The sequence below is a fragment of the Streptomyces sp. NPDC021080 genome (genome assembly GCF_044333225.1).
Taxonomy (GTDB): domain Bacteria; phylum Actinomycetota; class Actinomycetes; order Streptomycetales; family Streptomycetaceae; genus Streptomyces.
The window spans coordinates 111342-155672 of record NZ_JBIRQM010000020.1 but is presented as its reverse complement, the minus strand read 5'-3'; the positions used below and the strand labels follow the sequence as shown (position 1 = coordinate 155672).

At 71.3% G+C, this 44331-nt stretch carries 58 protein-coding genes (1 of these 58 cut by a window edge); 56 read left to right on the top strand and 2 right to left on the bottom strand.

Annotation, left to right across the window (positions count from 1 at the left end; all coding sequences use genetic code 11):
- Positions 1–203: 203 nt before the first annotated feature.
- The 56 genes from ACH4S8_RS38040 (at position 204) to ACH4S8_RS37765 (ending at position 42895) form a co-directional block, all read left to right on the top strand.
- Complete coding sequence (locus tag ACH4S8_RS38040; RefSeq protein ID WP_398402605.1) at positions 204–719, top strand: hypothetical protein; 516 nt, start codon at positions 204–206, stop codon at positions 717–719.
- A 109-nt stretch (positions 720–828) separates the two neighbouring features.
- Entirely contained in the window at positions 829–1443 is a 615-nt protein-coding gene (locus tag ACH4S8_RS38035; protein WP_398402603.1) for a hypothetical protein, read from the top strand.
- A 112-nt stretch (positions 1444–1555) separates the two neighbouring features.
- A complete protein-coding gene (locus ACH4S8_RS38030) occupies positions 1556–2185 on the top strand; it encodes a hypothetical protein (RefSeq protein ID WP_398402601.1) in 630 nt (209 codons plus the stop codon).
- Positions 2182–2562 (top strand): hypothetical protein, encoded by a 381-nt coding sequence (locus ACH4S8_RS38025; protein ID WP_398402599.1) that lies wholly within the window; start codon positions 2182–2184, stop codon positions 2560–2562. Before ACH4S8_RS38030 ends, ACH4S8_RS38025 begins: the two co-directional genes overlap by 4 nt.
- Positions 2559–2852 (top strand): hypothetical protein, encoded by a 294-nt coding sequence (locus ACH4S8_RS38020; RefSeq protein WP_398402597.1) that lies wholly within the window; start codon positions 2559–2561, stop codon positions 2850–2852. The genes ACH4S8_RS38025 and ACH4S8_RS38020 overlap by 4 nt, the downstream gene beginning before the upstream one ends.
- Positions 2849–3088 (top strand): hypothetical protein, encoded by a 240-nt coding sequence (locus ACH4S8_RS38015; RefSeq protein ID WP_398402595.1) that lies wholly within the window; start codon positions 2849–2851, stop codon positions 3086–3088. The genes ACH4S8_RS38020 and ACH4S8_RS38015 overlap by 4 nt, the downstream gene beginning before the upstream one ends.
- Positions 3089–3221: 133 nt before the next feature.
- Positions 3222–4685: a hypothetical protein gene (locus tag ACH4S8_RS38010; protein WP_398402593.1), complete on the top strand. Its 1464-nt coding sequence runs from the start codon at positions 3222–3224 to the stop codon at positions 4683–4685.
- 147 nt (positions 4686–4832) lie between these two features.
- Positions 4833–6488, top strand: coding sequence for a hypothetical protein (locus ACH4S8_RS38005; RefSeq protein ID WP_398402591.1), 1656 nt, complete (start codon positions 4833–4835; stop codon positions 6486–6488).
- 142 nt (positions 6489–6630) lie between these two features.
- Entirely contained in the window at positions 6631–6987 is a 357-nt protein-coding gene (locus tag ACH4S8_RS38000) for a hypothetical protein (protein ID WP_398402589.1), read from the top strand.
- Between the two features lie 195 nt (positions 6988–7182).
- On the top strand, positions 7183–8652 hold the full coding sequence (locus tag ACH4S8_RS37995; RefSeq protein ID WP_398402587.1) for a hypothetical protein: 1470 nt from the start codon (positions 7183–7185) through the stop codon (positions 8650–8652).
- A 204-nt stretch (positions 8653–8856) separates the two neighbouring features.
- A complete protein-coding gene (locus ACH4S8_RS37990) occupies positions 8857–10167 on the top strand; it encodes a hypothetical protein (protein ID WP_398402585.1) in 1311 nt (436 codons plus the stop codon).
- A 98-nt stretch (positions 10168–10265) separates the two neighbouring features.
- A complete protein-coding gene (locus tag ACH4S8_RS37985) occupies positions 10266–10751 on the top strand; it encodes a hypothetical protein (protein ID WP_398402583.1) in 486 nt (161 codons plus the stop codon).
- Positions 10752–10836: 85 nt separating this feature from the next.
- Positions 10837–12066: a hypothetical protein gene (locus tag ACH4S8_RS37980; protein ID WP_398402581.1), complete on the top strand. Its 1230-nt coding sequence runs from the start codon at positions 10837–10839 to the stop codon at positions 12064–12066.
- A gap of 104 nt (positions 12067–12170) precedes the next feature.
- On the top strand, positions 12171–12431 hold the full coding sequence (locus ACH4S8_RS37975; protein ID WP_398402579.1) for a hypothetical protein: 261 nt from the start codon (positions 12171–12173) through the stop codon (positions 12429–12431).
- Positions 12432–12522: 91 nt separating this feature from the next.
- Positions 12523–13617 (top strand): hypothetical protein, encoded by a 1095-nt coding sequence (locus ACH4S8_RS37970; RefSeq protein ID WP_398402577.1) that lies wholly within the window; start codon positions 12523–12525, stop codon positions 13615–13617.
- 89 nt (positions 13618–13706) lie between these two features.
- Complete coding sequence (locus ACH4S8_RS37965) at positions 13707–14081, top strand: hypothetical protein (RefSeq protein ID WP_398402575.1); 375 nt, start codon at positions 13707–13709, stop codon at positions 14079–14081.
- A 16-nt stretch (positions 14082–14097) separates the two neighbouring features.
- Positions 14098–14244 (top strand): hypothetical protein, encoded by a 147-nt coding sequence (locus ACH4S8_RS37960; RefSeq protein ID WP_398402573.1) that lies wholly within the window; start codon positions 14098–14100, stop codon positions 14242–14244.
- 26 nt (positions 14245–14270) lie between these two features.
- Positions 14271–14615 carry a hypothetical protein gene (locus ACH4S8_RS37955; RefSeq protein WP_398402571.1) on the top strand — a complete coding sequence of 115 codons (345 nt, stop codon included), beginning with the start codon at positions 14271–14273 and terminating at the stop codon, positions 14613–14615.
- Between the two features lie 85 nt (positions 14616–14700).
- Complete coding sequence (locus ACH4S8_RS37950) at positions 14701–15048, top strand: hypothetical protein (protein WP_398402569.1); 348 nt, start codon at positions 14701–14703, stop codon at positions 15046–15048.
- Between the two features lie 9 nt (positions 15049–15057).
- Positions 15058–15342 carry a hypothetical protein gene (locus tag ACH4S8_RS37945; protein WP_398402567.1) on the top strand — a complete coding sequence of 95 codons (285 nt, stop codon included), beginning with the start codon at positions 15058–15060 and terminating at the stop codon, positions 15340–15342.
- Positions 15339–15797: a hypothetical protein gene (locus tag ACH4S8_RS37940; protein ID WP_398402565.1), complete on the top strand. Its 459-nt coding sequence runs from the start codon at positions 15339–15341 to the stop codon at positions 15795–15797. Before ACH4S8_RS37945 ends, ACH4S8_RS37940 begins: the two co-directional genes overlap by 4 nt.
- Positions 15794–15985 carry a hypothetical protein gene (locus ACH4S8_RS37935; RefSeq protein ID WP_398402563.1) on the top strand — a complete coding sequence of 64 codons (192 nt, stop codon included), beginning with the start codon at positions 15794–15796 and terminating at the stop codon, positions 15983–15985. The genes ACH4S8_RS37940 and ACH4S8_RS37935 overlap by 4 nt, the downstream gene beginning before the upstream one ends.
- A 74-nt stretch (positions 15986–16059) precedes the next feature.
- Positions 16060–16608, top strand: a complete 549-nt coding sequence (locus ACH4S8_RS37930) for a hypothetical protein (protein ID WP_398402561.1) — start codon at positions 16060–16062, stop codon at positions 16606–16608.
- A gap of 11 nt (positions 16609–16619) precedes the next feature.
- Positions 16620–17147 carry a hypothetical protein gene (locus tag ACH4S8_RS37925; protein ID WP_398402559.1) on the top strand — a complete coding sequence of 176 codons (528 nt, stop codon included), beginning with the start codon at positions 16620–16622 and terminating at the stop codon, positions 17145–17147.
- A 147-nt stretch (positions 17148–17294) separates the two neighbouring features.
- Positions 17295–17978, top strand: coding sequence for a hypothetical protein (locus tag ACH4S8_RS37920; RefSeq protein ID WP_398402557.1), 684 nt, complete (start codon positions 17295–17297; stop codon positions 17976–17978).
- On the top strand, positions 17975–18367 hold the full coding sequence (locus tag ACH4S8_RS37915) for a hypothetical protein (RefSeq protein ID WP_398402555.1): 393 nt from the start codon (positions 17975–17977) through the stop codon (positions 18365–18367). Before ACH4S8_RS37920 ends, ACH4S8_RS37915 begins: the two co-directional genes overlap by 4 nt.
- Before the next feature lie 42 nt (positions 18368–18409).
- Positions 18410–18802 (top strand): hypothetical protein, encoded by a 393-nt coding sequence (locus ACH4S8_RS37910; RefSeq protein ID WP_398402553.1) that lies wholly within the window; start codon positions 18410–18412, stop codon positions 18800–18802.
- Positions 18803–18804: 2 nt separating this feature from the next.
- The gene (locus ACH4S8_RS37905; RefSeq protein ID WP_398402551.1) at positions 18805–19983 is read left to right on the top strand and encodes a hypothetical protein; all 1179 of its coding nucleotides are present in this window, start codon (positions 18805–18807) and stop codon (positions 19981–19983) included.
- A gap of 1 nt (position 19984) precedes the next feature.
- A complete protein-coding gene (locus ACH4S8_RS37900) occupies positions 19985–20485 on the top strand; it encodes a hypothetical protein (RefSeq protein ID WP_398402549.1) in 501 nt (166 codons plus the stop codon).
- The gene (locus ACH4S8_RS37895) at positions 20482–20646 is read left to right on the top strand and encodes a hypothetical protein (RefSeq protein WP_398402547.1); all 165 of its coding nucleotides are present in this window, start codon (positions 20482–20484) and stop codon (positions 20644–20646) included. The genes ACH4S8_RS37900 and ACH4S8_RS37895 overlap by 4 nt, the downstream gene beginning before the upstream one ends.
- 193 nt (positions 20647–20839) lie before the next feature.
- On the top strand, positions 20840–21346 hold the full coding sequence (locus ACH4S8_RS37890) for a hypothetical protein (protein WP_398402545.1): 507 nt from the start codon (positions 20840–20842) through the stop codon (positions 21344–21346).
- A gap of 41 nt (positions 21347–21387) precedes the next feature.
- Complete coding sequence (locus tag ACH4S8_RS37885; RefSeq protein WP_398402543.1) at positions 21388–21747, top strand: hypothetical protein; 360 nt, start codon at positions 21388–21390, stop codon at positions 21745–21747.
- 114 nt (positions 21748–21861) lie between these two features.
- Complete coding sequence (locus ACH4S8_RS37880) at positions 21862–22101, top strand: hypothetical protein (protein ID WP_398402541.1); 240 nt, start codon at positions 21862–21864, stop codon at positions 22099–22101.
- A gap of 110 nt (positions 22102–22211) precedes the next feature.
- On the top strand, positions 22212–22769 hold the full coding sequence (locus tag ACH4S8_RS37875; RefSeq protein ID WP_398402539.1) for a hypothetical protein: 558 nt from the start codon (positions 22212–22214) through the stop codon (positions 22767–22769).
- On the top strand, positions 22762–22983 hold the full coding sequence (locus tag ACH4S8_RS37870) for a hypothetical protein (protein ID WP_398402537.1): 222 nt from the start codon (positions 22762–22764) through the stop codon (positions 22981–22983). Before ACH4S8_RS37875 ends, ACH4S8_RS37870 begins: the two co-directional genes overlap by 8 nt.
- A gap of 173 nt (positions 22984–23156) precedes the next feature.
- Positions 23157–23645, top strand: coding sequence for a C40 family peptidase (locus tag ACH4S8_RS37865; RefSeq protein WP_398402535.1), 489 nt, complete (start codon positions 23157–23159; stop codon positions 23643–23645).
- The gene (locus tag ACH4S8_RS37860) at positions 23645–24130 is read left to right on the top strand and encodes a hypothetical protein (RefSeq protein ID WP_398402533.1); all 486 of its coding nucleotides are present in this window, start codon (positions 23645–23647) and stop codon (positions 24128–24130) included. The genes ACH4S8_RS37865 and ACH4S8_RS37860 overlap by 1 nt, the downstream gene beginning before the upstream one ends.
- Before the next feature lie 347 nt (positions 24131–24477).
- On the top strand, positions 24478–24981 hold the full coding sequence (locus ACH4S8_RS37855) for a hypothetical protein (protein WP_398402531.1): 504 nt from the start codon (positions 24478–24480) through the stop codon (positions 24979–24981).
- Positions 24978–25610 (top strand): hypothetical protein, encoded by a 633-nt coding sequence (locus tag ACH4S8_RS37850; RefSeq protein WP_398402529.1) that lies wholly within the window; start codon positions 24978–24980, stop codon positions 25608–25610. The genes ACH4S8_RS37855 and ACH4S8_RS37850 overlap by 4 nt, the downstream gene beginning before the upstream one ends.
- Positions 25607–25786 carry a hypothetical protein gene (locus ACH4S8_RS37845; RefSeq protein ID WP_398402527.1) on the top strand — a complete coding sequence of 60 codons (180 nt, stop codon included), beginning with the start codon at positions 25607–25609 and terminating at the stop codon, positions 25784–25786. The genes ACH4S8_RS37850 and ACH4S8_RS37845 overlap by 4 nt, the downstream gene beginning before the upstream one ends.
- Positions 25787–25842: 56 nt before the next feature.
- Positions 25843–26388 (top strand): dCTP deaminase, encoded by a 546-nt coding sequence (dcd, locus tag ACH4S8_RS37840; protein ID WP_398402525.1) that lies wholly within the window; start codon positions 25843–25845, stop codon positions 26386–26388.
- A gap of 74 nt (positions 26389–26462) precedes the next feature.
- Positions 26463–28202 (top strand): hypothetical protein, encoded by a 1740-nt coding sequence (locus ACH4S8_RS37835; protein ID WP_398402523.1) that lies wholly within the window; start codon positions 26463–26465, stop codon positions 28200–28202.
- Between the two features lie 73 nt (positions 28203–28275).
- Positions 28276–30405 (top strand): hypothetical protein, encoded by a 2130-nt coding sequence (locus ACH4S8_RS37830; protein ID WP_398402521.1) that lies wholly within the window; start codon positions 28276–28278, stop codon positions 30403–30405.
- 6 nt (positions 30406–30411) lie between these two features.
- Complete coding sequence (locus ACH4S8_RS37825) at positions 30412–31737, top strand: hypothetical protein (protein WP_398402519.1); 1326 nt, start codon at positions 30412–30414, stop codon at positions 31735–31737.
- A gap of 8 nt (positions 31738–31745) precedes the next feature.
- Positions 31746–31961, top strand: a complete 216-nt coding sequence (locus tag ACH4S8_RS37820) for a hypothetical protein (RefSeq protein ID WP_398402517.1) — start codon at positions 31746–31748, stop codon at positions 31959–31961.
- Between the two features lie 3 nt (positions 31962–31964).
- The gene (locus ACH4S8_RS37815) at positions 31965–32213 is read left to right on the top strand and encodes a hypothetical protein (protein WP_398402515.1); all 249 of its coding nucleotides are present in this window, start codon (positions 31965–31967) and stop codon (positions 32211–32213) included.
- Entirely contained in the window at positions 32213–32569 is a 357-nt protein-coding gene (locus ACH4S8_RS37810) for a thermonuclease family protein (RefSeq protein ID WP_398402513.1), read from the top strand. The genes ACH4S8_RS37815 and ACH4S8_RS37810 overlap by 1 nt, the downstream gene beginning before the upstream one ends.
- A gap of 108 nt (positions 32570–32677) precedes the next feature.
- Entirely contained in the window at positions 32678–33199 is a 522-nt protein-coding gene (locus ACH4S8_RS37805; RefSeq protein ID WP_398402511.1) for a hypothetical protein, read from the top strand.
- Complete coding sequence (locus ACH4S8_RS37800; protein ID WP_398402509.1) at positions 33196–33372, top strand: hypothetical protein; 177 nt, start codon at positions 33196–33198, stop codon at positions 33370–33372. The genes ACH4S8_RS37805 and ACH4S8_RS37800 overlap by 4 nt, the downstream gene beginning before the upstream one ends.
- 70 nt (positions 33373–33442) lie before the next feature.
- Entirely contained in the window at positions 33443–35599 is a 2157-nt protein-coding gene (locus ACH4S8_RS37795; RefSeq protein WP_398402507.1) for a hypothetical protein, read from the top strand.
- The gene (locus ACH4S8_RS37790; protein WP_398402505.1) at positions 35599–38646 is read left to right on the top strand and encodes a glycosyl hydrolase family 28-related protein; all 3048 of its coding nucleotides are present in this window, start codon (positions 35599–35601) and stop codon (positions 38644–38646) included. Before ACH4S8_RS37795 ends, ACH4S8_RS37790 begins: the two co-directional genes overlap by 1 nt.
- 13 nt (positions 38647–38659) lie before the next feature.
- Positions 38660–39457, top strand: a complete 798-nt coding sequence (locus ACH4S8_RS37785) for a hypothetical protein (protein WP_398402503.1) — start codon at positions 38660–38662, stop codon at positions 39455–39457.
- 65 nt (positions 39458–39522) lie between these two features.
- Positions 39523–40398, top strand: coding sequence for a hypothetical protein (locus ACH4S8_RS37780; protein ID WP_398402501.1), 876 nt, complete (start codon positions 39523–39525; stop codon positions 40396–40398).
- A gap of 109 nt (positions 40399–40507) precedes the next feature.
- The gene (locus ACH4S8_RS37775; RefSeq protein ID WP_398402499.1) at positions 40508–40822 is read left to right on the top strand and encodes a hypothetical protein; all 315 of its coding nucleotides are present in this window, start codon (positions 40508–40510) and stop codon (positions 40820–40822) included.
- Positions 40823–40886: 64 nt separating this feature from the next.
- Positions 40887–42488, top strand: a complete 1602-nt coding sequence (locus ACH4S8_RS37770; RefSeq protein WP_398402497.1) for a hypothetical protein — start codon at positions 40887–40889, stop codon at positions 42486–42488.
- The gene (locus tag ACH4S8_RS37765; protein ID WP_398402495.1) at positions 42476–42895 is read left to right on the top strand and encodes a hypothetical protein; all 420 of its coding nucleotides are present in this window, start codon (positions 42476–42478) and stop codon (positions 42893–42895) included. The genes ACH4S8_RS37770 and ACH4S8_RS37765 overlap by 13 nt, the downstream gene beginning before the upstream one ends.
- Before the next feature lie 51 nt (positions 42896–42946).
- On the opposite strand, the gene ACH4S8_RS37760 is transcribed toward ACH4S8_RS37765, so the two are convergent.
- The gene (locus ACH4S8_RS37760) at positions 42947–44245 is read right to left on the bottom strand and encodes a DUF6545 domain-containing protein (protein ID WP_398402493.1); all 1299 of its coding nucleotides are present in this window, start codon (positions 44243–44245) and stop codon (positions 42947–42949) included.
- Positions 44242–44331, bottom strand: the 3' portion of a protein-coding gene (locus ACH4S8_RS37755) for a hypothetical protein (protein ID WP_398402491.1). Its footprint extends 468 nt past the window's final position; the window shows 90 of its 558 coding nt (coding positions 469–558); its start codon lies beyond the right edge, outside the window — the gene reads right to left on this strand; its stop codon occupies positions 44242–44244. The genes ACH4S8_RS37760 and ACH4S8_RS37755 overlap by 4 nt, the downstream gene beginning before the upstream one ends.

Here is a 44331-nt window from a genome sequence, read left to right as displayed (position 1 = left end):
CCCGTCGAGGCCCGCCGCGCCGCCTTCCGCCGCCACAACCGCCGCCACACCTCCGAGACGGCCGCCAGCACCGAGGGCTGACAGCCCCTCGCGGGCCGCCGGGAACCCCTCGCCCGGCGGCCCGCCCCACCGGCTAGACAGCGCACTTTAAAGTGCGTAAGGTTGGCACCGCACCACCACCCGCCAAGACTTTGGAGAACGCTATGACGCGCACCACCGTCCCCACCTTCCGCCGCGAGTACGTTTTCGTCGGTACCACCGCCGCCGGTGAGCGCGTGCTCATGACGGGCGAGATCCGCCACGCGGACCAGACGAGCACGACCGTCACGCACGAGGACATCGAGGCCCCCGCGACGCTCTCCCTCACCTCCGACGTGTTCACCGGGAAGAAGAACATCGGCCGGAACCACGTGGTCTCCGGCGCGACCCTGGAGCACCTCGGCCGCATCACCCGGCCCGCCCCGGGCTTCACGCTGGAGGAGGCCCGCGAACTGCACGACCTCGGTAAGTGGCACCTGAACGACATGCGGCCCGCCTGCGCCCACATGGAGGTCCCCGAGGGCAAGACCGGAACCGAGCTGCTCGACATGGGCATCGTGTGCCTGGAGACCGGCTACAAGTGGGGGCACTCCTGGCTCGTCGAGCCCCTGCCCGCCGACGTCGAGGCCCGGTTCATCGAGCTGATGAGCAAGGGCGCCACCGAGATCGCCGACTTCTGAGCCCCACCGCCCCGGCCCCCGGCAGCCAGCCGGGGGCGCTGGTCCGAGCCGGGTTCGATGCCCGGCCGGGGCACTTACCACCACCCGCCACCACGACGAGGGGACACCCATGGCACGCCGCATGGAGATCGAGACCGCCGAGAGCATCCACGGCCGCATCACCGCCGCGCTCACCGAACTGACGGGCTGGCAGAACGACCGCCCGGACGTGGCCGACTACCGCGTCACCGAGGCGCTGCAGGCCCTGTGCCGCGCGCAGACCCTCCTCGGCCACCTGCGCGACGACCGTAACCCCGAGTGGGACACGGCCCGCGCGGCACTGGACAAGCGCAACGCGGAAGGGATGGCCGACGCCGTATGGGCCGACCTGCGCGACTGCGCGCGCGTGGCCGACGTCTCGCCGACCCGGGACAGCGACACCTACACCGAGCCGACCGAGTACGCATTCCACTACGCCAGCCGCGACGTGCGCCTGAGCCAGGACGAGTCCGGCGCCGTGCACGCGACGATCACCGCCGGGCCGGACACCGGCCGCGACTGGAGGTCGACCGACGGAGCCGAGGAAGCCGTCAAGGCCATGATCCGGGACCTGTACGGCAAGCCCTGCGCCGACGGCTACGGCACCGGCCGCGACTCCTGCCCCGGCTGCGACGCGAGCGCCGAGCAGTTCGAGGACCGCTACGCCGGACGCCTGGGCACCATGCCCGTCCACCCGCTTGCCTGAGCACCACCGCCCCGGCGCCCGCAGCCAGCGGGCGCACCGGTCCGAGGACGGGTTCGAGGCCCGCCCGGGGCACCCATCACCACCCACTACCACCGCCCACCAGGGGGAGACCGTGAACGTCCCGAAAACCGTCCGCACCTACGCCAAGGACGCCCACAAGCGCTACGCCACCGAGCTGCAGCAGATGCGCGAGCGGATCAACGAGCGCCCCGGCGACTTCACCGCCGACCGGTTCGTCGAGTACCAGGCCGCCCGGACGCTGCACTTCCTGTACGCCGAACCGCTCTCCCTGGACGACAACGGAGAGACGTCCTTCGACGATGAGAAGCTGATGGACCGCATCAACGACGCCCGCGCGACCGCGTGGCGCGCGCTGCGGACCCGGCAGCACTCCATGAGCGGTGTCGAGATCGTCATGCAGGACATCAGGCGAGAGGCCGTCAAGAAGTTCTTGAGCGACCTGGAGTTCATCGACCTGGAGGCGGAGCTGCAGGAGGCCGAGCCGCTCACCGGGCGCGCGCTCCTCGACACCCTGCGCGCCGCCGACCACTACCAGATCGTCAGGAGCGACGCGGACCCGGCCGCCCTCGGGCGAGAGCGCAGCATGTCGGCGAGCAGCGTCGTCCACCTCTTCAGCGTGGCCCTGGAACACACCGAGGGCGCCACCGTGACGGGCACCGCCGACCGCATCGAGTGCGGCGAGCTGGTCGCCCTGCGCGAGGGATCCGAGGCGACGCTGTGACCGTCCTGCCCCTGCCGTTCAAGCAGCTCCGCGACGCGGACCCCGGGTTCCGCCTGGACCCCGACGGCCGCGCTTCGTTCCTCGTCGACGACTACCGCGTCGATGTCCACGTGCGCTACACCACCGAGGACGACCGCGCCGACTACAGCGCGACGGGCGAGCACCCCGAGGTGCTCGTGTCGGCAAGCGTCGCCGTCGCCTACGTGGTCGTGGGACGCGCCTGGATGCTGTCCGAGTGGATCAACCCCTACAGCCTGCGGGACGCCGTCGCCTTCGTGATCCGCGAGGCCGTCGAGGGCGCCGAACGCAAGGTCGACGACATGGCGGCCGAGGTCGCCGAGAACCGCGCGAAGCGCAAGAAGGAGGCCCGCAAATGACCAACGAGGAGCCCGCCGCCGAGGATGGCACAGGGGAGCGCTGGACGCTCGCCTACGAGGCCGCCGGGAGCGACGACGCGGCGTGGGCGCTGCGCTACGGCACCGGCGCCGACACGGTCGTCTACGACGTGAACGCCACGCTCCCCGAGGACGACACGCACGCCGCCCGCGCCTGGGGCACGGCGACGCTGGCCCGGGCGCACGGCGTGACCGTGGCCCGCTGGGCACCGTACCTCCCCGGCCCGGGCACGGCGCCGGAGCACTGGACCGCCGAGGAGGCACGCAAGTGAGCACGGTCTACGTCGTCACCCACGGGAAGTGCGTCGAATCCGTCCGGCACGACGAGGACGCGGCGAAGCGTGACGCGCTCCGCGTCCTCGACCACGTCGAGATCGTCGAGCACGAGTGGCGAGAGACGATGCTGGCTGACGCCGAGCTGTACTACCGGCCCGCCCGGTCGGGCCGGTGGAACGCCAGCAACGTACGGATCACCGCCAAGACCCTCGCCGAGGAGGTGAGCGAGTGAGCGCGCACCCGAGACGGCCGAGGCGGCCGAAGAAGCCCCGCCGGTAGGGGTCTGATCATGGTGTCGGTCATGGAGTCTTGCAGCGCACTACGGAGTGCGCTAGGTTGGCACCCTGCCCGCCAAGGAGGACGCCATGACCGACACCAAGCTGATCATTAACTTCGAGACCACCGAGTGCAGCCGCTGCGGCGGCACGGGCCACCACCAGTACAACCAGATCACCGGAACCGTGTGCTTCCAGTGCCTGGGAACAAAGACGGTCCTGACCCGCCGGGGCCGCCTCGCCCGCGAGCGCTACGACGAGGCGATGGCGGCGCGCCTGGCGGTGCCGGTGGTCGACCTGCAGCCGGGCGACCTCGTGTGGGCGCACTACTCGACCTACTCCGGATACACCCCCGTCGACTCCCGTAAGGCGTGGCGCAGGGTCAAGGCCGTGGAGATCCAGGAGAACGGCGGCATCGGCCGTCACGTCCTGGACGCCGACGGCAACAAGACCGGTGAGATCATCTGGCACCCGAGCGTCCGCCTTGAGTTCGAGAGCACCCAGGGCGAGCGAGCGGTGAGCCGCAGCATGCCCGTCGAGGAACTGCGCGAGTGGACGGTGAACCGCCACGACGGCCCCGCGATCCGGGAGATCATGATCGCGACCGCGAAGCGCTACACCGGCGCGTGGCTGAACACCGAGGAGCCCCCGGCCCGCCCGGCCCCGCGCCTGCGCAAGAGCGCCGACGTCGAGACCCAGGAGCCCAAGGCGCTGCCCGCCAACAAGTTCGCCGGTGACTGCCGCCACTGCGGACAGCGCGTCGAGGAGCAGCAGGGCGAGCGCCTGCGCGTTGACGGCCGCTGGGCCGTTCAGCACAAGACGGGCGAGTGCCCCGAGCCCGCCCGGGCCGAGGAGCCCAAGGAGGCCCCCGTGCCCGCCAAGGACGGCGCCGTGCGCGTCGTGCTCACCCGGGCCAAGCTCTACCCCGAGGTGTCCCGGCCCGGCCCGGCGTGGACGTGGAGCTACTCGTACGCCATCGGCGGCGCCCCCGCCGTCGGCTACGGCCCGGGCCTGTCGTCCCTGCGGGACATGCTGCGCACGAAGTTCCGCGCCACGGGCGTGGAGATCGTGGAGGCGTGGAACACCCCCGCCCCCGCGCCCGCCGTGGAGGCGAAGCCCGCCCGGCCCGCCATGGTCAACAAGTTCGGCGGCTCGTGCCGTCTGTGCTCCGTGTGGGTCGAGGAGGGCAAGGGCGAGCGGCTGAACGTCGACGGCAAGTGGGTCACGCAGCACACCGGCGGCACGTGCCCCGAGAAGCCCGCGCCGCGCCCGGCCGTCGAGGAGCCGGGACTCTACCGCGCCCCGGGCGGCAGGCTGTACCGCGTCCGCGAGGGCGACGAGGGGCGCCTGTACTCCCGGGAGATCACGCGCACCGAGGCGGGCAACGTGCGCTTCGTGCGGGACCCCGGCTCGATCTCCCGCCTGTCCTCCGAGGACCGGCTGAGCGTCGAGGAGGCGGAGCGCATCAGCCAGGACTGGGACGTGTGCATGAACTGCGGCCGTGAGCTGACGGTGTCCCGGGGCATGGGGCCGGTCTGCCGCAAGCGCGTCTGACAGCAGGTCACCAGCGGGCCCGGGGATGTACCCCGGGCCCGCTTTCGTGTGCCCAAAAGATCTTGAGCGAACGGCTACCAACGCACTGTGCAGTGCGCTAGGGTGGGCCACCTACCCGCCAAGTAGACCGAGCCCAAGGAGCGCAGCGTGACGAACGCGAAGCTGTCCAAGACCATGATCGCCCTCATGACGCAGGCCCTCGACCGCCGCCTGCGCACCGCCGACGGCAACGCCTACCAGATCGACGTGGAGGGGCGCTGGAACACCGTTCAGGCCCTCGTCCGCCGGGGCATGGCCGTGATCGAGCCCCGGGAGATCATCGGCGCGTCCGGCGAGACCTTCCAGGCCACCGGCGCATGGCTCACCGCCGACGCCCTCACCTGCCTCACCCTCGCCGGGCTCATGCCCGCCGAGGCGCCCAAGACCTGCCCGTGCTGCGGCGTGCCGGAGGACGAGCCGTGCCGCGACGCGCTCCTCGACCTGATCGCCGAGGAGCCGTTCGCGGTCGAGGACGTCGAGCACCGCATGTACGTCGGCATCCTGCGCGACGACGCGAAGGACATGGGCCTCGTGGGCGCCGACAACGTCCGTGAGTCCATCAGGAACAACGCCCCGCGCGGCCAGCGCCCCACGCGCCTGGAGGACGGCACGGTGCGCGTCGACTACTCGTGGTTCGTCCCGCAGCGCCCCGCCGCCGAGGAGGCGCCCACGGGCAGCATGGCGGGCCTGCCGAGCGCCGGGGCCCAGCGGGCCACGAACGCGGCCCTCACGGCCGACTACCGCACCGAGGCGGCCGGGCTGCTCGGCACGGGCGAGCGCTGGGTGAAGCACATGCAGGTGTTCTCGAACCCCGAGACGGTCGAGGACATCGACCGCGAGAGCGCGCTCGACATGATCGTCATGGCGCTGCGCGCCCCCGTGGCGTGGTCCATCACCCCCTCCGTCACGGGCGGCCTGAACCTGGTCTCCCCGATCGGCGACACGGTGTACTGGATGGAGCCGGTCGCCGAGGAGCCCGTCGTGACCCGCGTGCCGGAGCACGAGGGGTACGACACCCTCGGCGACGGTGACCAGTGGGGCGAGGACTTCCACCTGCTGGTCAACGGCGAGCGTGTCGGCGGCTCGTACTTCTGCAGCGCCGACACGGTCCAGGACGGCGAGCGCTGGGCATCCTGGGGCCCGGCGGGCCTGAGCATGCGCCACGCCACCCGCGAGGCGGCCGAGGCGGTACAGGTGGCCGCGTGGAAGAACGGCGCCCCGGTCGCGGCCGACAAGCCCGCCCCGGCCGCCGAGGCGGTCGAGGAGGACGTGAAGCCGACCCGCGACACGGTCTACCTGTGCGCGCTGGCCGAGCAGGTGTCCGGCTACACCATGGAGGGCACGCACGTGCGCGCCGACTACGTCGGTGAGGCGATCCGCATGGCACGCCGGACGGACGCCGACTCGCTCGTCGCGTACGTCGGCACCCAGGGGATCATCCGCGTCCGCTCGATGCTGTTCATCCCCCTGGCCCTCGTGCCGACCGCCAAGGCGCCCGAGGCCAGCCTGAACGAGGGCAGCATCCTGGCCGCGTCGGAGGCGGCGGCCGTGGCCCTCGCAAAGACGCTGGTACCCCAGGGTGAGCGCGTCACGTCGCAGTACACCGACGGGAAGCGCTCGGAGACGTTCCCCGTGACGCGCGCCGACGCGGTGGGGGAGGCCGCAAGCCTGCTGCGGGGAGGCGCCCGCTACAGCTACGGCGACGGGGTCCTCGTGGTGCGCGTCACCGGCGGGCCCACGCTGCGCCTGACGCGCGCCGCCTAGTCGCCGGTCGCAAGGGGGCCCAGGAGCCCCCGCACGGCCCCCGGGGGCGCTGTCAGTGCCGAGAGGTACAACGGTGCCCCCGGGCGGTCGCAGCACATCGCACAGAGCCACACACGGACGCACGGACGAGAGAGAGCACATCATGGGCAACGGGTACTGGACGAGCACGGGTTACGGCTCGTGGTGCAACCACGGCGACTCGCACAACGTGAGCGTGGGCGCGACCGTCGCGGACGCGGTGACGAACGCTGACAGCGACTGGATCGAGCGCATGACGGCCACGGGCGGGTTCGCCAGGATCGAGGACGACTACCGCGCGGCGATCAATGAGAAGCTGCCGGACCGGGTGAGCCTGGCGGGCAACGACTTCTACGGGCCCGCGTACGAGGACGACTACACGTGGGCGCCGGGGACGCTGAACATGCGGGAGATCATCCAGGGCATCGACCTGGGGAAGATCATCGAGCGCCACGACGTCGACCTCGTGGTGACGTCGTGACGTCATAGGGCAGCAGCAGGACAGGGGGCGGGGCGGTCAGGGAGAGACTGCCCCGCCCTTTCCTGTGGGTCTGCACAGGAATGACCGGGAGACCTACCCCATAACTCGGGTAGGCGAAGGGATACCCAACGCACTGCGAAGTGCGCTACGTTGGACCTCTACCCGTCAAGCTAGGCACCACCCCAGGAGGACACCATGAGCGTCATCTACCGCGAGGCCGACGGCAGCACCACCGAGCACTACACGAGCGCAGTCCTCGTCTCGCGCGGTGAGCACAACCTGGCCCACGACTCGTACTTCTACGCGGTCGTCTGGAACGCCGAGACGCGGCAGGTCCAGGAAGTGGAGTACGGCTCGACGGCGTACCACTCGACGGGGCGCGCCGAGACGGACGCGACCCGCGAGGTGATCGCGCTGGCCGTGGAGCAGCGCGCGGCGGCGTACCTCGACTCCTGGGAGACCAAGCACAAGGCGACGGTGCGCAAGGGCATGGCGGCGACGGTGACGGTGCGCGGCGAGGGTGAGCTGGCGGGCACCGTGGAGTGGATCGGCGAGGCCCGGGCGCGCACGGCGTGGGAGGCCCGCTACGGCACGCCCACGGCCCGCTACGGCATCAAGGTGCCGGGGCGGGCGAAGTTCGTGTTCCGGGACCACGGCGCCAAGAGCCTGGAGGTAACGGTGCCCGGGTGGACCGAGGAGGAGCGGGCCGCGATGACGGTGCGTGCCGAGGACCGGGCGCGGCACGACTTCCGCGAGGCGCTGGCCGCTGCCGACAAGCGGGACCCGCTGCCCGCTGCCCCGGCGCCGGGGACGATCGTCAACGCGGCGCAGGCGGACGAGGACGGCATGCGGCTGTACGCGGTGGGCGAGTCGTTCTGCGAGGACAAGTGGGCGCAGAAGGTGGCGCGGGCGGTCGTCGACGAGTCGGTCGTGGAGTACGCGGTGACGGGGTCGCGGGCGGACGGCAGCCGGATGGCGCGGCGGACGGCGACGGTGTGGCAGGCGCTGGGGCACGTGGCGCGGTGGGCGGAGAACGACGGGACGCGGATCCTGCACGACGGTGCGGGCGCGGTGCGCATGGTGCGTGAGGACGGGGCGGTGCTGGTGCTGGTGCCCGTGGCGGTCGTGGGGGCGCTCGCCGGTGTCGACACGCGTGGCATGGCGGACAACGGCAGCCACGGGCGTATCTGGCGGTACGAGGGCACCCAGGTGCGGGTGTGGGCGGCCGAGGTGGACGGTGTGACGCGCTGGCACGTGGACGGCGCCGCCGGGGCCGAGGTGCTCGACACGCCGCACCCGCAGGACGCGTTCGATGAAGCTGCGGCGCAGCGCCCCGTGGAGGCCGTGAGCGTCCCGGAGAGCGCCCGGGGCACCGAGGCCGACCCGGAGTGGGTGGCGCGCCGTGACGGGGCGCTGGAGACGCTCCTGGGGCTCCTGGACGGGGGTGCGGGGCGGTACCGGCGGACGGTGCTGATCGAGGGGACGGAGGCGCGGGGGATGAGCGACACCATGCCGACGAGCGTGGCGTGGGAGTACCTGGCCGAGGAGGTGGCCGACGGGGGGACCGTGGAGCGGCTGGGCGGTGCGGGTGGTGTGGTGCTGACCAGGGCGAACGGGGCGCGGTTGGAGCTGCGGCCGGAGCGGGGGGTGCCGTTGGGTGGCTGACTTCATTGGGTAGGGCGTGCGGCTGCGGATTTCGTTGTTTTCCCCTAGGGGGCGAGCGACGGATTTCGTGGCCGTTCGTCGTTGTGGCTGCGGTTTTCGTTGTCTGGTGGGTTTTCTTGCCCCAAACGGCTGCCAACGCACTTGACAGTGCGCTAGGGTGGGGCACCTACCCGCCAAGATGAACACCGACCCGAGGAGCACCACATGAGCCACGAACTCCGCGCCTACAACGCCCAGGGCGAGCAGCTGTTCATCACCCCCGACGCCGACGGCCCCCAGTTCGAGAGCTTCGAGACGCTGGGCGAAGCGTTCGACCGCATGGAAGCGCTCAAGAGCGCGTACCGCTGGGACAGCGAGCGCGCTGGCTACGTCGCGGCCGACGGGTTCGTCCGCAACCGCATCGCGCGCTTCCGCTTCGACGACGAGGAGTGGACCCGGGCCCAGGTCGCCGCGTACGCCGTGAAGCGCGCCGCCCGCAAGGCCGCTCTCGCGGAGCGCCCGGCGGCCGAGGAGGAGCCCCAGCAGGCCCCGGCCGAGGAGGAGCGCAGCGAGGAGGCGGCGGCGCAGCGCGTGGCGGCCGTGGAGGACTGCGAGGCGCGCGCCGACTCCTACGAGCTGGCCGTGTCGGCGGTGCGCGGGTTCGTGCGTGAGCTGCCGGTGGGCGGGGCGCTGCTGGTGCGGACGGTGGACGGCACGCAGGCGCCGGTGAGCCGCGAGGACCTGCACGCCCTGGTGTACGACAACGCGGGCCCCCAGGCGCGGGCGGCGGCCGTGGTGCGGGTGCGGGAAGCGGTGCGGGTGCACGCGGTGCACGGTGCGCTCCCCGCGTACATGCTGTTCCCGTCGCGGGGGATGCGCCCGGTCCTGTACCTGCGGGCCCTGATGGCGGTCGTCAAGCGCTGCGAGGCCGTGAGCGCCCCCGTGGCGGCCGTGGAGCGCCCGGCGGCCCCCGTGGCCCCGGTCGCCGCTCCCAAGGCCGTGGAGGCGCCGCTGGAGCCCGTGACGGCCGAGTTCGCGACCATGGCCGACGCGGTGGCGTTCCTGGCGGGTCTCAAGATCGGCGAGCGCGTCCGGATCACCAAGGAAGGGCGGACCAACGACTACAGCGTGACCCGGACGGCGCGCCGCTCCGGTTCGCAGGGCACGGTGAACGTGACCGTGTCCGTGCGCCCGGGCGGCTACGCCTTCGAGGTCGCGGCCGACCACCTCGTCGCCAACCCCACGGGCGGCAAGGCGACGTGGTCCATGGGCGGCACCAAGATGATGCGCACCCCCGTGGAGGAGCCCGCCGTGGAGGCGCCCGTGGAGGAGCAGCGGTTCGACTGCTGCGGGTGCGTGTCGTGCTCGCAGGGGCGCGGCACGTGCCGCAAGGTGCCGTCCGGCCCGGCGTGGGGCGTGAAGCGCCCCGACAGCCGCGTGGTGGGGCCGTTCGCCCGGCACGCCGAGGCGCTGCGGTACGGGCGCAACGTGGCGGGCGGGGGTACGCCGGTGCCCCTGGAGCCCGTGAACGCCTGACAGCCTCACAGAGCGCCGGGGCCGCCCCCACCGGCCCCGGCGCCAGCAAGACCCCGCTACGCCCCGCACAAGCCCGTACAGCCCCCTTGGAGGACATCGTGAGCATCACCGGAACCGCCGCCTACGTGCTGACCATCCGCCCCGCCGACGGTGAGCCCGTGGTGCACGCCCCGGCGCCCGTGGCCGAGCTGCTCGACCTGATCACCGCGTACATGACGGAGCACTTCGGCGCGCTGCCCCCGGTGAACCTGCCGGGCTCCCTGGCGCACTCCCTGGCGGACGCGGTGCCGGGCACGGAGATCTACGACGCGGCGACCGGGGCCACCTTCCGGCTGGAGGCGTTCACCCACGACCCGTACGCGCCGACCCCGGGCCTGGACGCCGAGGGCCGGGTGTACGCGGTGGGGGACACCGTGGAGTCCGTGGGGCGTGCCCGGACCGGGGCGCGGCGGGGCATGGCGGCTGCGGTGGGCACGGTGACGGCCGTGGAGGACGGGCGGCCCGTGGTGCTGTTCAGCGCCGGGGACGAGGGGGAGTTCGACGTGCGGCCCGACCTGTTCAGGATCACGGCGCGCGCAGTCTGACAACAATTTCCCCGGGGCCACCCCAACGCACTGCGAAGTGCGCTAGGGTGGCCCCGATACGTTGATTCATAGCCTGGAGGACACCATGACGAACCCCACCGCCGCCGACCGGATCACCCTCCGGGTCCCCGCCACCGTCGCCCGCCTGTGGGACAACAACCACGCCGACCTGGGAGCCGCCCGCGACGCCCTGTCCCGCGACCTCGCCGCCGCCTGGGACAGCGGCACCGAGGGCGCCCGGGGCGCCTGGGTCTTCACCACCACCCGCGTCGTCGCCGAAGGGTTCCTCGCCATCCTCGCCGTCAACGCCGAGTCGGAGTTCGACGCCGACGGCGCCGACACCCAGGGCGCCCGCAACGCCCTGCGCTACGTCGCCAGCATGGAGCGCCAGGGCCTGGAGGCCCTCGCTGACACCACCTACCGCATGGCCGACCCCGCCGCCCAGGCCGCCCTCGAAGCCGACATCGCCCGCGACCGCACCGAGCGCGCCGCCGCCGCCGAGCGCGCCGCCGAGGAGGCCCCCCGCCGCGCCGCCTGGAACGCCCTCACCCGCGACGAGCGCCGCGAGCGCACCGCCACCGTCCTCGACGCCGCCGGAACCGTCCTCGGCTACCAGCGCCCCGCAGGCGCCCAGCACGTGGAGGCGGGCCGCATCCTGATCACCGTCCCCGACGGCCGACTGCACATGGGCGCCCAGCGCATGCGCGACAAGGAGGCCGCCCAGCCCGCCCTCGACGCCTCCCGCGACGCGCTCGCCGCCGCCGGATGGAAGATCACCGACCACGGCACCCATTTCTACGCCCAGGCCCCCCAGGCGCCCGCCGAGGGCCCCGTGTCCGTGTGGGCCACCACCGCCGACGGCGAGCGCATCGAGTTCGCCCACATCCCCAACGGGGACCCCGCCCGCGTCGCCGCGTTCCTCGCCGACGCCCGCAGCGCGGGCACGTTCACCGACGTCTCCACCCAGGAGCACGCCGAGGGCCCCAAGCTCACCGAGTGGGAGCGCGACCTGGTCGCCGCCCCCGAGCTGACCGTGGAGTGGACCCGCACCGTGCGCGGCCACCACAACGGCACCGTCACCGTCCCCGACGGCACCGCCTACAAGATCGCCCACGTCCCCGGCGGCACCTCCGCCGACCACATCGCCTACGCCCACACCGACGAGCACGGCATCCGCGAGCGCGTCGCCCGCACCTGGGGCCTGACCGCCCTCGTCGCCGCCGTCGCCGAGCACGCCGGGATCACCGGCACCGTCACCTACACCGAGACCGGCCGCGAGCGCCTGCGCCCCGTGGCCGCCCGCCGCAGCCGCTGACAGCCCCTCACAGCGCCGGGCACGCCCGAACCGTGCCCGGCGCCCACCCAGCCCCTCACAAGCCCTCACAGCGCCCGCCACGCCCCCTCGAAGGAGCCCCGCCCATGAGCAGCAAGCAGAGCCGCGCCGGTGAGATCGTCGCCGTCCGCCGCACCACCGAGCCCATCTACCAGGGCCACGCCCTCACCGGCCAGTACGTCTGGACCACCGCCACCGTCCGCATCATCGACGAGGGCCCCGAACACGGCCGTCTCGTGCAGGTGCACATGGACCCCGAGGAGGCCCTCACATGGGCGCAGCGCCTGATCGACGCCGCCGGGCAGACCCAGGACACGCGCGCCGACGTCGGCCACACCGAGGCCTAGCAGCCCCCAGGAGCGCCCCGCCCCTGCCCGGGGCGCCCCGCTTCCCCCCCCCGGCCCACCGCAGCCCGCCAGACACCCCCTGGAGCCCGCCATGACCGCCACCCGCGCCACCGCCCACGCCGCCACCGTCTCCCGCCTCCTCGGCCAGGCCCTCGACCACGGCCGCTACCGCCGCAGCCATGTCGCCGGGTTCACCGTCACCCAGCACGCCCCCGACGTCGTCGAGATCGAGTGGCACGGCAACACCGACGACCTCGACGGCGCGTTCCGCGCGATCACCGCCCGCCTCGACGGCCCCTACGACGTCACCCCCACCCAGGTCCGCCGGGGCAGCTACGCCGCGTTCCCCGTCACCGTCCTGCACATCACCCCCGGCACGCCCCTGGCCGCCGCCGACGGCACCGACGTCCCCGACGGCCACACCTACGCCCCCAGCTACGCCTACAGCGCCCCCTGGGACAGCCACACCCGCCACACCACCGCCGCCCAGGCCGCCGACGCCGTCCAGCGCACCCGCGACGGCCACGGCGCCGCCACCCTCGACCCCGCCACCGGCGTGATCACGCTCCACGTCGGCAAGACCCGCGAGGACCGCCACACCCTCACCCCCTCGACGCCCGCCCAGCTCGCCGCACACCGCGCAGAGCTGCAGCGCACTGCCGAGTGGCGCGCCGAGCAGGCCCGCACCACCGCCGCCGAGGCCGCCCGGCTGCGCGCCGCCCTCGACGACTGCCCGGCCGACGACCGCCACAGCCTCACCACCCGCCTGTACACCGCCGACAAGCGCGCCACCGGCGAGCACCAGGCCGCCACCGAGGCCGCCGCCGCCCTCGCCACCCTCGACCCGAAGGAGCCCGCCATGAACACCACGCCCGAGCCCGCCCGCCGACACATGAACATCGGCCCCCGCAGCGCACTGCGCGTCACCCGCAGCCGGGGCGGCAACGGCCTCCCCTCCGACGTCCACACCGAATGGACCCGCACCATCAACGGCCGCCGCATCACCTTCATCCACACCGCATGGCGCCACGGCAACGGGGTCACCCTCGCCGCCTACACCTTCGACGGCAGCGAGCGCCACCGCATCACCCTCCCGCGCCAGACCGAGCACGACCAGCACGGCCGCCCCACCACCCCCGACGGCGGTCACGACGAGTACCGGCGCAGCATGACCCGCCGCCCCTGACAGCCCCTCACAGCGCCCCGCAGCCCCCACCCGGCTGCGGGGCACCCCGAGCCCATGACAGACCCTCACAAGCCCGAGGAGCGCCACCCATGACCACCCCCGCAGAGGCCCTCGCCCACGTGCTGCAGGCGTACGCCGACGCACCCGACGACCGCCTGATGATCGAGGCCACGACCGGCATCCACGGCCCGGGAGTGCGCACCGGCCTGACCATGGGCGACCTGCGCGCCCTCGCCGACCAGCAGACCCCCGACCCCTGCGCCAACAGCGGACGCACCGTCAGCCGCTGGTACGCCCCGCACGGCTGGGACACGCCCGCCGCCGACATCCCCGACCCCGGCCCCTACGCCGACGGCGAGCACGTCACCTGCCCGCTGTGCCGCCGCGACGTCCCCGTCACCCCGCACGCCACCACCGAGCGCGAGACCGGCACGCAGTACGTCGCCCGCTACACCGACCACTGACCCAGGAGCCCGACCCATGCACACCGCCCGCACCACCGCCGAGAGCCCCGCCCACGACGTCTACGGAGGCGAGCCCGGCCACCCGCACGAGTGGACATGGACGCTCGCCGACGAGCACGGCCACATGGGCTTCACCTGCCCCTGCGGCGCCTTCCGCCCCTGACCGACCCACCGACAGGAGACCGACCCATGAACACCACCACCACGCCCGCCATCCTCACGCCGCTCGCCCCCGTCCCCGAGGGCTACCACCTCGTCGCCCTGGTCACCGTCCACGACGACGGCGAGATGAGCACCGACCTCGACGACAGCAAGGTCTCCAGCAGCATCACCGCCGCCGTCGACCGCATGGCCTGCGGACTGCGCGGCTCCGAGGTGTTCGCCGTCTGGGACTTCCCGCAGCGCCCCAACCCCGCCCAGGCCGCCGAGGAGGCCCGCGAGACCCGCCCCGCCCGCATCCTCGCCCACATCGGCAACGGCATCCTCGCCCAGCTCGCCGACGCCTACCGGCTCGACCTCGAAGTCACCGACTGACCCTGACCGCCCGGCTGCGCCCCGCCCCCGACCCGGACGGGGCGCAGCCGCCCACCACCCGCCGCACACCCCAGGAGCGCCCCTCATGACCAGCCGCAAGCCCACCGCCCAGGAGCACGTCTGGGACGGCAACGGCGTGTGCCAGACCCACGGCACGCACTGCTCGATGGCGCCCACCGAGCCACTCGTCCCCGACCCCGCCGCGCTGGCCCGTCAGGTCGCCCGCGCGATCTTCGCCCTGAAGTCCCCGGCACCAGCCGGGTCGGAGCACTACCGCTCCGGCTGGGACAACGGCCTTGAGGCCGCGATGGACGCCGCCCGCGACGCGGTGCTGAGCGCCCTCGACGGCGCCGCCTGCTGGCACACCGAGCCCGGCACCCCCTGCGACTGGAACGTCTGCCGCCAGCCCGAGCGCCGCACCCTCGACGCCTAGGAACGCCCCATGCCCTACGTCCTGCCCGCCGCGTTCGTCGACCACGTCGCCCTGTACGGCGAACCCGACCTCGCCGCCGCCTGCCACGCCGCACCCCTCGCCTACCTCACCAGCGACAGCTACCGCCGCGTGCAGCTCACCGTCGGGCAGGCCGCCCGCCTCCACGCCGTCGCCGAGACCCTCGTGGGCATCCCCGGCGACCCCCTCGACGCCGAGGCGCGCCAGACCCTGCGTACCCTCGCCCCCGCCGCCGCCCAGTGCGCCGACCACAAGCCCCAGGAGCCCACCTCATGACCGCCGCCCTCCCCGCCGACCCCGACGCGCCCGTCGCCGCCGTCTACCTCCGCCACCTCGCCCCCATCCTCACCAGCGACGACCTCTCCCGCCTCTTCCGCCTCCGCGCCTACGCCCAGGAGTGCGGCTACGCCGTGGACGCCGCCGTCACCGCCCACGACCCCGAGGGCTCCGTCTTCCCGCCCGTCACCTACCAGCTGCTGCGCCGCGCCCTCCAGGACGAGGACATCGACGCGATCGTCCTGTGGCACGACGACCTCGACGTGCCCGACATCCTCGCCCGGGCCGACATCACCGCCGCCGACCACGGGCACGTGTGGGTGACTGCCCTCGACGGCGACGACCGGCCCGCCCTCGACGCCGACGGCAGGACCTGGGAGCTGTGCGGCATCTGCGGCGACCCCCGCGACGGCGTGGTGCGCCCCTCGACCGCCGCCGTCAAGGAGACCCGATGACGAGCCGTGAGGACATCGCCGCCATGCGCGCCCTCGCCGACAGCCGCGAGGACACCTACCGCGCCCACTTCGACGGCTGCCGGAACTGCCCGGCCAGCCCCACCGGTGAGTGCGCCCGGGCCCAGGAGCTGTACGCGGCCTGGATCACCGCCCGGGAGCTGCCCGCCTTCCGCTGCCTGCCCGACTAGTCTCGCCCCGGGGGCGCGCCCGCCAGCGTCCCCGGTTCAGCTGACCCGCCACAGCGATGAAGGAGAACCCACCCATGAGCAACCCCCAGCCGCCCGAGCCCGCCGGGATCCGGCGCACGCCGCTGCGCACCACGGTCCGGTACGGGATCGCGGGCGCGCCGCTGCTGACCGCGGAGCAGCTCCGCGACGGCAGTTACGGCCCGGGCACCGGGATCGAGCCCTCCGTGATCGAGATCCGCTACAGCAGCGCCCGCGAGGGTGTCGAGGCGTCCGTGAGCGTGACGGTCACCGGGTCGTGGACGTCCGAGGGTGAGCCGGAACGCCCGGCGCGGGAGGTGGAGACGCGGTTCGAGGGCGACAGGGACCAGTGGCCCCGCTGGGTGCGCCTGGAGGTGCGCCTGAGCGACCCGGCGTGCCAGCACCTGTACGTGCCAGCCGACGACTTCCGGCCCGGCGACCTGATCCACGTCGGCTCCGAGGAGTGGCCGGTCGTCGAGGCCCGCACGGTCACGCGTGACCAGTACAGCTCGGTCACGGTGAACGCCGGTGCGAGCGACCAGCTCGACGGCAGGGTGTGGCAGCACGCGTACGTCACCCGCAAGACCGTCCAGGCGCGCCGGTGAACGAGCCCTGCATGGAGAGCCTGTTCGCGCACGGCAGGACCGTCCTGTGCGAGAAGCGCGCCGACCACGTGGGCGTGAAGATGCCCGATGCCCGCTGGCACGAGGGTCCGGGCGGTGTCCGCTGGCCCGCCGCGCCGCGCTTCTCGTTCCTGCCGAACGACGGCCCTCGCTGGACCGGGCCCGACTCCGGGTTCGACATGATCGGCTCCCTCGACGAGGAGCCCGTCCCGTGCGGGCCGACCGTGCGGGCCATGCTCCTGGCCTGCGCGCTGGTCTCGGCCGAGGCGGACCCCGACGGCACCCCCGAGTCGTGGGGCACGGCCGCCGTCATGCGTGAGCGGTTCGCGTCCGGCACACCCCGCCTGTCGCCCGACGAGACCCGCGCGTTCGCCGACCTCGTGTACCTGCACGCCATCTCCGACTACCGGGAGATCGCGCTGCGGGCGCTCGGGTACCTGTCGGCCGTCAGCGGTATCCCGGGCCGACAGTGCGACCGGTGCGTCCGGCGCCTGCACCACCGTGGCGCCTGCCGCGCCTGACATTCCCGAAAGCCACCCCAACGCACTCCGCAGTGCGCTAGGGTGGCTTTCGTTACCCGCCACACAGCATGGAGCCCGCCACCATGAACGAACCCGTGCGCACCGCCAGCGCATCCTCCCCGTCGAGCACCAGGAAGCGATGGCCCGATGCCTGACGACATGAGCATCATGTTCGCCGCGCTGTCCGCCGTGTTCGACGAGGTCGCCGCAGCGAAGGCAGAGGCCAAGGCGGCGCACTTCAACAGCCCCGCCGCGAGGGCCGCGCGCTCCGCGCGTTCACAAAAGGCTGCGGCCACCATGCGCGCCCGCCGCGAGGCCCAGCGGGCGCAGGAGGAGCTGGAGAACGAGCTGGAAGCCCGGCGCGCTGTCGGCCCCGTCTGCGACGCTTTCGGCATCATCCCGCTGCCCAGCGGACCGCACGAGACCAACTGCGCCCGGTCACCCCACCTGCACGGCGATCACGAGGACATCGACGGCAACGCCTGGCCGTCCTACGAAGGAGAGTTCGACGAGATGCTGACCCTGACAACCGACGACCTGCGCCAGCTGCTGGCGAGCCAGGCCCTGGAGCCGGTGCTGTACATCGTCCGCGACGAGGACACCGGCGAGGCGATCCGGGTGGAGGTCGGGCCGCAGGCCTACGCGCCCCACGACGACATCGTCGGCCACCGGCACGAGCTGGTCGATGACCTCGGCGGCCCCGACCACCCCGACGGCGTGACCAAGGACGCGCTGGAGCACCTGGTGGAGGGCTGGCAGAACGCCCTCGAAGACGTCCTGCAGGCCGAGGGCGACGGCCCGGACGGCGTGTACAACGGCGAGGTCCGGTGACGGTCTACGACCGGCTCGTCCTGCCGTACGCGGAGCAGAAGGCCCAGGGGCTCAAGCCCAGGGGTGTGTGCTCCGGGTGCGGGCGGGACGCGGCCCTGCTCGCCGACAACACCATCCGCCCGCACAGCGAGCCGAAGTACGGCCCGTACACGGGCCGTACGACCACCGGCAAGCCTTGCTCCGGCAACAGGAAGCGCACCAGGAACCTGGCCACTCTCCGGGTCGCGGCGCCGCTGACCGAGCCGGAGGCCAGGCTCGTCCGCGAGGCCCTCGGCAAGGCGCTGAACGACCCGGCGCTGAACTTCATGTACGACCGCGACGGACTCGACCTGCTGGCCAGCGCGCTGGCCAAGCTCGCCGACCCCGCCAACGAGACAGAGACCTCCTGACTTTCCGATGCCCCTACCCAACGCACTTAAAAGTGCGCTAGGGTGGGGGCATCGCCCGCCAAGAGCAACTGGGAGAACACCACCATGGCCATCGGCCGCATCACCGAAGAGTACGAGCCCCGCGAGGACAAGCTGCCGGAGTGGGCGCAGCGCAAGCTCGGCCTGCTGCGCCAGCTGCTCGCCGACGAGCGCAAGGCCAGCGCCGCGCTGCGCGGGGACATCGAGCACACCGACACCCTCATCCGGCACCACGAGATCCGCCCGGACCACCTGCTCCCGGCGGGCTCGGAGATCACCTTCGTGCCCGACCTCTCCTTCCCGCACAGGGCGATCGACTGCAAGCTGCGCGACGGCTGGCTGGAGATCTACGGCGAGAGGGCCATCGTCGTCCGGCCCCGCCAGAACAACGGCCTCTCCGTCGGTCTGGAAGGCTGATCATGACCGACGAGCCGATCTACTACCGCGTCCACGGCGACACCGACCTCTCCGACTACCTGAACGGGTTCAACGACGACGAGGTGGTCTACGCCATCACGGACAAGGCCGTCGACCCGATGGACACCGGGGATGACTGGTACGCCGAGGAGGCTGCCCGCGCCAGCAAGGACGAGCACACCGTCTGGGCCAAGGCGTACGAGACGTTCACCAGCGAGGTGAACCGCGCCACCAGCAACCTGGAGGCGGCCCGCGCCGCGTGGGAGAAGGCCCAGGCCGTTCACAGCGCCGCCCTGGAGGACGCCTGGAACGACTACGCCCCCACGGACACGGCCGTCACGGCGCGCCGCGACGAGGTCCGGGAGATGCGCAGGGAGGCCGAGAAGGAAAAGGTCCAGGTCGAGATCCGCGCCGCCCAGGAGGCGCAGGACCGCGAGGACGCCGAACTCGGGCCGCGTACCTGGGTGGCCTTCCACCCCAACTTGCGCTCCCACAAGGTCTCCCCGGACATGATGGTGCCGGTCATCCACGTGGCTGGCTGCAAGGTCACCAAGGGGGGCGAACACCTCCCCTACGGCAACGAGTACCGGTACGAGCGCAAGCCCGAGGTCGAGGGGACACTGCTGGCCGGGGCTCCCCGGTACGAGCGCGGGCGGGCGACTTCCGACCGGCTGCCGACGAAGCTGTGCGGCCGGTGCAAGCCTCACTCGTCCCTGCACGCGGCGCTCGGCGAGGTCTACGAGGGGTGGCTGGCCGGAGTGGAGTCCATCCAGGAGCCGATGCCCACGACGGCGGGCGTCCCCGCCGCGCTGAAGCTCTCGGACGAGTGGTGCAGCCGCACCTCGCCCGGCTTCACCGTCCAGAGCGCCAAGTACTACCTCGAAGAGAAGCTGGTCGAGCCGTACGAGGTGATGATCAGTTGGATCCTGCCGGACGCCAAGACCGTGACGGCCAACCCCGAGAAGCTGGCCTACCTGGAGCAGGTGCTGCCGGGGCGCGGGTTCGCCGTCCGCCGGGTGCAGGAGCCCAAGATCTACCGCAACCCCGACGGCACCATGTGCGAGACGGCCGTGGTGGTGCGCCGCATGACGAAGGCCGAGATCCGTCAGCGCAAGCAGGACGCCGCCGAGACCGCCCGCTTCCAGACCGCTCCGCAGGCCCCGCAGAACCTGGAGAACTGACGTGGCGAACGAGTTGTACCGCGCGCTCGTCAACGAGGTCGCCGAGGACCGGAGCTACAGCCTCGACGACCTGGTGGCCCTGCCGGAGGACGGTCTCGGTGACCGGCTGCCGACCGGCGACCGGGCGCTGCGAGGCCAGACCCGCCTGCTCATCAAGTCCATGGTCGACATCGCGCGCACCGAGCGCAGAAACCACGAGTACGCCGTCCTCCTGCGCGCCGTGCCGTGGTGCAACAGCCGGGCAAAGGCCAGGCGGGCCACGGACCGCCTCCTGGCAATCGCCGAGTGGGCGTCCGAGGCGGACGGCGAGGAGGCCGGTTCCTGCTGGAGTTCGGCCGCCGAGGTCGCCTCGTGGCTGACGGAGGACTACAACGGCTACCCGCACCGCGCCTCGTACGCGGACCTGGCCGGTTGGTACGTCGACGCGCTGCGCTGTGTCGGCTGGGACGAGCGGCTCTTCCGTGAGCTGCTGGCGGCCCTCGAACCGAAGGCCGACGAGTGAGGGTGCTGCCGCCCGAGGAGTACCGGGTCTATGTTCGCGGGCTGGCGGAGGACTACTTCGCCGCCCTCGGGCAGGGCCCGGCCCGGGAGAAGGAAGAGGCCGGTCCCCCGCCGACCGGCCAGGTCGTCCAGCAGGTCGAGCGCGAGCCCAACAGCGCCTGAACCAGGGCAAGTTGATCAAATAGACAGCGCACTGTGCAGTGCGCTAGCTTGGGGTCGCCCGCCAGCCCCCACACTCCCCCCACACGCCTGTCCCCGCCTGTTCGTGAGGCCTCGGGGTCATTCCAGGGACAGTGCGCCATGCGCGCCACCACCACGGCGTCGCAGCAGTGAATACCCGCCAAGGAGAACAACGATGGTGACCCGCCACACCGATGACCAGTCCGACGGCCAGAGCGCCGCGAGGACGCCGCTCTACAGGCGCAGGGCGTTCTGGGGCGGCATGGCTGTCCTCTTCGCCTTCGGCATGATCGCCAACGGGCTGCAGGAGAAGCCGAGCGCGGAGCAGGCCAGCCCGTCGGGCCGCGTCACGCTGACGCCGCCCCCGTCGGGCACGCCCTCCGACCGGCAGAGCGAGAAGGTCGCCGAGGTGTCCCAGTCGGCGAAGGCCTCCGCGAAGGCGAAGGCCGAGGAGGAGCTGAGCGTCTCGGTGGTGCCGAGCGTCGTCGGCATGACCAACGCCGAGGCGATCCGCGCCCTGCACAGGGCGGGCTTCATGGCCAACGAGGAGGACGCCTCCGGCCGGGGCCGCTGGAGCCTCGACAACGACAACTGGACGGTGTGCAGCCAGGACCCCGGCCCGGGCAAGTCGGACGCGGTGCGCGTCGCGATCTACTCCGTCAAGGGCGACGAGTTCTGCTGACCGGCAACACCCGCCACCACATCCCAGGGGGGATCCCGCACGTGAAGAAGAACACCCGCCTCGCCGTCCTGCTCCCGGCCGCTGCGCTGGCCGCGCTGCTGTTCACCGGCTGCGACGACGGCAGCAGCGACCCGAGCAGCACGATGAACCAGCAGGGCGCGGCCGTGGCGTGCCAGCAGTTCGTCGAGAAGCAGCTGGACCAGCCGAAGATGGACTTCTCGGGCGTGACGGCGACGCACATCAGTGTCGTCAGCACGAAGAAGCCGTGGACGTACACGGTCAGGGCCTTCGTGGACACCCAGAACCTCCTCGGCGGCCCGCTGCGCGAGCGCTACCACTGCACGGTGTCCACGAGGGACGCCGACACCTGGACGCTCCAGGACCTGACGTTCGACGACTGACGTCACGACGTCACCTCGCGGATTTCACGAACCCCACCCCAACGCACTACATAGTGCGCTAGGGTGGGGTTCGTTGCTTTGGCCTCTTGACCCGCCACGAGAGGAATTCCACCCATGTCCGAGCAGTCCGAGATCACCGTCGTCCGCCTCGGCGGCACGATCCGCCTCGTCCACGAGCGCCGCGACGGCGGCCGTCTGGAGATGAGCCTGACCCAGGGCGAGACGCGCTCCAGCAGTATCTACGCCGTCACGGATCCGGCTGGCCGCCTGCACGCCGTGTCCGCCCGCTCCTGGGCGAACCAGGGGCCCGAACCGGAGCTGGCCCGCCGTATGCGGACCGCGCTCCAGGCCTGACTACTCTGCGCACGCCACAGTGCGCGAGATTGGACCTGCATCAGGTCCTGGACGTATTCTTCCTGTCCGTCAGGAGACCGCCACCCCGACCCGCACCAGGAGACCACCCGATGAGGAAGTCACAGATCGAGTCCGGCATGATCTACGCCGTCAATGGCGCCGACCGCGTCGTCGTCCCCTCGCTGGTGATCAGCAGCACCCTGTGGGACCGGGCGTTCGAGAACGGCAGGGCGACCTTCCAGCCCTCCCCGCCGGGGGCGCGCTGGGCGGCCTCCATCGACTGGGACGCAGGGTCGCGCCGGGGCATCCTGGTGGTGCTGCCGCGACCGGGCAGGAGGCGCGCCCCGGATGAGGTCATCCCCGAGCTGGAGGCCCTGGCCAAGTCGACTCCGGTCCTGGACGTGCCCCACTACGAGTCCGTCGTCGCGGAGCTGCAGGCCAAGGTCCTGGCCCCCTTCGTCCTCGACGTCATCCGCGACTCGCGGATCATCATGCCCTGGGGGGACTACGTGACCGGCGAAGGCCTCCACCCCTGCCCGGGCGAGAACTGCAGCGCGCGCGTCGCCCTGAACGCCACCGATAAGCTCCGGGCCCACGCGAACGACAGCGGAGCGCCCTGCATCCGCTCCAACACCCTCCTGACCGAAGAGGAGCGCACCAGTGAGTGACGACAGCTACACGGACTTCACCTCCGCCGACCACATCGAGGAGGGGCAGCGGCTCCTGGGAAGGGCCCTCGGCAAGAGCGTCACGCCGGAGGGCCAGGCCCTGCTCATCGCGGAGGCGCACGCTCACTTCGCCGCTGCTCAGGCCATCAACGGCCTGCCCGCCTTGGAGGCCAGATCGTACGACGTCCTGAGCGCCGGGGTGGAGAAGGGGTGACATTGCCCACCGGGCTGTCCGGGGGCCCTCGCGGTCCCCGGCGCCTACAATCCCCTTGAGATTCACCGAAGTTGTTCCGCCTACCCCAATTATGGGGTAGGTTCTTTTTTTGACGGAGGCCGCGCCAACGGCCGCCGCCCGCCAGTCACTTCGACCCGCCACGAAGGATGATCATGACTTCTGCAGTTGCCTCCCGCCCCGCGCTGGCCGTCGCACTGAGTGCCGTCACTGCGTCCGTGCTGCTGGGCGCCGCGTCCCCCGCCGAAGCCGCGACGAGCAAACAGACGGCGGCCCTGAACGCCGCCAAGACCCGCATCGGCAAGCCGTACGTCTACGGCGCGACCGGCCCGGACCGCTTCGACTGCTCCGGGCTGACCCAGTGGTCGTACAAGCAGGCAGGGAAGGACATCCCGCGCACCGCCCAGCAGCAGTACAACAGCACCCGGCACGTCAGCGCCGGTGCCCGGCGGCCGGGCGACCTGGTCTTCATCGGGACGCCCGGCAGGATCACCCACGCCGGGATATACGCGGGCTTCTGGTCGGGCCGCAGCTGGATGGTCAACGCCAACACCGGCGCGTACCGGGGGCGGAAGGTCGTCGTCGCGCCGATCAGCGAGTACACCGCCGGTAGCCCGAAGGCCTACTACGGGCAGGTCCGGTAGTGGCCGGGCGCCGGGCGCTCGCGCAGGCCCCCGCCTACCTGGTGCTCAACCGCCGGACCCACACTGTGCAGGTCCTGGGCGGCCCGCAGGTCGACTACCTCCTCACCGAGGTCTATGAGGACGGCATGGTCACCCAGGCCCCGGGCGGAGCGTTCGCGGTGGTGCGGCCCTACGAGGTCGAGGTCGGTGACGCGCACGAGGTCGTGCAGTACCTGCCGCTGCACCGCGACCAGCGCCTGCTCCAGCACATCAGCGCCGGGGCCCTGTACCGGCCCAGGCGGTCGCGGGACGGGCGCACGCACTACGAGGAGCCGGTGATGGACGGCAAGGCGCTGCTGAAGTTCATGCCGTCGCAGAAGGGCACCTTCTACCGCACGCGCGACGACCACATCGTGCTGGTGCAGCCGGTGACCCGGAACGGGCAGCCGCGCATCGTGGGGATCTGGAAGCCGCTGTCGGCCGCCGACTTCGCGAAGTCCGCGTAGGCCGGACGGTCTTGAAGGCCCCATGACACTCCGTCATGGGGCCTTTGCCGTATGGGCAGGTGGCAGGGTAGCGTTTCTTCCGCAAGACACCGAGTGTCACTTTTTTTGCATATGCCTGGCGCTGTCGGAGGCCCGGTGTACAGTGACCCTCACGCAGACACCGCCAAGTCTGTTCATCAGCCCGCCACATGCTTTTCTCCACCCGCCAGGAGATCCTTCATGCCTTCAGCCTCGATTCCTCGTCCGGTGTCCGGCCGTGTCCTTGGTGAGCTGATCGACGACTCCCGCACCCTCTCGGTGTGCGCGGTGGCCTCCCCGTCCGTCTGACAGGAAAGGGGGCAGCCGCCATGCCCCGGACCGAACTCTTCGCCGTCCGTTCTGCTCTGGACTTGACCGACAAGCAGTCGCACCGCCTGTTCGCGTTCGCCGCGCTCGACGAGATCGTCGGCCGGAAGCGTCCCCGCGCCGTGTGGAGCCACCCGGCGCTGGCCCGTCAGCTCGGGCTGAGTCTGCACTTCGTGGCGCTGATGCAGAACTACCTGCTGTACCGGGCTGCCCGGGGTCTGAACAACGACGAGTGCCTGTCGCTGGTCGGGGACAACAAGGTGCAGATCACCCGGGTCGAGGACGGCAGGCCCCTGGATCAGATCCGCATGGTGGCCAGTGCCCGTCGCGAGGCCCAGATGGGCGCGCTGCTCGGGCTGGCCCTGGGTCTGAAGACCCGTGTCGACGGCGAGTTCGTCGTCGAGATCGAACGATTCCTGGGCCGCGCGTGCGGGCTGGCCTGGGAGAACCTCACCGCCGTCTACCAGCGTCAGTGCACTGCCCAGAAGGAGCTGATCGGAGCATGAACATCGAGAACACCCCGGTAGGGGTCACGGTCACGTGGAAGCCGGTCGACTCGTTCCTGCCGGTGGACCGGGAGTTCCCGTGGGCGACGCCGGACGACATCGCGTTCCTCCTGTCGGCACTGAATTTCCGCAACCAGAAGTCCGGCGGGTTCGGCCCGCTGGTCACCCCGGAGCTGAAGGAGGCCCGGGACAACCAGGCACGGTGGCATGGCGACATGATGCGGCTGCGGCTGATCGACGGGCTGGGGTGGTGGGCCAGGGTGCTGCCGTCCCGGGTCGTCGACCGGATCGCCGACAGGCTGGCGAACTACGCCTTCGAGACGGAGTCGCAGGCGATGCTGGAGAGGTCGGCGCTGTACGAGCAGACGCACCGCCTGAACGCCCGGATGGGCGGCGTCGCCCGGATCCAGGACCACCAGGGGCGGATCCGCCGGGCGGCGGCCGGGCCGTCGTACGGGCCGATGATCCACTGCGGTGCGGGGTGCGACAAGGCGATCCTGCTGGAGCACCTGGTGAGTCCGCCCGAGGGCTGGACGGTCTCCGAGGAGAAGGTGCCGTTCTGCCCCGAGCACTCCGAGGCCCCGGCTTCTGACGTCACGACGTCGCCGAAGGTGGTTGTCGTCCGATGAACCGCTTCCTCCTCGGCCTGGCCCTGGCGCTGGGCACCTTCGCCGGAGTCCGGTACGGGACCGGCAACCCGGGCCTGGCGATATTCGTGATGTCCATGGTGGCGCTGACGGTGTGGTTCCTGCCGCTGCGGTGCCTGTGCGAGCGCTGCGTCAACGCCCGCTACTTCGAGGACTGACCCTGTCTGGCGGTCGGCCAGGGGCCCCAGGGGGTGGAGAGAAGGAGCCCACCACCATGCTGCTGGCCGACCACCAGATCACCTCCCGCATCGATGCCGGAGACCTGAAAATCTCGCCGTTCGACCCCGCCCGGGTGCAGCCCGCCTCAGTGGACCTGCTGCTCGATCAGTTCGTGCGCGTGCCCGCCAGCCCCGGCGCCGAGATCGACGTGGCGCAAGTCTGGGCCGGGCACACCCGGATCGCGGAGATCGACGAAGAGGGCTGGGCGATGAAGCCCGGCGACTTCCTCCTCGCCAGCACCGTCGAACGGATCGCGCTGCCGCCGGACCTGGCGGCGCGCGTCGAAGGAAAGTCCTCCCTGGGCCGGTTGGGCCTGACGATCCATGTGACGGCAGGCTTCGTCGACCCGGGGTTCTCGGGGCAGATCACGCTGGAGATCGCGAACCTGTCGCCGTGGCCGATCCGGCTGCGGCGGCTGATGCCGATCGCGCAGCTGTGCCTGACCCCGATGGCGGCCGTCCCACAGCGGCCGTACGGGGACGCGGGCAACCACTACCAGGACCAGTGCGGGCCGACGGAATCCCGTTACCAGATGCGCTGATTCCTGGGCCTTCGGGGGTGGTTGTCGGCGGTCCTCGACACAATGACACCACCGCCGAGGCAAGGGAGAGCCCGATGGCGAAACGCAAGCAAGCTCTGATTCCGTGGCAGGAGAACGTCTGGTTCACCCAGGGGCAGTCCAACACGGCCGGGCTCGTGTGGGAGATCGCGAATCACCTGGAGCAGATGCGCAGGGTGGGCCAGATCCAGCAGAGCGGCCTGTCTCACGGCCGTGACGTGGAGGGCGGGGTCTGGTGGGCGTTCGACGCGGCCTGGCACACCTTCGACGGGGCCCGAGTCAAGGCCCGTCTGATCCTGTCCCTGAACCACCTGCAGACGGCTCTGATGGGCGGCGACCCGGACCAGATCGTCCGCGACCGCCGGACCCCCTTGCCGATGGTGTGGACGCTGACCTCCGTCGCCGACAAGCCCTGGGATCCGCAGTGGACGTCGCCCGTCGCGATGTTCCTGCCTTCGCGGCCGGGCCTGGACTGGGCGAAGGACTGGGCCTCGGGGAAGGTGTCGCTGGACGACTACACGACGCTCGGGGACATCCAGTTCGATCTCACGGCCAGCCTGCTGGACGAGCTGTCGCATACGACCTGGTACACCACGGTCATCACGCACGACCTGCGGCCGGACGACGCCGAGCCCTACCCGGCGCTGTGCAGGCTCCTGCCGCCGAGCACGAACGGCCAGATCCTGGAGATCCGCGCGCGCGGCTGGCAGGACATGCTCTACAACGAGCTGCTGGCCCGGCACCGGGTCTCGCTGCCCCGGGGCGGCATGGTCATCCTGCCGACGTCGCCGCGCAAGGATCTGTGGTCCTCCGCCGACTACAGCTTCAGCGTCCCGGGAGGGGACTTCCGCGAGCTGCTCGCGCGCGGGGCGGAGCACGTGAAGACGTACCTCGCGGCGCCCGCGCACTACGAGGGGCGGGTCGACGACGTGGTGCAGTCGCTGCTGTCCTCCTGGAATTTCCCGGAGATCGAGCTGAGTCCGGCCACGCGGGAGGTCATCGCGCTGCGCTCGAAGCTGGCCGCTGCCGACTCGCAGACCGAGGAACTGCGCCTCAAGCGTGCGGAGGCGGAGGCCATCGCGGAGCAGTCCCAGGCCGAGGTCCTGGAGATGATGAGGGCCTACCGGGAGCACCCGCTGGAGGTGCGGGAGGCCGAGGCGCGGGAGCAGGCCGAGCAGGCGTTCGAGGCCGAAGAGGCAACGCAGTCGCTGGCAGAGGACCTGGCGGCCGAGGTGGCGTGGCTGCGGCGCCGTCTCGCTCTGGCCGGAGGGTCGTACGCGGAGGCGGCGCCGGAGCGGCCCAAGGGGCCGGAGAGCTGGCCGGAGCTGCTGGCCATGGCCGGTGAACTGTTCGAGTACGTGCGCATAGGAGACGTACGGGGGGCGCTGAAGAAGCTGGAGGGTCACCAGAACACGCTGGTGTGGCTGCGCCGGGCCTGGGAGACCCTGGAGTGCCTGGAGGCGTACGCGTCGGCAAGGAAGGAACATGGTCCGGACGTGCTGCCGCACTTCAACGCCTACCTGGACTGGCCGGGGGCAACCGTGCTGGTGCCGTCGACCTGGTACTGCGCAGCAGAGGTGTCCCTGGAGCGCGCCGGTTCCGACCACCGGGGCCGCAAGACGCGGATCTTCAGGGTGGAGGGGCTGGGCGAGGTGTTCATGGGGGCGCACGTGCGGGTGGGCGGGGTCCGGCCGGGTGCGCCGCGCATGCACCTGTACGACGACCTGTCCGGGCCGACCGAGCTGATCCACGTCGGCTACATCGGCCCGCACCTGCCGAACGTCAACGGACGCTGACCCTCTTCTCCTTCTGATTGCTGTCTCACCCCTCTCCACCCCCTGACAAGGGGCGAGGAGAGGGGTGATTTGCATGCACGCCGCCGGACGGTCCGACAAGGACCTGTGGGACGAGGACGAGCCCGTCCGCGAGCCGATGCGCCCGCAGGCCACCAGTGCACGCCGTAACCCCTCCCGCGACGACATGCGGATACGCCGCCGGATGCGCCGGTCGGGCGCGCAGGAGGAGAACGAGATGTCCATCCCTGACCGCTCCCAGCTGATCCAGCAGATCGCGAGCGCGAGGAGTCTGGCGGAGGCGACGCAGCTCGTCGGCCAGCTCGATGAACTGGACCGGCGCAGCCAGCGCGAGGCGGCGCTGGAGCGTGAGGTCGACCTGGCCCAGACGTCGATCGACCACGCGATGACGCCGATGGTGTCGAGGACCGCGCACGGCACGATGGCCAGTGACTGGCTGAACGAGGTGCCGGACGAGCCGCTGGACCAGTCCCGGCTGGTCGCGCAGGCGGCCCACTGGTACGGGCAGGTCCCGGAGTACGTGATCGTCGACGAGGTCGAGTTCAGCGAGCAGGCGCGCGGTATGGCCCGCAGGCTGGCCTCGGGCATGGGCGGTCACGCGCAGGCGGCCGAGCAGATCTTCGTCAGCTACGCGGCGTTCCTGCGTGCGCAGGCGGCCTCGGGCGTGGACCAGATCCAGCAGACCACGGCGCCGGACGGGGTCACGCAGAAGGCGACGCCGCTGCCGCCGGACGTGTTCGACAACTTCGCGCCGCCGGTCGCCGACATCAACACGGCCGTGTCCGGCACGGAGACCTCCAGCGCGGCCCCGGCGATCCAGATGGCTGTCGGCGGCGGCGGGAACTCCAGCCCGGAGGTGCCCGGCGGGCACTCCGAGACCAACGAGCTGACCGGCCCCGCGCCGGAGCCGTCCCTGGGCGGCGGTGGCGGCGGGTCCGCGCCGGAGCGCTCCGGCGGGCACTCCGAGGCCCCGGCGGCGTCCGAGCCGGTCCAGGAGCCCGCGCCTGCGGTCGACCCCGGGCAGGGCCCGGCGGCCGGTTCCGGCGGCGCGCAGCCCTACGGGGCCGGTGAGGACCAGCGCAAGCAGGGCGCATCCGGTCTGCAGCAGATCCAACAGTCCGTCGACGTCCACGACTCCAACCACTCGACGCCGCTGCCGACCACCGTCGCGTTCCCGTGGACCCTCGACGAGAGCGGCGAGCCGGACGGCCTGGCGGGCGAGGCCGAGTACGACCAGGGCGGCCAGGTCTCCTCCGGCCACCAGTCGCACGCCAGCCTGCAGACCCGGGCCGACCAGTGGACGCAGCCGCACCAGCTGATCCAGCCGAACGTCGCGAACTCCCCGGCGAGCACGCCGCCGCGCACGGTCGCGGACGCGGGCTCCGGCGCGGCCGACGCGGCCCCGGGCAACCAGCCCTCGTTCGGGGATGCGCACGCGGCTCCGGCCTACACGCAGTCGTACACCTCGGCCGCCCCGGGCGCGGGCGCGCAGGACGTGCCGGTGTCGATCGGCGGGGACAACGGGACCGGGCACATGCACCCGGCGTACGCGTCGCGGAAGGTCGCGACGAAGCAGGAGATGCAGCACCCGGACTTCCAGCGCGGCTACAAGTACGCGGCGAAGTGGCAGCCGGGCACTCCGGTGGTCCGGCCCGGCTCGGCCGAGCTGGAGGCCGGTATCTACGCCGGGTTCACCGACCGGCCGGAGCACCGGACGGCGTGGCTGTCGGTGCACGCCGAGCTGGCTGCGGTCGAGCCGAGGCTGGCCCGCCGGATCGCGGCGCACCGCCAGTTCACGCACAAGGTCGCGGCCGAGCAGGGCCTGCCGACCGACGGGACGTACCTGTCGGTGCAGGCGGCCACCGGTATCGACCCGGACACCACGGGCCCGGCGACGTCGCCGTCGCCGTCCGGTGACACCCCGATCAACGGCCCCGGCCGCCCGGCGCCGCTGGACGGCCAGACGGGTGCGGCCGACCCGGCCGGTGCCGCTCCCTACAACGGCGCCCCGCCGTACGGCAGCCCGGTCGTCCCGCAGCAGGCGACCGTGCCGCAGGGCACACCGGTGCACATCCCCGACTCCGGCATGGCCTCGGCCTCACCGGCCGGTGGCGGTCTCGCCCCTCAGCTCGCCGCGTTCCGGCGCCGCGTCCAGGCGGGCCTCCTCGCACAGAAGAAGGGCTGACCCCTGATGGACTTCACCGCAGACCTGATGTGGGACGGGGCGACCCGGGACCACGACGCGGAGAGCCTCGAACTCGCCCGCACGGCGGCCCTGGCCGACGCCACCCAGATCGTCGGCCCGCTGGTCTTCCAGGCGGGCAACGCCAACGACCTCGAACACCGTCTCGCGCTGGTCGAGCCGCACCTGAACGCCATCGCCGAGCGGCGCGGCTACCCGGCCGAGGCGCTGGCGCAGGACCTGACGCGCCGCTGGTCCCTGCTGGATGGCGCCCGGGCTTCTCGGGCCCAGCAGACGGCAGCGGTCCGGCAGGTGACGGCCGCCCAGGAGGCGGCCATGGACCAGGCGGTCTCGCGCCTGGCCGCGATGGCCGCGCGGGAGAACCCGCTGGTGCCGATGGGTGAGTGCCTGCGGCTGGCCAGCGAGGCCGTGCAGAAACACGCGGACGCCTTCCCTCTCGCCTACGAGTCCTGGGGCGGAGCTGGTGACGGCCCTTTCACGGATAGGGCGAAGAACTTCAAGCCCCCGGGGACGAAGAACCCGGCGGCGGCCGTGAACCCGGGCTCGAACGGCGGCGACAGCACCTTCGACGAGGTCCACCAGCGGCTGAACGACCTGGACAACCGGCTGAACAACGGCGCGGGTTCGCCTGCGTCGGGGCCGCCCGGCCCGCCGTCTCCGACGACCGCGTCCCTGGACGCGATGGCGGCCGGATTCATGGACCGGGTCAAGAACTGGTGGAAGGGCCCGCAGGAGGGGGCGGCCACGGACCACGAGGAGACCCACGAGCCCGTCCTGCCGCCCGGGCCGCCTCCGTCCCTGACCTTCAACTCGCCCGCGCCTGCGTCTACGCCTGCGCCCGCAGCGAGCCACGAGCGGGCCCCGTACATCACCCCGAACAACAGCGCGGCGTCCGACCACGTCGACGACGCCGTCGAGCGTCACCACGACGAGCAGGGGCGCCGGGAGTTCAACGACATCATGAACCGGCTGAACGGCGACCGGGCCGAGATGAGCCACAAGTGGGACACCCCGAGCCGGGACCGGTTCGACCACCCGGAGCAGGTCTCCCACTACCTGCAGGGCGAGAACGACCGCCAGGCCGACGACATGGGCCGCCGCCTGGACGAGCTGGGGCGCACCCCTTCCAGTCTTCCGTTCTCCCACGCGGAGCCTGGCGGGCGTGGGACGGGTGAGCCGCCGGTGCGGTCGGCGGTGACCGACTTCTCCCACCCCGGCACCGGTGGCACCGGCGGCCAGCAGGTCCTGCCGACCGACCCGGCCGCGCACGCCTTCTCCCACCAGGCCAGCTTCCAGCACAGCCTGTTCGAGTAGGAGCCGTGATGGACCCGAACGTCGCCTGGGGAGTGATCCTGGGCACTGCATTCCTCTACGAGATGTACGGAGTGTTGTTCCGCCCGGACCGGGGTCTGACCCTGTCCGAGCGGACCCGGGCCTGGTTCCACGTCAGCACGAAGCCGGGCAAGGCCGCCTTCGTGATCGCGTGGCTGGGCCTGACGTCCTGGTTCATCCCGCACATCATCTTCGGAGGCAGCTGACCTATGACCACTTTCCGTCCCGACTCGAAGTACTACGGCTGGGCCCACCAGCCCGCCGTCGGTGAGAATGAGCAGCCCACCGTGTCGCTGTCCTTCAGCGCGCTGACGGAGGTGTACGGCGGGTCTCTGCCGACCGGCGTCACCGCCATCACCCCGGCGATGGTCGCGGACGCGCTCAACGACCTCCTCGACGCCAACGGCTGGCCGCCCATCACCTTCCTGGGCACGCCGGTCGACGAGACGCTCAGCTGATGTTCATCTACCAGGCCACCGTCCTGAGGGTGGTCGACGGCGACACCCTGGACCTGCAGCTCGACCTGGGATTCGGGGTGTTCACCTGCCAGCGGGTGCGCCTGCTCGGCGTCAACGCGGCCGAGCACGGCACCGAGCTGGGCGACAAGGCGACCGCGTTCGTGAAGGCCTGGGTCGCCGAGCACGGGCCCACGTTCACCGTGCGGACCCAGAAGGACAAGCGGGAGAAGTACGGCCGTTACCTGGCCACGGTGCTCTCCAGCGCCGAGGACCTGGGTCAGGCCCTGATCGACGCAGGCCTCGCCGTCGCCTACGACGGAACGGGCCCCCGGCCGGTCCCGGAGCCGGTACGGTAGGGGCTCAACGCCCGCGAAGCACACAGCGCCCCTCCTGTCGTTGGCTCAGGAGGGGCGCTGTGCTGTCTGCTCGCCTGCACCCGGCCGTAGGGGGTGGAGGTGAGGACCATGTCTACGCTGCCCCAGGTCCTGGCGCACCAGTCCGGTGATGGAGTGACCATCGCCCATTGCCCTTTCTGCGGATCCGGGCAGGTCCTCGGCCGGTCGGACGGCAACACGGAGTGCATGTTCTGCAACCAGTCCTTCATGGTCCGGGTGCAGCCGATGTACTCCGCGTTCCCGCAGACGATCGACGGGATGCCCGTCGACATCCCCGGCATGCCTCCGGGCGCCCCTGCGGGGATGCCCCCGGGCGGAATGCCCCCGGGAGGCGATCCTGGGGCCGCTGGAGCGCCTCCGGGCGCCCCGGGGGAAGACGGGAGCGGTGCGCCTCCGTTCGGCGGTGACAGCGACTCAAGCGACTCTGGCTCCGACGACGGTCCGCCGGACTCCGGCGGCTCGGACGACGACTCCGGCGGCGGGGGCAACCCGTTCGGGAAGAAGTCGAGCTACCGCACCGGGGCCGGGCAGCCGCTGGCGCGCACCGCCTACGTCGACTACCTGGCGAGCCGTCTGGAGGGGCACCGGTGAGCGTCTCCGTGAAGGCCCTGGTGCATCTGACCGTCGACGGCACGGCGTACGAGGCGGGTGAGTGGGTGACGCTCCCGGACGCGCAGGCTGCGCGTGCGCAGGAGCTGGTGTCCTACGGGCTGGCCGAGGAGGCCCCGGCCGCTCCGGTCAAGGGGCGCCGCCGCCGGTCGTAGGTCCTGGTGTTGCTGTTCCTCCCTGTTCTGCGGCCCCAAGGGGTGAGCCACCACAGGGAGGAACCGCCCCATGCCCGAGGACAAGACCGAGGCCGCGCTCGCGCGGATGTCTCGCATGTTCCGCCGCGTCTCGCACAACGCCAACGAGTCGCCGGAGGCGCGCGAGATGCGGGCGAACCGGCGCCTGCGCAAGCAGGCCTCGGACATCGGCCGGTCGGGTCCTTCGGTCAACTTCGCGACGCAGCGCCCGCGCGACCCGCTGTTCTACTGGCGGCAGAACAACATGCCGTTCCAGTTCGACGACCCGGCGCAGATGGCGAAGATGCGGGCGTACTGCCGCCTCGTATATGCCTCGCACCCGGTCGTCGGGTCGTGCGTGGACATCTACTCGAAGTACCCGCTGCTCGGGATGAAGATGTCCTGCAAGGACGAGCGGCTCACAGATTTTTACACCCAGCATTTCCTCGAAGAAGACGGCCTGAATTACAACAAGTTCATGGTCGACATCGGCCGGGAGTACTGGACGGTCGGCGAGGCGTGGCCGCTGGGGACGTTCAACGAGCCGCTCGGCGTGTGGGACGACGAGGAGCTGCTGAACCCGGACGACGTCGAGGTCCAGGCCTCGCCGTTCCTGCGGGACCCCCGGTTCCTGATCCGGCTGCCCACCGAGATGCGGGAGCTGATCCGCACCCGTCAGCCCGCCTGGGAATTCCAGAAGCTGATGGAGGCGTACCCGGAGCTGACGTATTACGCCGACGACAACGCTCTGATGCCAGTTTCAAATATCTTGCTGCGTCAGATGAAGTTCGAGGCCGACACGTTCAACCGGCGCGGCGTGCCTCTCCTGTACAGGGCGATGCGTGCGCTCATGCAGGAAGAAATGCTGAATGCGGCCGTCGACTCGGTGGCCGACCGGCTCTACACGCCGCTGATTCTGGCGAAGCTCGGCGCTTCCGCTTCGGACCTGGGCACGAGCGTTCCGTGGATCCCGACGCAGGACGACCTCGCGGACTTCGAGGAGGCCGTCGACCTCGCGCTGGCCGGTGACTTCCGCATCATCATGACCCACTTCGGCGTCGACATGGAGCCGGTGCTGGGCAAGGAGGACGTCCCCGACCTGTCCCCGGACTTCGAGCGGATCGAGGGCCGGATCCTGCAGACGTTCGGCCTGTCGAAGACGATGCTGGCCGGTGCCTCCTCCGGTGAGACGTACGCGGCCGACGCCCTGAACAGGGACCTGGTCACGCAGATGCTGACGAACTACCAGCAGATGCTGAACCGGCACTACCGCCAGCGGGCGCTCGTCGTCGCCGAGGCCCAGGAGCACTTCGACTACGAGGAGCGCGGCGGCAAGCGGTACGTGCGGATGGAGGAGATCCTCGAAATCGACGAGGAGTCGGGCGAGGAGCGCATCGTCGAGCAGCCCAAGCTGCTCATCCCCGACCTCCAGTTCCGGACCATGTCGCTGCAGGACGAGTCCGCGCAGACGGAGTTCTTCGAGGCGTTGCGCGAGGCCGGTGTCCCGGTCTCCATGCGCACCCGGCTGCACAACGTCCAGATCGACTTCGACGAGGAGATCGAGAAGTCGCGGGACGAGGCCGTGGAGATGGCGGTCGCCGAGCAGGAGACCCGCAAGGCCATCTACATCGCGCTCAAGGACAAGGGCCTGCCGATCCCGCAGGACCTGCGGGCCGACTTCGAGCCGCGCGCGCTGCCGGAGGACCAGGACCCGATGCAGATGCCGACCGCGCCGCTGCGGATCCCGCTGCTGGGCATGGACCCGGTCGGTGCTCAGCCGACGCTGGCGCCGACGATGCAGGACCTGCAGGGCACCCCGGCCGACGGCGGCGTGACCGAGCCCGGCGGTGTGCCGGAGCCGGTGGACGCGGACGGCGGGGAGGGCGCCCGGCCGGACGAGTCCGACGAGGCGCGCGGCGACATGCCCAAGCAGTCCTCCGCGTCGCCGTACACGCCGATCGGTGACGTGACCGGCCTGTTCCTGAACGCGGAGCGGATGCGGTCCTTGGCCAACCGGCACAAGCCGAAGGTCAAGGTCGCGGCCAAGCCGGAGCCCAGGGCGAGCGAGGAGGGCGAGGAGCCCGAGGAGGTCGCGATCCCCGAGGCAGTGCAGCGCAAGGAGCCCATCGGGCTGTACGGCGGTCCCCGCCATGTGGGCCTGCGCCGCCACGTGAGCGCGGATGAGATCAACAAGGAGCTGCAGGGCTGATGACGTACACCCTGATTCCGGTCACCCGGACGTATCTCAACGGCGGCACGCCGCGCACCGGTACCGTCCGGCTGCAGCTGGTCGGCGCGCTCTACAACAACGGCGAGACCGCCGACCGGCAGCCGCAGATCGCGACGCTGGACTCGGGCGGCTCGATCGCCCTGTCCGTGCGGGCCACGAACGACCCGGGCACGCTGCCGCCGGGCGGTGGCGCCTACCAGGTCACCGAGACCCTGTCGGGGCTGACCACCTCGGTCTACTACATTGAGGTCCCCTACGACGGCGGGCCGGTGAACCTGGCGACCGTCCCGCACCTGACGCTGGCCGATGTCAGCGCTCCGGCCGTGTTGTTCCAGCCGGTCAACGAGCGCGGCCTGCCGGGCGGGTACGCGGTCCTGGACGACTCCGGCCGGGTGCCCCACGACCAGCTCCCCACCGACCTGGGCAGCGGCGGGGGCGGCGGCTCCGGTGTGACGATCAGCGGGGCGGCCACGGACATCCAGCCGCTGGGGACCCGGGCGGCCGGTTCGACCGGCAAGGCGGCCGACGCGAGCCACGTCCACCAGATCCCCACGCTCAGCCAGGTGGGCGCGCCGACGGCGAACCTGGACCTGAACGGCAAGCGGATCGTGAACGGCGCGGCCGGTGTCGCCTCGACCGACTTCGCCACGGTCGGCCAGCTCGGGCAGTCGCTGCTGGGCTGGGTGAACGTCAAGGACGCCACGTACGGCGCCACGGGCAACGGTACAACGGACGACACGACCGCGCTGCAGGCGGCCATCAACGCGGCCCCGGACGGCGGCGTGGTCTACCTGCCGCAGGGCGTCTACCGGACCTCGGCGCCGCTGGTCGCGCGCCCGGGCGTCACGGTGCGCGGTGCGCACTCGAACCTGGCGACGGGCCTGAACCTCACGGACCCGGCCTGCTACATCCAGCCGCTGTCGTCGTTCACCGGCACGGCGCTGTTCCTGCTGAAGGACCAGGCGGGCGGCGGGTACCCCAAGCTCCCGGCGGAGCACCGGTTCGAGAACCTGATGCTGGACGGCTCGACGCTGGATGCCACCAAGCCGGTCGACGGCTTCCAGGCGGCCGGGGACATCCAGAACGTGCGGATGGCCCAGGTCACCATCCGGCGCATGTCGAACAACGGCATCGTCACCAGCGGTGTCTCCAGCGTCTTCCCGCGCTCCTGGCAGCTGACCGACGTGGTGATCGACACCTGCCGGGGCAACGGCGTCTCGTTCGCGAGCATGACCGGCCTGACGATGCGCGGCTGCGCGGCCGTCGGCAACCTGGGGCAGGGCATGGTCCTGTCGAACGTCGCCAACGGCAGGCTGACCGACTGCCGGTGGGAGCGCAACCTCAGCCACGGCCTGCGGGTCACCGGGTCCTGGGGCAACGGCACCGGGTCCGGCGGCATGCAGATGGACGCCTGCACGACCGACCGCAACGGCGGTCACGGCGTCCTGGTCGACGCCACCGGCAACGGCCCCATCAGCATCACCAACCTGACGACCCGTCGCGACGGCCGCAACGGCGGCTCCGGCGGCGGCGGCTTCGCCGGGCTGGCCGTGGTCGGTGCGACCATGCCGGTCGTGGCCGACGTCGTCACCTGCTACCCGGGTGTGGACGACGACGGCACGGGCACCAGCTCGCCGCAGTACGGCATGCTCGTCTCCGGCTCGACGAGCCTGCAGTTCGACGGGCTGTACCTGCACGCCGCCTCCGAGGGCCTGCACGACGACGGCACCAACGTCTCCGTCTCCCTCGGCTCGAACGTCACCCTGGCGACCGGCCCGACTACCACGCCGGTGCGCACCGTCGTGCGGTCCGGGTATGCGGTCGACTGGGTCAGCGTCAAGCAGTACGGGGCGAAGGGCGACGGCACGACCGACGACGCCCCGCAGATCCAGGCCGCGATCAACGCGCTCGGCGCGGCCGGTGGAGGCACGCTCTACATCCCGCCGGGCCGCTACATCCTGAACGCCGTCCTGACCTGGGCCAAGGGCGTCAACGCGATCGGCGCCGGGGACCGGGTGTCGATCCTCCAGTCGACGAACCCGAACCTGGACTGCATCACGGGCACCGACATCAGCGGAGTCACCCTGACGGGGCTTCAGCTGTCCGGGCCCGGGCGCGGTGCGGGATCCGGCGTCCGGTTCACCCGGTTCAGCGCGCCGTCGACGACGAACATCACCCTGCGGGACATCCTGATCCAGAGCTTCGGCGGGGACGGCGTCTTCTGCCACGAGTTCGCCTCCAGCTCCCTGGAGCGCGTCCGGGTGCGCACATGCGGCGGTGTCGGCTTCCACCTGCAGGCCCCGCAGGACACCGTGACGGGCGGCGCCTCGACGTCGCTGACGGCCTGCTTCGCCGAGGGCAACGTGACGGGCGGCTTCTGGCTGGACGGCATGGCCTACACCGCCCTGAACTCCTGCGCGGCCCAGGGCTCTCCGGCCGGGTACCGGCTGGACAACTGCACGGCCGTCAGCCTCACCAGCTGCGGCGCCGAGCAGTGCACCACCGGCCTGATCGTGTACGGCGGCAAGGGCACGGCGGTCAACGGCTTCGTCACGAAGGCCTCGGACGGCGCGAGCGTCTGGGTCACGAACTCGGCCTCCGGCGTGGTCCTCCACGGTGTCGTCGAGGTGTCCCCGCTCTCGGCCGCCACGGCCTGCCTGCGGACCGACTCCGGCACCGTCGCGACCGTGCTGGGGCTGACCGCCGTCAAGCCGAACTCCCTGTCCGGCACCGTGAACCTGATCGACCCGGGCGACGGCTCCATCGTCCAGGCGGGTCGCACCGTCGTCCCGAGCGGCGGCACGGCCGCACGCATGGGAACCGCCGTCCTGGTGGGCGGCACGGTCGTCGTGAACACCACGGCGGTCCTGACCACCAGCGTGATCCAGCTGACGATCCAGGTCCCGGGCGGCACGGTCGGCTCGGTCTATATCTCGGCACGGACGTCGGGGACCTCGTTCACGATCACCTCGACCTCGTCCAGCGACACATCGACGGTCGGCTGGCGCATCCTCGACCCGTCCTGACCCTGGAGATCTCGTGGTAGCCGCAATCACACCCAGCACCCTGATCGAACTGGGGACGCAGGAAGCCAACATCAAGTACCAGGAGGACTTCGTCTCCTCCACCTGGACGAACCTGAACAAGTACGCCAAGCAGACGCCGGGCATGGCCGGGTACGACGGCCAGTCGTGGTGCGTGATCTTCCTGCTGTGGCTCGCGCACCGGGCGGGTGACGTCAGCATCATCCCGCAGACGCCGGACTGCCTGACGGCCATCACGACCTACCAGTCGTGGAGCCGCTGGAGCTGGTACCCGGCTGTGGGCAGTCAAGTCATGCTGGGCGCCAGCGGCGGGGACCACACTGGCCTGGTATGGAAGTACAACTCCACCCAGATCTGGACAATAGAAGGTAATACGAACACAACCGGGTCGCCAGAGGGAGATGGGGTGTACCTGAAGGTCCGCAACCGCGCTGACGCCAACGTCTACGGCTACGGCTATCCCAAGTACTGCAGCCCGATGGTCACGGCCGACCCGGGCTGGGTGGACGACGGTGCCCTGCTCAAGACGTCCTCGGGGACGGCGGCGGCCTACGCCCCCTACCCGGGCGCCGACTGGTTCACCGTCGGCCGGACCTCCCCGCTCGTCCTGTCGGCCGCCAACCGGCTCATCGCCGTCGGCGCGGGCTCCTACACGCCGACGGCCGACATCGGTTCCGGCGACCTCACCGCCTGGGGCAACTGGCACGTGACCTGCGGGTCTCCCGGCGGCTCCTACAGCGGCGTTCCGAACGAGGCGATCTGGCGGCTCCTCCAGGTACCGCACGGCCACTGAGTTGCTGTCTCGGACACGGGTTCGGGCCGAAGGGGTGAGATCTCACCACCCTCCGGGAGGAACCCGTGTCCGAGACAGTCCCCGACTGGCGTCGCCTCGTCGACCACGTCCAGTCCATACCCGAGAAGATCTACGAGACCTGGAACTCCCGCGACGGCTGGGACAACCACACCCCCTTCGGCCAGGAGTACGGCTGGGACGGGGTGGCCTGGTGCTGCATCTTCGACTGGGACATGTACCACGACACCGGCCTCGACGCGGTCGTCCCCAAGACGGCGTCCGTCGCGGGCATGACCGCCTGGGCCAAGCAGCACGGCCAGTTCTCGGAGTACCCCTCGGTGGGAGCCTGGGTCAACTTCTCCAACGGCGGCCACACCGAGATCGTCGTCGGCTTCGACGAGACCTGGGTGTACACCAAGGGCGGCAACAGCATCCAGACCGGGTCCGAGGACAACGGCCAGGGCAACGGGGTCTGGTCCCACGTCACCGCCCGCCGCGCCGTCAAGGTCGTCGGCTACTTCGCCCCGCACTTCCCCGACGGAGTCTGCCCTCCCACGGCCGACCCCGCCGACCCGCGCGGCGGTAAGGCGGTCGCCTCCTGGCGCTGGTCGGAGCCGGTCGTCCCCAAGCCTCCGGCCCCGCCCGCGCCGAGCAAGCCGACCCCGGCCGCCCCGACGTGCCCGGCCTTCCCGGGCCGCGAGTACTTCAGGCTCGGCGCAAAGAACAAGCACGCCCTGCAGCTGCAGAAGTGGCTGCAGAAGGGCAACTGGGGCCCGAAGTACCTCATCGGTCCGTCGGACACGATGACCCAGAAGGACCTCGACAAGGTCAAGGCCCTGCAGGAGCACTACCTCTCCGCGCTCGGCCCGGCCGACGGCCTGTGCGGCCCCAAGACCTGGCAGTACGCGTTCGAGGTCGCGAACGGCCTGCGCAAGAAGTAACGCTCCGTAGCGCGAAGTCCCCGGACTGTAAACCCGGGGACTTCGCGCTGTCCGGCCCCATTCTTCGGGCCGCCAAGGGGTGACGGGGACGACGATTTCTAGGAGCGCCATGACCCAGACCGAGCCCACCAACTTGGGCGATCTGTGGACGCTGATCCAGGGCGACTCTCTCGCCACTCGCGAGGCAGTCAAGCGAGAGCTGGACGACGTAAAGAGGCGCTTGGACACATTCGTGACGCGCGATCACTTCGAGGCGGAGAAGCGCCTGTTGGAGACGCGCATCCAGCATGTCGAAGAGGCGCTGGAGGAGATGGAGCGCCAGGCAGAACAGCGCGCCCAGACCCGGCGCGAGTTCATTTTCAAGGGCGTGATCCCAGTGCTCGCCCTGGTGATCGCGGGACTGTCCATCTACTTCGCGAAGTAGCTCATCACTGTCTGTCCGGGCCCCCGGGGGCCCAAGGGACGACGAGAGACCCTGGGAGGGCAGCGTGGGCATCCAGCCTGACATTCCGCAGCGCCTGACGCACCAGACGCTGGGCATGCAGCGTCTGGCCGTGCACGCCGAGGACTACTGGGAGTACAAGCCCGACCAGCGAGTCCAGACCACCGACGGCCTGCCGGGCACCGTCAAGGCCGTCCTCGACGGCCCGTACCCAGGCTCCGAGGAGTACCAGGTCGAGTTGGACCGGGGCATGGGCGGCGGCGCGTACACCGCGAGCCAGCTGCGTCCGGCGGCTGCCACCACGGCGGCCATGGAGCAGACGGCGGCGGCCGACTACCCGGAGCTGTCGCAGATCCTGGTCGAGCGGCCGGACCCGGCCGGGATGATGGTCTACGCGGGCAAGAACCCCTTCGCTGACACCGACGGGGACGACGACTCCGACGACGGGGACGACGGTTCCAACTCGGACGACGGCTCGGACGAGAAGGACGACGACAAGGACTCCGACTCGGACGACGGCGACGACTCCGAGGACGACGACAGCGACGGCGACGACAGCACCCCTCCGTGGGTGAAGAAGGACGCCTCCGCCCTGTTCGCCTCGATGGTCGTCACGGCGGCGGCCGACAAGGACTTCCGCTTCCAGATCACGGCCGCCTGGAAGGACGTCGTCGCCAAGGCCAAGCGGATCCGTGCCGAGGGCGGTGTCCGCGTCACCATGGCCTCCGACGGCCTCGTGTTCGCCGAGGTCAAGGGCGACAGTGAGGTCTACGAGGCAGGCCTGCAGCGGCTGCCGAACAAGCAGGCCATCCACTCGTGGTCCTGCGGCTGCAAGTGGGGCGCCTATCACTGGGGCGCCGATGACGACTTCAGCAAGTTCGCCGGGCGCATGTGCTCCCACGCGCTGGCGCTGCAGTACGAGGCGCAGTCGCGGGGGATGTTCGGCCGCAACGTCGGCGTGGACGAGACCCGGCCGCACTGGGTGCCGCGCAAGGTCGTCGTGAAGTACGACATCGACTCCGGCCAGAACCGGCTCGCGCCGTCCACGGCTGCGCACGCCGGGCCCGCGCTCGCCTTCGTGGCCCGCGCGGCCGTGGCGGCCGGTGAGAACGCCCAGGAGATGCTCTTCGCGCTGGGCTCGGCGGGCATCCGGCCGCTGGCCGATGCGGCGGCCCCGTTCGGTTCGCCGTCGGGCACCTCGTACCAGCTGCCGAAGGCGCCGGGGGCGACGTCGCCGAAGCTGCCGTGGGAGAACCCGGTGTCGGCCGGACCGCTGGCGGGCGCTGACCCGGTCGGCTGGAACCGGCAGCTGCCGCTGGAGTCCTACGCCTCGTTGGACGCCCAGCACTCGCTGTTCGAGCCGGGCGGTGCCGAGGCCGAGCTGCACGACCAGCCGGAGGGTGCGCTGCCCGCGACGGACGGCGTGCAGATCCCGTCCAACGACGAGGCGCTGTCGCCGTCCATCACGGGCAGCCTGCGGCGTCAGGCGCTCAAGGACTTCACCCTCGCCGAGCGGCAGGCGCTGATCGACGAGGGAGAGGGGGTCCGGGCCGCCAACCTGGACCTGCTGAAGATCGAGGGGACCCACTACGCCGACCTGGAGAGCATCCTGGCGGCACAGGAGGACGACACCACATGGCTGGCCTGATCGAGGACGACGAGCAGCCGCAGCAGATCGCCGAGTCCACGGACTCCTCCGACCCGTTCGGAGGCGACTCCCAGCGCTTCACCTGGGACCGCGACGTCCAGATCGGCCAGCTGCAGGTCGAGCTGGACGAGAGCGCCGCGCAGGGCGCTCACGTCGCGATGATCTTCCCGCGTGACGCCGACGGGCAGACGGTCCAGGTCGACGCGCAGAACCCGATCACGGTGTACGTGACACCGTCGTCGGCCAGCCTCACGGACGTGCGCCAGGTGCTGGCGGCCCATCAGCCGGACCCCTACTTCGGGCTGTCGGACGAGGACCGCGAGAACGTGCAGCTGCGCGAGAAGATCGCCTCGGGTGCGGAGCTGTCGATGGCGGAGATCCAGCGGGCGCTGCAGCTGCTGGTCTGAAAGACGCAGAAGGGCCCTCCCCGGTCTCGGGGAGGGCCCTTTGTGCTGCCGTCAGGCGGCGACGCGGCGCCGGTTGAAGCAGCCCATGGTGACGGGGCTGGCCAGGGCCTTGCCGATCGGCAGGAGGGCTGCTGTGGTTTCCAGCGGGCTGTCGGCGGGCTCCAGGATCGGCCGGTCCAGGCGGTCCAGGCGGGCCTCGGCTCCGGTCTTCATGCGGTGCATGGCCTCGTGGAGCAGGTAGGCCGGGACGGTGTGGGCGGGGAGCCCCAGCTCCTGGGCCGTCTCGGCGGTCTGGTCGTGCAGGTCGCCGGGGAGGTAACCCTGCAGCCGGATCGCGGCGTCGCAGATCTCGGTGACCCGGCGGTGCAGGCGGCGCTCCAGGCCGGTCCACGTCCAGAAGTCGATGAGGGCGCGCATGGACTTGCAGAACGACTTCGCCACCCGGGGAGAGCGAGGCGCTACGACCCTGATGAACCACCGCTCCCTGCGGCTGCGGTAGACGACGGAGGGCACCGCGTAGGTGATGGTGCACCACATCGGCCGCAGGTCGTTGACGGCGGCGTGCAGCCTCACGCGCTGGCCCATGCGCTCCCACATGGGGGCACTGCTCCCGGCGAGTATGAGCAGGGCACAGGCGGTGATGGCGAAGTACGAGAAGGTCTGGACGAAGCCGTCTCCGCCGAGGAACGGCTTGTCGAACAGCCGGGTCACCAGGTAGCCCATCCGCATCGCCGCGTACATCACGCCGCAGACGCAGCCCAGGGCCATGCCCTGGAGGCCGAGCTTGAAGGCGCCGGGAGACTTCTGGTCGTAGCTGGCGGCGGAGAGCATCATCGTGGCGCACCAGCCGCCGAAGATCATGTAGGCGTAGAAGAGGATCAGGCTCATGGATCCCCCGAAGTGCCCGGCCTGGAGGAAGAGGTAGCCGTCGCTCTGGCTCGGGTAGCTGGCGTTCTTCATGGCCAGAGGGAGCGTGAGGCTGCTGGTGATCACAGCGATCCAGGTCACGGCGCGCCGGGGGCGGTTGGTGATGACCCTGCGGTAGGCGGGCTCGGGCCTGCCGTCCATGCGGCCGGGGACGACGACGGTGACGAGCTGGATGAGCGCGCCGACGGCCAGGAAGCTGAGGAGGTGCCGGGCCAGGAGGACCACGATGTCCAGGTCCGGTGACAGGCCGTGGACGAAGGCCAGGACGCTGGTCATGCGCAGGATCAGGGTGAGGTCCAGGACGGCCAGGAAGACCCAGAGGGACCGGCTTTTCTCGTTGCGCAGGGCCGACGGCAGCCGCCGGATGGTCTCGAAGGTCAGGGGCGCGACGGCCGCGAGGGAGAAGAGGGTGGATCCTGTCATCGAGACTCACTTCTCGTATCGAGGCAGGCCCTCATGCTGTCCGCCAGCCCGGATCCGAGCGGGGCGATACGCGTCAACCAGTCCTC

Bases quoted from the DNA above. Each gene is read 5' to 3' on its own strand.
- ACH4S8_RS38040 (WP_398402605.1), top strand. From the start codon at position 204: ATGACGCGCACCACCGTCCCCACCTTCCGCCGCGAGTACGTTTTCGTC.
- ACH4S8_RS38035 (WP_398402603.1), top strand. From the start codon at position 829: ATGGCACGCCGCATGGAGATCGAGACCGCCGAGAGCATCCACGGCCGC.
- ACH4S8_RS38020 (WP_398402597.1), top strand. From the start codon at position 2,559: ATGACCAACGAGGAGCCCGCCGCCGAGGATGGCACAGGGGAGCGCTGG.
- ACH4S8_RS38010 (WP_398402593.1), top strand. From the start codon at position 3,222: ATGACCGACACCAAGCTGATCATTAACTTCGAGACCACCGAGTGCAGC.
- ACH4S8_RS38000 (WP_398402589.1), top strand. From the start codon at position 6,631: ATGGGCAACGGGTACTGGACGAGCACGGGTTACGGCTCGTGGTGCAAC.
- ACH4S8_RS37995 (WP_398402587.1), top strand. From the start codon at position 7,183: ATGAGCGTCATCTACCGCGAGGCCGACGGCAGCACCACCGAGCACTAC.
- ACH4S8_RS37990 (WP_398402585.1), top strand. From the start codon at position 8,857: ATGAGCCACGAACTCCGCGCCTACAACGCCCAGGGCGAGCAGCTGTTC.
- ACH4S8_RS37980 (WP_398402581.1), top strand. From the start codon at position 10,837: ATGACGAACCCCACCGCCGCCGACCGGATCACCCTCCGGGTCCCCGCC.
- ACH4S8_RS37975 (WP_398402579.1), top strand. From the start codon at position 12,171: ATGAGCAGCAAGCAGAGCCGCGCCGGTGAGATCGTCGCCGTCCGCCGC.
- ACH4S8_RS37970 (WP_398402577.1), top strand. From the start codon at position 12,523: ATGACCGCCACCCGCGCCACCGCCCACGCCGCCACCGTCTCCCGCCTC.
- ACH4S8_RS37965 (WP_398402575.1), top strand. From the start codon at position 13,707: ATGACCACCCCCGCAGAGGCCCTCGCCCACGTGCTGCAGGCGTACGCC.
- ACH4S8_RS37960 (WP_398402573.1), top strand. From the start codon at position 14,098: ATGCACACCGCCCGCACCACCGCCGAGAGCCCCGCCCACGACGTCTAC.
- ACH4S8_RS37955 (WP_398402571.1), top strand. From the start codon at position 14,271: ATGAACACCACCACCACGCCCGCCATCCTCACGCCGCTCGCCCCCGTC.
- ACH4S8_RS37950 (WP_398402569.1), top strand. From the start codon at position 14,701: ATGACCAGCCGCAAGCCCACCGCCCAGGAGCACGTCTGGGACGGCAAC.
- ACH4S8_RS37945 (WP_398402567.1), top strand. From the start codon at position 15,058: ATGCCCTACGTCCTGCCCGCCGCGTTCGTCGACCACGTCGCCCTGTAC.
- ACH4S8_RS37940 (WP_398402565.1), top strand. From the start codon at position 15,339: ATGACCGCCGCCCTCCCCGCCGACCCCGACGCGCCCGTCGCCGCCGTC.
- ACH4S8_RS37935 (WP_398402563.1), top strand. From the start codon at position 15,794: ATGACGAGCCGTGAGGACATCGCCGCCATGCGCGCCCTCGCCGACAGC.
- ACH4S8_RS37930 (WP_398402561.1), top strand. From the start codon at position 16,060: ATGAGCAACCCCCAGCCGCCCGAGCCCGCCGGGATCCGGCGCACGCCG.
- ACH4S8_RS37925 (WP_398402559.1), top strand. From the start codon at position 16,620: ATGGAGAGCCTGTTCGCGCACGGCAGGACCGTCCTGTGCGAGAAGCGC.
- ACH4S8_RS37920 (WP_398402557.1), top strand. From the start codon at position 17,295: ATGCCTGACGACATGAGCATCATGTTCGCCGCGCTGTCCGCCGTGTTC.
- ACH4S8_RS37905 (WP_398402551.1), top strand. From the start codon at position 18,805: ATGACCGACGAGCCGATCTACTACCGCGTCCACGGCGACACCGACCTC.
- ACH4S8_RS37890 (WP_398402545.1), top strand. From the start codon at position 20,840: ATGGTGACCCGCCACACCGATGACCAGTCCGACGGCCAGAGCGCCGCG.
- ACH4S8_RS37880 (WP_398402541.1), top strand. From the start codon at position 21,862: ATGTCCGAGCAGTCCGAGATCACCGTCGTCCGCCTCGGCGGCACGATC.
- ACH4S8_RS37875 (WP_398402539.1), top strand. From the start codon at position 22,212: ATGAGGAAGTCACAGATCGAGTCCGGCATGATCTACGCCGTCAATGGC.
- ACH4S8_RS37865 (WP_398402535.1), top strand. From the start codon at position 23,157: ATGACTTCTGCAGTTGCCTCCCGCCCCGCGCTGGCCGTCGCACTGAGT.
- ACH4S8_RS37855 (WP_398402531.1), top strand. From the start codon at position 24,478: ATGCCCCGGACCGAACTCTTCGCCGTCCGTTCTGCTCTGGACTTGACC.
- ACH4S8_RS37850 (WP_398402529.1), top strand. From the start codon at position 24,978: ATGAACATCGAGAACACCCCGGTAGGGGTCACGGTCACGTGGAAGCCG.
- ACH4S8_RS37845 (WP_398402527.1), top strand. From the start codon at position 25,607: ATGAACCGCTTCCTCCTCGGCCTGGCCCTGGCGCTGGGCACCTTCGCC.
- dcd (WP_398402525.1), top strand. From the start codon at position 25,843: ATGCTGCTGGCCGACCACCAGATCACCTCCCGCATCGATGCCGGAGAC.
- ACH4S8_RS37835 (WP_398402523.1), top strand. From the start codon at position 26,463: ATGGCGAAACGCAAGCAAGCTCTGATTCCGTGGCAGGAGAACGTCTGG.
- ACH4S8_RS37830 (WP_398402521.1), top strand. From the start codon at position 28,276: ATGCACGCCGCCGGACGGTCCGACAAGGACCTGTGGGACGAGGACGAG.
- ACH4S8_RS37825 (WP_398402519.1), top strand. From the start codon at position 30,412: ATGGACTTCACCGCAGACCTGATGTGGGACGGGGCGACCCGGGACCAC.
- ACH4S8_RS37820 (WP_398402517.1), top strand. From the start codon at position 31,746: ATGGACCCGAACGTCGCCTGGGGAGTGATCCTGGGCACTGCATTCCTC.
- ACH4S8_RS37815 (WP_398402515.1), top strand. From the start codon at position 31,965: ATGACCACTTTCCGTCCCGACTCGAAGTACTACGGCTGGGCCCACCAG.
- ACH4S8_RS37810 (WP_398402513.1), top strand. From the start codon at position 32,213: ATGTTCATCTACCAGGCCACCGTCCTGAGGGTGGTCGACGGCGACACC.
- ACH4S8_RS37805 (WP_398402511.1), top strand. From the start codon at position 32,678: ATGTCTACGCTGCCCCAGGTCCTGGCGCACCAGTCCGGTGATGGAGTG.
- ACH4S8_RS37795 (WP_398402507.1), top strand. From the start codon at position 33,443: ATGCCCGAGGACAAGACCGAGGCCGCGCTCGCGCGGATGTCTCGCATG.
- ACH4S8_RS37790 (WP_398402505.1), top strand. From the start codon at position 35,599: ATGACGTACACCCTGATTCCGGTCACCCGGACGTATCTCAACGGCGGC.
- ACH4S8_RS37775 (WP_398402499.1), top strand. From the start codon at position 40,508: ATGACCCAGACCGAGCCCACCAACTTGGGCGATCTGTGGACGCTGATC.
- ACH4S8_RS37765 (WP_398402495.1), top strand. From the start codon at position 42,476: ATGGCTGGCCTGATCGAGGACGACGAGCAGCCGCAGCAGATCGCCGAG.
- ACH4S8_RS37760 (WP_398402493.1), bottom strand. From the start codon at position 44,245: ATGACAGGATCCACCCTCTTCTCCCTCGCGGCCGTCGCGCCCCTGACC.